This window comes from Paenibacillus sp. Y930 (assembly GCF_056786375.1).
The window spans coordinates 331,088-388,758 of the sequence record NZ_JBXCIX010000002.1 but is presented as its reverse complement, the minus strand read 5'-3'; the positions used below and the strand labels follow the sequence as shown (position 1 = coordinate 388,758).

The 57,671-nt window shown below is 38.1% G+C and carries 46 protein-coding genes, 4 pseudogenes and 1 other annotated feature (2 of these 51 running past the window's edge); of the genes and pseudogenes, 14 read left to right on the top strand and 36 right to left on the bottom strand.

Features of this window, described 5'->3' with window-relative positions:
• Together AC1TO5_RS07210 and AC1TO5_RS07205 are read right to left on the bottom strand one after the other, a co-directional pair.
• Positions 1–351, bottom strand: partial view of a phage tail protein gene (locus AC1TO5_RS07210; RefSeq protein WP_482062122.1) — the 5' portion only. The gene continues 153 nt to the left of window position 1, outside the view; only the first 351 of its 504 coding nucleotides appear in the window; the start codon lies at positions 349–351; its stop codon lies off the left edge, out of view.
• 57 nt (positions 352–408) lie between these two features.
• Entirely contained in the window at positions 409–918 is a 510-nt protein-coding gene (locus tag AC1TO5_RS07205; RefSeq protein WP_482062121.1) for a phage tail protein, read from the bottom strand.
• A gap of 834 nt (positions 919–1,752) precedes the next feature.
• Between AC1TO5_RS07205 and AC1TO5_RS07200 the strand changes: the two genes are divergently transcribed.
• On the top strand, positions 1,753–2,277 hold the full coding sequence (locus AC1TO5_RS07200) for a helix-turn-helix transcriptional regulator (protein ID WP_482062120.1): 525 nt from the start codon (positions 1,753–1,755) through the stop codon (positions 2,275–2,277).
• A 1-nt stretch (position 2,278) separates the two neighbouring features.
• Entirely contained in the window at positions 2,279–3,043 is a 765-nt protein-coding gene (locus AC1TO5_RS07195; RefSeq protein ID WP_482062119.1) for a CPBP family intramembrane glutamic endopeptidase, read from the top strand.
• A gap of 142 nt (positions 3,044–3,185) precedes the next feature.
• On the opposite strand, the pseudogene AC1TO5_RS07190 reads toward AC1TO5_RS07195, so the two are convergent.
• Together AC1TO5_RS07190 and AC1TO5_RS07185 are read right to left on the bottom strand one after the other, a co-directional pair.
• Positions 3,186–3,530 (bottom strand): annotated as a pseudogene (locus AC1TO5_RS07190) (GMP synthase (glutamine-hydrolyzing)); the annotation flags it as partial.
• A 72-nt stretch (positions 3,531–3,602) separates the two neighbouring features.
• A complete protein-coding gene (locus tag AC1TO5_RS07185) occupies positions 3,603–3,923 on the bottom strand; it encodes a Fic family protein (RefSeq protein WP_482062118.1) in 321 nt (106 codons plus the stop codon).
• Between the two features lie 840 nt (positions 3,924–4,763).
• Here AC1TO5_RS07185 and AC1TO5_RS07180 point away from each other — a divergent pair.
• Positions 4,764–6,641: a GIY-YIG nuclease family protein gene (locus AC1TO5_RS07180; RefSeq protein WP_482062117.1), complete on the top strand. Its 1,878-nt coding sequence runs from the start codon at positions 4,764–4,766 to the stop codon at positions 6,639–6,641.
• A 263-nt stretch (positions 6,642–6,904) separates the two neighbouring features.
• On the opposite strand, the pseudogene AC1TO5_RS07175 reads toward AC1TO5_RS07180, so the two are convergent.
• Positions 6,905–7,051, bottom strand: a pseudogene (locus AC1TO5_RS07175) (tyrosine-type recombinase/integrase); the annotation flags it as partial.
• Positions 7,052–7,645: 594 nt separating this feature from the next.
• Here AC1TO5_RS07175 and AC1TO5_RS07170 point away from each other — a divergent pair.
• Positions 7,646–9,418: a P-loop NTPase fold protein gene (locus tag AC1TO5_RS07170; protein WP_482062116.1), complete on the top strand. Its 1,773-nt coding sequence runs from the start codon at positions 7,646–7,648 to the stop codon at positions 9,416–9,418.
• Positions 9,419–9,582: 164 nt separating this feature from the next.
• Here AC1TO5_RS07170 and AC1TO5_RS07165 read toward each other — a convergent pair whose 3' ends face one another.
• The gene (locus AC1TO5_RS07165; protein WP_482062115.1) at positions 9,583–9,789 is read right to left on the bottom strand and encodes an IS3 family transposase; all 207 of its coding nucleotides are present in this window, start codon (positions 9,787–9,789) and stop codon (positions 9,583–9,585) included.
• Between the two features lie 309 nt (positions 9,790–10,098).
• Here AC1TO5_RS07165 and AC1TO5_RS07160 point away from each other — a divergent pair.
• Positions 10,099–10,638 (top strand): annotated as a pseudogene (locus tag AC1TO5_RS07160) (3'-5' exonuclease); the annotation flags it as partial.
• 125 nt (positions 10,639–10,763) lie between these two features.
• On the opposite strand, the gene AC1TO5_RS07155 reads toward AC1TO5_RS07160, so the two are convergent.
• From AC1TO5_RS07155 to AC1TO5_RS07060, 20 genes and pseudogenes are all read right to left on the bottom strand, one after another.
• Positions 10,764–11,039 carry a hypothetical protein gene (locus tag AC1TO5_RS07155; protein ID WP_482062114.1) on the bottom strand — a complete coding sequence of 92 codons (276 nt, stop codon included), beginning with the start codon at positions 11,037–11,039 and terminating at the stop codon, positions 10,764–10,766.
• Between the two features lie 63 nt (positions 11,040–11,102).
• On the bottom strand, positions 11,103–11,438 hold the full coding sequence (locus AC1TO5_RS07150; protein ID WP_482062113.1) for a hypothetical protein: 336 nt from the start codon (positions 11,436–11,438) through the stop codon (positions 11,103–11,105).
• Between the two features lie 214 nt (positions 11,439–11,652).
• The gene (locus AC1TO5_RS07145) at positions 11,653–12,255 is read right to left on the bottom strand and encodes a recombinase family protein (RefSeq protein ID WP_482062112.1); all 603 of its coding nucleotides are present in this window, start codon (positions 12,253–12,255) and stop codon (positions 11,653–11,655) included.
• A gap of 624 nt (positions 12,256–12,879) precedes the next feature.
• Positions 12,880–14,352: a MarR family transcriptional regulator gene (locus tag AC1TO5_RS07140; protein ID WP_482062111.1), complete on the bottom strand. Its 1,473-nt coding sequence runs from the start codon at positions 14,350–14,352 to the stop codon at positions 12,880–12,882.
• 535 nt (positions 14,353–14,887) lie between these two features.
• Positions 14,888–16,135, bottom strand: coding sequence for a phospholipase D-like domain-containing protein (locus AC1TO5_RS07135; RefSeq protein ID WP_482062110.1), 1,248 nt, complete (start codon positions 16,133–16,135; stop codon positions 14,888–14,890).
• A gap of 253 nt (positions 16,136–16,388) precedes the next feature.
• Positions 16,389–17,300 (bottom strand): tyrosine-type recombinase/integrase, encoded by a 912-nt coding sequence (locus tag AC1TO5_RS07130; RefSeq protein ID WP_482062109.1) that lies wholly within the window; start codon positions 17,298–17,300, stop codon positions 16,389–16,391.
• 166 nt (positions 17,301–17,466) lie between these two features.
• Positions 17,467–17,565: pseudogene (locus AC1TO5_RS07125) on the bottom strand (TCP-1/cpn60 chaperonin family protein); the annotation flags it as partial.
• A 32-nt stretch (positions 17,566–17,597) separates the two neighbouring features.
• The gene (locus AC1TO5_RS07120) at positions 17,598–18,614 is read right to left on the bottom strand and encodes a hypothetical protein (RefSeq protein WP_482062108.1); all 1,017 of its coding nucleotides are present in this window, start codon (positions 18,612–18,614) and stop codon (positions 17,598–17,600) included.
• Between the two features lie 83 nt (positions 18,615–18,697).
• The gene (locus AC1TO5_RS07115) at positions 18,698–19,627 is read right to left on the bottom strand and encodes a tyrosine-type recombinase/integrase (RefSeq protein WP_482062107.1); all 930 of its coding nucleotides are present in this window, start codon (positions 19,625–19,627) and stop codon (positions 18,698–18,700) included.
• 159 nt (positions 19,628–19,786) lie between these two features.
• Positions 19,787–21,325 carry a glutamine-hydrolyzing GMP synthase gene (gene guaA / locus AC1TO5_RS07110; RefSeq protein WP_482062106.1) on the bottom strand — a complete coding sequence of 513 codons (1,539 nt, stop codon included), beginning with the start codon at positions 21,323–21,325 and terminating at the stop codon, positions 19,787–19,789.
• 211 nt (positions 21,326–21,536) lie between these two features.
• Positions 21,537–24,032: a transglutaminase-like domain-containing protein gene (locus AC1TO5_RS07105; RefSeq protein WP_482062105.1), complete on the bottom strand. Its 2,496-nt coding sequence runs from the start codon at positions 24,030–24,032 to the stop codon at positions 21,537–21,539.
• Entirely contained in the window at positions 24,019–25,443 is a 1,425-nt protein-coding gene (locus tag AC1TO5_RS07100) for a DUF58 domain-containing protein (RefSeq protein WP_482062104.1), read from the bottom strand. Before AC1TO5_RS07100 ends, AC1TO5_RS07105 begins: the two co-directional genes overlap by 14 nt.
• The gene (locus AC1TO5_RS07095; RefSeq protein WP_482062103.1) at positions 25,440–26,492 is read right to left on the bottom strand and encodes an AAA family ATPase; all 1,053 of its coding nucleotides are present in this window, start codon (positions 26,490–26,492) and stop codon (positions 25,440–25,442) included. The genes AC1TO5_RS07100 and AC1TO5_RS07095 overlap by 4 nt, the downstream gene beginning before the upstream one ends.
• A gap of 318 nt (positions 26,493–26,810) precedes the next feature.
• Positions 26,811–27,875 carry a polysaccharide deacetylase family protein gene (locus tag AC1TO5_RS07090; protein ID WP_482062102.1) on the bottom strand — a complete coding sequence of 355 codons (1,065 nt, stop codon included), beginning with the start codon at positions 27,873–27,875 and terminating at the stop codon, positions 26,811–26,813.
• A gap of 613 nt (positions 27,876–28,488) precedes the next feature.
• The gene (gene bcp / locus AC1TO5_RS07085) at positions 28,489–28,947 is read right to left on the bottom strand and encodes a thioredoxin-dependent thiol peroxidase (RefSeq protein WP_482062101.1); all 459 of its coding nucleotides are present in this window, start codon (positions 28,945–28,947) and stop codon (positions 28,489–28,491) included.
• A gap of 86 nt (positions 28,948–29,033) precedes the next feature.
• Positions 29,034–30,554, bottom strand: coding sequence for an asparagine synthase (glutamine-hydrolyzing) (asnB, locus tag AC1TO5_RS07080; protein WP_482062100.1), 1,521 nt, complete (start codon positions 30,552–30,554; stop codon positions 29,034–29,036).
• A gap of 37 nt (positions 30,555–30,591) precedes the next feature.
• Complete coding sequence (locus AC1TO5_RS07075; RefSeq protein WP_482062099.1) at positions 30,592–30,945, bottom strand: hypothetical protein; 354 nt, start codon at positions 30,943–30,945, stop codon at positions 30,592–30,594.
• A gap of 207 nt (positions 30,946–31,152) precedes the next feature.
• The gene (locus AC1TO5_RS07070) at positions 31,153–31,947 is read right to left on the bottom strand and encodes an ABC transporter permease (protein ID WP_482062098.1); all 795 of its coding nucleotides are present in this window, start codon (positions 31,945–31,947) and stop codon (positions 31,153–31,155) included.
• 3 nt (positions 31,948–31,950) lie between these two features.
• Complete coding sequence (locus AC1TO5_RS07065) at positions 31,951–32,745, bottom strand: ABC transporter permease (protein WP_482062097.1); 795 nt, start codon at positions 32,743–32,745, stop codon at positions 31,951–31,953.
• A complete protein-coding gene (locus AC1TO5_RS07060) occupies positions 32,742–33,770 on the bottom strand; it encodes an ABC transporter ATP-binding protein (RefSeq protein WP_482062096.1) in 1,029 nt (342 codons plus the stop codon). The genes AC1TO5_RS07065 and AC1TO5_RS07060 overlap by 4 nt, the downstream gene beginning before the upstream one ends.
• A 260-nt stretch (positions 33,771–34,030) precedes the next feature.
• On the opposite strand from AC1TO5_RS07060, the gene AC1TO5_RS07055 reads away from it, so the two are divergent.
• The 5 genes from AC1TO5_RS07055 (at position 34,031) to AC1TO5_RS07035 (ending at position 41,213) form a co-directional block, all read left to right on the top strand.
• Positions 34,031–35,065: an LCP family protein gene (locus AC1TO5_RS07055; RefSeq protein ID WP_482062095.1), complete on the top strand. Its 1,035-nt coding sequence runs from the start codon at positions 34,031–34,033 to the stop codon at positions 35,063–35,065.
• A gap of 252 nt (positions 35,066–35,317) precedes the next feature.
• Complete coding sequence (locus AC1TO5_RS07050) at positions 35,318–36,628, top strand: glutamate-1-semialdehyde 2,1-aminomutase (RefSeq protein WP_482062094.1); 1,311 nt, start codon at positions 35,318–35,320, stop codon at positions 36,626–36,628.
• A 111-nt stretch (positions 36,629–36,739) separates the two neighbouring features.
• The gene (locus AC1TO5_RS07045; protein WP_482062093.1) at positions 36,740–38,020 is read left to right on the top strand and encodes a class II aldolase/adducin family protein; all 1,281 of its coding nucleotides are present in this window, start codon (positions 36,740–36,742) and stop codon (positions 38,018–38,020) included.
• Positions 38,021–39,129: 1,109 nt separating this feature from the next.
• Complete coding sequence (rsgA, locus tag AC1TO5_RS07040; RefSeq protein WP_482062092.1) at positions 39,130–40,200, top strand: ribosome small subunit-dependent GTPase A; 1,071 nt, start codon at positions 39,130–39,132, stop codon at positions 40,198–40,200.
• A complete protein-coding gene (locus AC1TO5_RS07035; protein ID WP_482062091.1) occupies positions 40,197–41,213 on the top strand; it encodes an aminoglycoside phosphotransferase family protein in 1,017 nt (338 codons plus the stop codon). The genes rsgA and AC1TO5_RS07035 overlap by 4 nt, the downstream gene beginning before the upstream one ends.
• A gap of 86 nt (positions 41,214–41,299) precedes the next feature.
• Here the strand turns inward: AC1TO5_RS07035 and AC1TO5_RS07030 are convergent, their stop codons facing one another.
• Entirely contained in the window at positions 41,300–41,812 is a 513-nt protein-coding gene (locus tag AC1TO5_RS07030) for a methylated-DNA--[protein]-cysteine S-methyltransferase (RefSeq protein ID WP_482062090.1), read from the bottom strand.
• 357 nt (positions 41,813–42,169) lie between these two features.
• Here AC1TO5_RS07030 and AC1TO5_RS07025 point away from each other — a divergent pair, with 357 nt between their 5' ends.
• Together AC1TO5_RS07025 and AC1TO5_RS07020 are read left to right on the top strand one after the other, a co-directional pair.
• Positions 42,170–42,382, top strand: coding sequence for a DNA alkylation repair protein (locus tag AC1TO5_RS07025; RefSeq protein WP_482062089.1), 213 nt, complete (start codon positions 42,170–42,172; stop codon positions 42,380–42,382).
• Positions 42,357–42,626, top strand: coding sequence for a DNA alkylation repair protein (locus AC1TO5_RS07020; RefSeq protein ID WP_482062088.1), 270 nt, complete (start codon positions 42,357–42,359; stop codon positions 42,624–42,626). Before AC1TO5_RS07025 ends, AC1TO5_RS07020 begins: the two co-directional genes overlap by 26 nt.
• 120 nt (positions 42,627–42,746) lie before the next feature.
• Here the strand turns inward: AC1TO5_RS07020 and argS are convergent, their stop codons facing one another.
• A complete protein-coding gene (argS, locus tag AC1TO5_RS07015) occupies positions 42,747–44,426 on the bottom strand; it encodes an arginine--tRNA ligase (protein ID WP_482062087.1) in 1,680 nt (559 codons plus the stop codon).
• A 41-nt stretch (positions 44,427–44,467) separates the two neighbouring features.
• Positions 44,468–44,684, bottom strand: a binding site (T-box leader).
• 230 nt (positions 44,685–44,914) lie between these two features.
• On the opposite strand from argS, the gene AC1TO5_RS07010 reads away from it, so the two are divergent.
• Complete coding sequence (locus tag AC1TO5_RS07010) at positions 44,915–45,700, top strand: SDR family oxidoreductase (protein WP_482062086.1); 786 nt, start codon at positions 44,915–44,917, stop codon at positions 45,698–45,700.
• A gap of 397 nt (positions 45,701–46,097) precedes the next feature.
• Here the strand turns inward: AC1TO5_RS07010 and AC1TO5_RS07005 are convergent, their stop codons facing one another.
• From AC1TO5_RS07005 to AC1TO5_RS06980, 6 genes are all read right to left on the bottom strand, one after another.
• Entirely contained in the window at positions 46,098–47,372 is a 1,275-nt protein-coding gene (locus AC1TO5_RS07005) for a methyl-accepting chemotaxis protein (protein ID WP_482062085.1), read from the bottom strand.
• A 96-nt stretch (positions 47,373–47,468) separates the two neighbouring features.
• Positions 47,469–48,326: an inositol monophosphatase family protein gene (locus AC1TO5_RS07000; protein WP_482062084.1), complete on the bottom strand. Its 858-nt coding sequence runs from the start codon at positions 48,324–48,326 to the stop codon at positions 47,469–47,471.
• Positions 48,327–48,531: 205 nt separating this feature from the next.
• Positions 48,532–49,554 (bottom strand): UV DNA damage repair endonuclease UvsE, encoded by a 1,023-nt coding sequence (uvsE, locus tag AC1TO5_RS06995; RefSeq protein ID WP_482062083.1) that lies wholly within the window; start codon positions 49,552–49,554, stop codon positions 48,532–48,534.
• A 3-nt stretch (positions 49,555–49,557) separates the two neighbouring features.
• On the bottom strand, positions 49,558–49,872 hold the full coding sequence (locus AC1TO5_RS06990; RefSeq protein WP_482062082.1) for a hypothetical protein: 315 nt from the start codon (positions 49,870–49,872) through the stop codon (positions 49,558–49,560).
• Positions 49,873–50,115: 243 nt separating this feature from the next.
• Positions 50,116–51,228: a D-alanine--D-alanine ligase gene (locus AC1TO5_RS06985; protein WP_482062081.1), complete on the bottom strand. Its 1,113-nt coding sequence runs from the start codon at positions 51,226–51,228 to the stop codon at positions 50,116–50,118.
• A gap of 108 nt (positions 51,229–51,336) precedes the next feature.
• On the bottom strand, positions 51,337–52,560 hold the full coding sequence (locus AC1TO5_RS06980; protein WP_482062080.1) for an amidase domain-containing protein: 1,224 nt from the start codon (positions 52,558–52,560) through the stop codon (positions 51,337–51,339).
• A 308-nt stretch (positions 52,561–52,868) separates the two neighbouring features.
• Between AC1TO5_RS06980 and acnA the strand changes: the two genes are divergently transcribed.
• Positions 52,869–55,580 carry an aconitate hydratase AcnA gene (gene acnA / locus AC1TO5_RS06975; protein WP_482062485.1) on the top strand — a complete coding sequence of 904 codons (2,712 nt, stop codon included), beginning with the start codon at positions 52,869–52,871 and terminating at the stop codon, positions 55,578–55,580.
• 112 nt (positions 55,581–55,692) lie between these two features.
• On the opposite strand, the gene AC1TO5_RS06970 is transcribed toward acnA, so the two are convergent.
• Both AC1TO5_RS06970 and AC1TO5_RS06965 read right to left on the bottom strand, forming a co-directional pair.
• A complete protein-coding gene (locus AC1TO5_RS06970; protein WP_482062079.1) occupies positions 55,693–56,382 on the bottom strand; it encodes a hypothetical protein in 690 nt (229 codons plus the stop codon).
• Positions 56,383–56,835: 453 nt separating this feature from the next.
• Positions 56,836–57,671, bottom strand: partial view of a methyl-accepting chemotaxis protein gene (locus AC1TO5_RS06965; RefSeq protein ID WP_482062078.1) — the 3' end only. Its footprint extends 913 nt past the window's final position; 836 of the gene's 1,749 nt are visible here — the last part of the coding sequence; its start codon lies off the right edge, out of view — the gene reads right to left on this strand; its stop codon occupies positions 56,836–56,838.

The window sequence follows — 57,671 nt, the reverse complement described above, 5'->3', positions numbered from 1 at the left end:
CGTAGCTGTAACTGCCCATGTATTTCCTTCTGGTTTAGAAATATCTGCATTTGCTGAGCTTCCTTGAGCTTGATGTATATGCTGAGGTATTTCATTAATGGTTAATGTATGAGCTGCTTCTCCCCCAGCTGTCGCAATTGGATAAGAGTTTGATATGTGAATAGGAGTACGTCCCCGTAAATCAGGCAAGGCAAAGTTTACTCTGCCATCTCCACCATATCTGTTACCTAAAATAGAATACAGCGCTTGATTGCTATTAATTTGCATCAACTGCCCATTGCATAACGCCCATCCTCGTGGAACAATACCGAAAGCAAACGTTCTGATTTCTCCAACAAACGGTTCTGCCATATAAAATCCTCCTTTATAGAAACAATCCTCATAACGATACGAAATGCTGAGCTTCCCTTACCCTTGTGAAGGGAAGATACCTTCTAGCGCAATAATAAAACTAATGACTTTGCTTGGCATGATATTATCGTGCGGCTGATTGCCTCCAACGCTCGAAACTGCTGCTGGTGACATCGTAACGTTAGGTGCTGTATCCTGATAATTAGTTATCCCTGTACTAACTCCCCAGAACTGTCCTTCGGGTGAATTGCTTGTTGAATCGGCAGCAACGTTGTTTGCATTCGCAGTGTGCGTATGTGCAGGCAAGTTTGACTGTAGCAATGTTACTTGTTCAGTACCTGCCATTTGGCCAAGCGGATTACTTGATGAGGTATGAATTGGAATACGCCCTCTCATATCTGGAAGCCCAAATGTGCTAGCCCCATCACCACCATACGTTGTTCCTAGTAGTACATACAATACTTCATTCTCACTGATGCTGAGCAACGATCCATCGCAAAAATGCCAGCCTTGTGGTGCATAATTACCTGAAAACATCCGAATTTCTCCTACATATTGATCACTCATCAAATTTCCCCTTTTCTTATACATTCCAAGCACAAACTTGCTTAATACATTGTAATAAATTCATACCTGACTCTATACATAAATAGAAGTGCCACTAACTAATCTACTCAGAAAAGCACAAAACATGTCTCCTTGGTATACTCACTACGACAACATCAATCCTGAAGAATAACCACTATATTTAATGATCCTTTTTTGAATCATATTTCTGAAAATAGGCTATGAGCACGCGGTGCTAGCTATTTTAGTTATAACTAAGTATTCTAGTTGGCTATGTTCGCACGCTATATTTGGGAGGAAAAATCAACATACTTGGGAGGTCATTTGGTAGGTACCCATCTTAACGTATCTGACTTACGTATGAATATTGAACTTCAATTACTCATGGAGTGGGATAATCTTTCAAAGTGCTACGTTAACTCTCTGACACCAATCTAGTAACCATATCGGTATATACAGTATGTTAGTTACATTCCCCCTTGAATTTATCCATTTATTTCTATTATAAACATAACTTATTACGCATTACAATCTCAATTTTCCTATTAACTTAAAGTTAACAAAATCCACAATTGACGTTCATAGAAGTTTCTCCATTCCAATTACTAGTAGTACTTTCTTGTGAATTCGCAAAAAAAGCTAGGAGAAATTCTGCAATTATTACATTTCAATGAATCATATTATTAATTAATTTTGCTACTTGGCTGTTGCCTGGCTCCTCGCGATAGTAGCTTCACCTTACTAACAAAAAAAGATTGACAAAAAATTCTAATAACTATACATTAAATATATCAAATTGATATATCGAGTTGATATATTGAGAAAGGGAATTATATGATTGAATTTGTCACACTAGGTATGCTTTTACAGGGGAAGATGAGTGGCTACGACATTAAAAAAATAACCGAGCAAACGGTAGGTATCTTTTACAAAATGAGTTATGGTAGTCTGTATCCGGCTCTAAAGCGTCTTGTAAATAGCACCTTCGTTACCGAGGAGGAAACCAATGACAGCAAAAACAAAAAGATTTACAGTATTACTGAGCTTGGCCAAGTCCATTTTATGCAATGGCTTCGTGAGCCCCTGCGTTCCAACAAACGGGAATATCTAATAAAAATATTTTTTTATGACTATCTCGATGAACCAACAAGAAAAACAAATTTATTAGCCTATCAACAAAATGTCGCACAACATATTGCACAAATAGAGGCAGTGCAGACCATTGTATCTAAGGAACTTGAGCAGCTAGAAGATAAAAGCCAATATTATAATCGTGTATCTGTCATGCACTATGGCTTGCTTTTTTACAATATGGAAAATGAATGGTTAAAAAAAATAATTGAAAAAGAGGAGCTTTAAAATGAATTACTCTAACAGCTTTAGCGTCAAAAAGCCTTTATTAACCATTGTTTTGATCGAGCTTATGCTCATTATTTTTGTAGCTGGAGGTAGCGCCTATGTATCAATAGCTGAACTAACCCATCCGCTCGCTCCTTTTTTCGGCTTCATTCCAATTGCTTTATTTTTATTCATTTACCTTACAATTAATAAACAATGGAACCGATATTATTTCAATAGCCTCTCAAAACTATCAAAACGACAATGGATTGAATACATTCCTTTACTTCTTATCTTAATTGTATTGATAATCGGTAATAACGGATTTCAATCGGCACCGTTCTCCTTCTTCGCTTACATGTTACTATCTCAGATTTTTTTGGTTGGCTTTGTAGAGGAAACTTTATTTCGTGGAATCATGTTACGGATTCTCATGCCAAGAGGAAAAACTCTTGCTATAGTTGGCTCCAGTGTTTTATTTGGAATCACCCATGCTTTACAGGCTCTTAGTGGTCAATCCTTAGAAGATACAATATTACAAATCGGATATGCGTTTATTCTAGGTTTTGTGTTGGCTATTCTGGTCGTCAGAAATGGCTCCATTATGCTAACTATCCTGTTCCATGGATTACATAATTTCCTTAATTTCACTGGTAATACACCGAGCACTAATCTATATACTTACCTTGTTCTCGCTATACTCCTCTTGCAATTACTTTGGCTATTTATTTCAACTAAAAATAATTCATCCTTTCCTAATGATGCCAATATAGAAAATAGCTATTGAAAGAAAGCATCGGTACAAGTGACATCATACTTTTATCGATACTTTATTATTTAACTAAATAATTTTAGATATAAAAAACTCTCTTTCATTTGGTTAATTAACACAAATAAAAGAGAGTTTTTTCAATTTAATTCCACACTATTTATTCCCACTCAATCGTAGCAGGCGGTTTAGAAGTTACGTCGTAGACGATACGGTTAACGTTGTCTACTTCATTAACGATACGAACAGAGATCTTCTCTAAAATATCCCAAGGGATACGAGCCCAGTCAGCTGTCATACCATCAATAGATGTTACTGCACGAATACCAACCGTGTAATCGTACGTACGAGCGTCGCCCATTACGCCTACAGATTTCATGTTAGGTAGCGCAGTGAAGTATTGCCAAATTTCACGATCAAGACCTGCTTTGATGATTTCTTCACGAAGAATAGCATCAGAGTCACGAACGATTTTCAGCTTTTCCTCTGTTACTTCGCCAAGTACAATTGGTACTACAAATTGGTCATTACTATGCTTTTATTTGCAATTATTATGTATCAATTGTAGCTGGTGAAATTAAGAATTACAAGAAAAAAGTGCATAAAAATAGATTAGTACATTCAAGATATTTTCTTGATCTACTAATCTACTTTTGTTATTCGCTACTAACTCAGTAAGCAATTCATTCCTTGTTTCTAAGGCGTTTTCATGAATAACTAAAATCCCTCTACCTTTTTTGGGGAACATGTAGTTGGCTGATATAATTGCTGTTCGCTTATTCCCATCATAGAAGAATTGGCTTCTCATAGCACGATACATATATTTCAATACTTTATGTGTATCAGTTGCATCCATATTCATAATGCTTTCTAAATCAGCAACAATATCTTCTTCCACTGGTATAGGCGGTTCATACTTAACCCCACCTCGAACCTTTCTCCATACTAAAGCTTCATTTTAAGCAACAAAACTGTTGATCTTTTTATCTATTTCTCAGTTAAAATCTGATGTTTCATTGAGGATATATCTGAAAGCATTTCTCAAGTTAAGAATTGTTTGCACATCATCCATATGAACCCCACTAACACTCATTCCATCCACAATAGTTTTCGTTTGTGAGAATGTTATATTCACTTCTTCAATTCTAGATAGTTGATGAATCATGTCCACAATTTACTTTTCCAACAAAAACTTAGCTTCTCTTTCAGACAAATTGTATTTATCAGCAAACATGCAAACACCATCCTCTATCTCGTACAAAGCAATTTACCATTGTATAATACAACAAAAATGGCTAGTAGATTCAAGTTAGTTCTTGATATACTAGCCGATATTATTCAATTACTCTTTTTTAATTCCTATCCTATTTCCAAAAAAACACTACAAATTCTACGACATCTAATGTCCTTAAGATAGCAGTAGAATGTGAGATGAAATTTTAATCTATATTATGTAATCACCTTTAAAAAATCAATAATTTATATTTTTAAAAATTTGTCATATATATTGATTTTATTTCACGCTTGTAATGAATAAATATTGTTTTTCATTTTATCAACTGAAATTATTGAATGAATAACTATTGTAAGGAAATAACTATAAACAAGACATTCAATCAGGAGTGATGAACTGTAATTATGCTTCAAGATTTAATAGCATTAACTCAGGACATTACGACGAATGTTACAAAACGGCACAGCACAATCATAAAACAACAGATAAGGGCGATCTCGTAAAATGAATTTTAGTGAAGTGTATGGAATCATTTATAGAATCACTAACAACGCAAATGGTAAAGTTTACATCGGACAAACGACAAGGTTTTTTGAAAGAAGAATGAGTGAACACTTTCATTGTAGCCTTAAAGATTCAAACTCCCCCCTCTATCTCGCCATCAAAAAGTATGGGTGGGAGAATTTTGATAAGGATATCATAGACCTTGCGTACTCCTTAAAAGAATTGGATGAAAAGGAAATCGAGCATATCGCTAATTTTCGAAGTTGTAACGCTTTTCCTGATTGCAACGGATACAATTTAACGTTAGGCGGTGGCGGTACAGCGGGTCGTAGTGATTTGTTGACCGACGAAGTGATACGTATTAAGGAACTTTTAAGAGATACGAGTTATACCCAAAGTAAAATTGCTGATATCATTGGTGGTTATGAAAGTCATGTGAGTTGTATTTATAATGGAACAACTTGGAATCATTTGAAAGTAGCTGGTTTTACGCCCAAAATGGATAGAGGGAACACGTATCCGAGAGGAGAAGATGTCCATAACTGTATTACAAGCAAAGAAGAAGTTATTAAAATTAAGGAACTTTTAAGAGATACAGGCTATCTCAATCCAGAGATTGCAGAGATTATCGGTTGCTCTGTATATATTATACAAAATATCTATTTTGGAAGGACTCACACGCATATCAAGGTAGACGGATTCTCACCGAATATGGATCGTAATACTCGTTTGAGTGATAGAGTCCTTAATATAAATGCCTTGGGTGATGATGTTAATAAGATTATTCAAATAAAGAAACTTCTAATGAAAAACAAGCATACCCAACAAGAACTTGGAGACATGTTTGGGGTGACTTTTTTTACGATTTCTAAAATTAAAACAGAGGTTTTACATGAAGTGGTTTGGGTGGAAGGGTTCAAAGAAAAGATGGGTGAGCTAAAAGAGCAAGCTATGAATCCTAAGAAAGTGTCGATCATTAAAAGGATGATCCTCGATGGAATAAGAAATAAGGTGATCCGTAATAAATTCAAAATTTCTAAAAATATGGTACATAGCATTAGATCAGAAGTATCTTGGAAATGGGTGGAACCCGCACCCGAAGGACAATATGATGAATTGGAAGAACTCAATCTAGAAAGAGAAAAAATAGCCTTAGTCAAAAGAATGCTCTTGGATGGAATTAAGCCTGTTGTAATTGCGAGAGAAACCAATATGGATGAAGTTAAGATTTATCGGATTAGATACGATACATATGGGAGAGGTATCCTATCTTCAGATGCGAATTATGAAATCGATACATTAACAGACCAAGAAAGAAGGGTTTCTGTTATCAAACGGATGCTACTGGATGGGATTAAAGGGTCTCTTATCGCCAAACGATATAACTTGACCACCTCATATATACTTGATATACGGAACGAAAAACTGATGGGTCATGTACAACCAGCACCCGAAGGAAGCTACAAAGAATTTGTGGAGATCGATGAAGAAAGGAAAAGATTAGAACTGATTGCCCTTGTGAAAAGAATGGTTAAAGATAACGTGGGTACCTCAATTATTGCAGATCGATTTGGATTAACCACTTCCAATGTTCAGGATATAAGAGTGGGAAAATCGTATGCACATGTTATTCCTGCACCGAAGGGTTGTTATGATCTAAACGAACCTCAAGAAAAAATAGAGAAAAGAATTAAAATTCCAAAAATAGATTGCAAACATGTAGGAATTATTAAACGAATGTTGTTGGATGGTCTTAGTCAATCAGCTATAGCTAAGAGATTTGGAATTAAGTCATATATTATTGGAAATATTAAAAGAGAGGTTTCGTATAAAGATGTGGAACCCGCACCCAAATTAACGAATCAAATTTTGAAATAGTAATTAAACACAGTATTCGTCATTCATTGTCGATCGACAGTAGTGCACTGCCCTAAGTGCCTGTTAAACTCTAATTCAAAAGTTAAAACCACGCCCCGACTCTATCCTACTTTAGGTCATAGAATGAAGTTTATCGTATGGCCAAGCTTCAAGCATGGGTCGCTGGATGGATGTGCTATGTCCCTATCAGTACTAGGTTAACTATGTTTAGATATAAACTATCCCCTCCCACTTAAACAACTAAAAACAACCCTTTCAGGTGACTAGTTTTTAAATATGTTATCTACTGCTTTCTGCTTGTCTTCTTTAGAAGGCATACTGTATCTTAATATCATGTCCGCTGAACTATGACCAATTAAACTTTGAATAACAGAAATATCTTCTCCTGCACGTACAAGTCCTGTAATGAAGCTGTGTCGTGTCTAATGCACGTTATGCTCATACTTCTCCAATAGGTGCTAAACACTTCAGATATTAATACGTTCTTGTCTGTTACTTATAAATAAAGCTGGATGGCTATCTGCCCGTTCTTCCAATTGCTCTTCTCGATTCGATATCGAGTGTTACTTTACACCCTCTCTTCCCTTTATCACTTCCTACTACCAATAAACCTTTGCGCTTGCTTAAATCAACGTCTCAAACCGAGAGTGCTTGTCCTTAATGTTATTGGCATGACCTGTAGACATTGAACCCTAAAGCATGTTATGTATATAAAATTTAGTTTGCATCTCTTCTTGATCTCCATACCAATTCCATTAGATTTACATATATAACAGCTACACCTTAGTAATATCAATGGTGTAGCTGTTTCTTGTTATGTTTTTATTCTTGATAGGCTACATGCTAACTAGTAAATCTTAAGCATTCAATGTTCTTTTATATTTTGATTTACACCTTTATATTGTTACTATGTTTCTTTCGTTTAAATTGGTATCATTGATAATATCAAGTAAAAAATAGGTATCTATACGTTGGTATAGTCACTATAGAATGGAGGTAAATGTATGAGTGTAGTAGAACAAACTGTACGTGAATACTTGGACATCACAAACTGTAATTATGCTCTAATGTTATCAGGTGAATGGGGGACTGGCAAAACTCATTACTTTAAGAATCGATTATCAAAAATAATCATAGAAAAAGAATATACTCCCGTCTATGTTTCGCTTTTTGGTATTCATAGTATCGATGAGCTAAGTAAGCAATTATTCATTTCTATTAACCCATTCGTGAAAAATAACGAAGAAAAGATTCAAAAAATAAGTCAATTATTTAAAGTTGTTGTAAACTCTGTATCTATTTTTAATGGAAACAATAATGAGTGGAAGATTGACTTAGAACCATTCATTAATCTTAAAAACAATATAGTTTTATGTTTTGATGATCTAGAAAGATGTGATATTGATCTAACAGTATTGCTCGGCTTTATTAATGGATTGATCGAGCATGATAATATCAAAACATTAATTATTGCCTCTGAGTCAGAGATTCAAAAGAAATTTGATATAAAATATACTTCCATCAAAGAAAAAATCATTGGAAAAACAATAGATTTTAAACCAGAAAGGGAATCAACCATTCTTGGATGTATTCATACTTTTAGAGAAAATGATAAGTTGCATAAATTTTTACAAAGGAACCTTCATCTCTTACATTCAATTTTTGAAAATTCAAATAAAAACCTAAGATCTCTTAATAGAGGTTTATTAGACTTTTCAATTGTCTATGAGAAACTGATTCTTGCTGGTGAAAGACATATACCCAAATGGGAAAAAAGTTTATTTGTTTTTACGCTTGCACTTGTATTTGAAATTAGAGCAGGAGAAGTTAGCAAAGAAGAAGTGTCTAAATTAGGTGATCATAGTTTATTAACAGCTTATATTACTAGTGATAAAAAGGATAAAAAGGATAAAAAGGATTTTGTACTTCAACTTAATGAAAAATATTATAGTAATTTACAAGATATAAATTTTAAAATCTTCCCTTCGGTAGTAGGTTATATTTATACTGGTTATTTTGACAATGATACCTTCCTTAAGGAAATTCATTTTGAAGAAAAAGAATTAACTCCCTTTCAAAAATTAACAAGTTTTCAAACACTAAATCAAGATGAGTTTGATACAAGTGTTGATTTAGTACTTAATGACATTAAATCTGGGAAGGTTTATATTAACTCATATGTTTATATTTATTCATTATTTGAGTACTTTTGTGATAAAAATCTAATAAAATATTCACTTAAACAAATTCAACGAATATTCAATATCGGTGTTAAAACAATTGTGGTTCCTACAAGTAATATGGATATTATAGGAAATCTTCATAATGCTACATCTGAATATCATTTTGATCTATTTAATAAAATAAAAATGATAATTTCAGAAAATGAAAAGGATAAATTAGTGGCAGAGCTTGAAACTGCGTTGTCTTGTACTAGTACTCAACCCGAAAAATTCATTTCTCTCTTTAGTGATCATGAACTGACGCGTTACAAGCCTATTTTTTCTTTAATTAAACCACGTAAAGTTACAGATGCTATTCTATGTATGGATAAGTTAGTTAATGTACAACATGTTTTCCAAAAGAGATACTTCACTTTTTCGAATATTGATGAGTATTTCCTTGATGATCTGAAAAATCTACAAATAATTAGATCTAGTTTAGAAAAAAAAATCACAACCAGAAAGCGTCGTACACTTCGTGAACATACACTAATGGAAATCGTTGAACTTATCAAAAATATTGAAATAAAATTGACTCCTAATGTTACAGAATAAGTTAATCGTCCTCCTGTGACGCCATTACTACACCATTTAACGATTTACCTATAAAAAACACCTAAACCTTAGTGACTGAAGTGCTCCCTGTCAAGTGGACAGTAAAAAACAAAAATAGTTAGATTAGATACCTCGGCTCATTTTAACAGAGCTGAGGTTTTTTATTATGCTGTTCGTCGGTATTCGTTAGGGGATAAACCACCTAAACATTCTGTGTAACGGTAGTTGTTGTAATAGCGAATGTATTCGCTAACGCCTTTGAGGACGGCTTCATAGGTGTCATACTTTGTAAGATAATAGCTTTCCGATTTGTAAGTACCCCAAAATCGTTCAATAGGTTGGTTGTCTAAGCATCGGCTCACACGAGACATACTTTTCATAAATCCGTAGGTTACATGGAGTCGATTATACTCATGACGTGTACTGGAAGCCTCTGTTAACAGGTCTTGATAGGCAGGAAATATGTACCCTTTAACTAGAATTACCCCTAAAGATAAGGAATCTACTGGTATCCCCGCATAGAAGTTGGGGACATACGACGACTATTTTCCCATATAAATTGACAAGTGTCACCAAAAAACTCAATAATATATTATTGTTAATTTATTTAGGAGGTTTCTCTAAATGATTTATAAAAATACAACCGTTATAGATTTTGAAACTACTGGCTTAAACCCCGAAATGATAAAATCATTGAGGTAGCATTAATTAGAATCAGAGAAGGAAATATTATTGGAACAATGAGCTATTTAATAAATCCTAATTGCGAAATACCTAGTAACATAACAAACATAACTGGCATTTCGAATAATGATGTGTTTAATTGCCCTACAATCGAACAACTATTCCCTTGGATAATGGCGATTATTGGTGACAGTTTATTAGTAGCTCATAATGCACTATTTGACCTGAATTTTTTGGAAGTACAGAATCGTAGGTTGAGAGGGAAATCAATAACCAATAATTTTATTGATACTAGAGCCATCTGTATAGACAAACATCCTTACCAATCACATAAGTTAGAAGTAATGTGCAATCAATATAGCCTAGATTTGACGGGTGCACATAGAGCAATGAATGATGTAACAGCGACTTGGAGTCTCTTAAGAAAGCTTGGAAAAGAAATAGATGTTAGCCGTTATGTAAATAAGTTGTATTATTTCAAAAAATACGGTGAGCCAACTTGGCTACCAGAATATTCATGTACTGTCGGCATATAAAAATTAATAATAAAAATAGATGTGCAATCTGAATACACCATTCAGATTGCACATCTATTTAAATTCTTAGTACCCCATCCTTACTTAGTAGTTTCAGTTTCAATAACTTCATCGCATTTATTTGTTCACTTGTCGTTACCTTTCAAAAAATCTGTTATCCCTTTTTGCCAACCCTCATGGTATCCTTTATCATATGCTATCTTCATTGTTATAATTTCTTCTTCTTTTAGATCCCTATCGACATCATCCTCAATGTGATCCCTTACTGCTAAGATCATATCTTCACTGGACTGTCCTGAATTGAAGTGGGCATAATAAAGATACTCCAAAAATTTAATTCTTTCCCCATTCTCCATATCTTTCATATATTTAATCATCAGTTCAGCAGTCATTATTGTCACGGCAATGTTCACCCTTTTTAATTTAGTTTGTTATTAGTTTCAAATCTATATATAATCGTGCTTTCAATCTTCTATATCGGATGAATTGCAATTATCAAATATAATTTCAAAGTCACCTTTGTAAATTATATGTTCAATCACTTCTTCAATGCGATTACGACTGCATTCATCCACAAGTAACATGTAACTTCCCCATAAATACCTTCCATCTAAGCACTCGCCAGTTTGCTTATTTTTTTCAACCAGCGTTTGTATGTTCTTATATGTAAAAAATGTAGCCACCCATCTTGAACCATCTTCAAATGTAACTATTGCATCCGTGTTATCATCATATATGTTCCATTCTCCTTCTGCCCATTGTTCAGCTTCGATCCAAATGGAGTATTGCATATCATTCATATAAGTTCACCCACTATCATTTGATAAAACTATAGTACCATAAAATGGAATGAGTATTTTTTATTTAACTTCGGTTTATAATTAAACCCCACCACCATTTAGCTATAAAACATTCAATTATTTAATGATAATGTTAATATTGGTTACTTGTACATTATTGCTCACGAACTTTATAAATAATAAGCCTGCTATAGAGGATGTATAAGTTCATATCCTACCTTGCAGACTTTTGATGATATAGCGTACTCTTGGCTTCAATACTGGGATTCTTCTCTCTTTGAATCGCTCTATATAACGTAGCCTTTTTCACACCTGTCATTTCTTCTATTTCCCTAACAGTATGACTTCCACCGTTGTATAACTTCAATGCCTTCTCCACCTTCTTAGCATCTGTCTTAGGTCTTCCACCAAATCTTCCTCTTGCTCTAGCCGATTCCAAGCCTGCTTTAGTCCTCTCTACAATCATCTCACGTTCCAATTCAGCTATAACACCAATCATCTTAAACATCGCTCTACCAGTTGGTGTTGTCGTATCCATGCCATCACATATACTTACTAATTCAACTCCAAGCTTTTCAAGTTGTTCATACGTCTCAATAAGTTTCTTAGTTGAACGTGCTAATCTATCAAGCTTATATACAATAAATATATCACCTTCTCTAAGACTATCTAATGCACGTTGTAATTCTTTCCTTTCATCTTTAGCTCCACTTGCTTTCTCAGTGTAAACACGCTCACATCCTGCTTCTTTGAGTGCATCCATTTGCATATCTAATGATTGATCAACCGTTGATACTCTTGCATATCCAATTTTCATAATCTCAACTCCATTGTATGTTAATCTCATTGTATCATAAGGTTCGTTTATGATACATAGAAATTGAAACGAGTTTTGATACTTGTTTCAGATAGATTCTGAGTGTAATATAGACAGTTTCAAAAAAGTCTCATATACGATGATTTTTGATACAAAAGAAAGAAGCTGGGGATAGTTTACAGGAATAATAGTTCTACTCAAAATTTTGATACGCCATATCACTTACTTACAGAAAAGCTGTATTAATTTTTTTCACGATACGAAAGCAGATGGTTATTTGGATGTACATTCTGATACATAATAGATATTTTATTTTTATAAGTCACACGGAGTGGGGCTTAGTAGGTATTACAGTTCTTAATCTCTTTTGAAGTATACTTGAATCAGTTCTTATTTCTTTGATTTACAACATTACACAATACCAATTCCAGCATCGACACTTACATTTATTATATGATAAGTTCTAGTTTTATTTTTGATGTACATTCTGATACATAATAGATATTTTATTTTTAAGCCCCATAGAATGGGGCTAATAACTCTTTTAGTTTTAGGGTATTGATTTTAAGTTTTACGTCTTAGATGTTATCAGTTTCAATAAAAGAAAGTAGAAGCAAACTCAAACTATGTTAAAACACTTTGTTGCAAGTCGAAAATCATTTTTTCATATTGCCTTCTCGGTAAGTAATTTCCAAGATCAGTCAGATCATAAAATTGTTTGATACAATCATAGTACCAATCTTGAACAATCTCTTTGCTGTTAGAATACTTAAACTCTAATACAACATCACTACTAGTTGCTGGCGAAAAGTTTAGTTTATACTTATTTGGTTTTTTACGAAATGTACCTTTTTGAGTTCTATTACTCTCAATTACTACTAATAAGTCTTTTTCTGATAATTTTTTTAACGTACGCCCTACTGTTGGTCGTGATAGTCCAGTCATTTGTTCAATATAATTTGAAGACATAAAAAAAACGCCATCTACATTGGCGTATTTTGAACTCTGTACTGTCAGTGAAAATAAAACTTTCCTCTCACTTTCATTCTTACAGCAATTAAAAATATTATCAAAAGTATTTTTGAATATTGTAACTGATTGTGAAGAGCTTACTGTTATCTGATAGTCCTTCACATAAACATCTTCAACTATCCTATGTGCATCTTTCATAGCTAAATCTATTCGGGTTGTATATGCATGTTTTGGTTGTCTATTCATCCAATCTGCAACAAGTAAAGCTGTTTCCTCTTGTGAATGTCCATAATATTTGTAAAAAAGAGCAATATACAATAGAGCATTATGCCTTGTTCCCTGTGTCTGTAATCCCTTTTCAATATAGTTCATTGCTTTCTTTAATATACTTTCTTCATTCTGACATGGATTAACGTCTGAATATGATAATTGAATCACTTCATCTTTTTGACCAGTATACATATGCCCATCAGATAACCTGTCATTGTATATTTCCAATACTTCTTCAATCAACCTATTAGAGACTCGTTCAATTCCTAATAAATATTCGTAGCTATGCTCTTTAGACATTGATTTTAAGCCTTTCTCCTTATCGCAGTAAGCACAAAACTTCTTAGTCTCTTGATGATCTCCAAGAGGTAATTTAACCCCTTGTGTAGCTGATGGTCTATACTCCACATCACCTTCAGCATCATTTGGTAGATCTATTTCTTTTAAGATGGCATTATAAAAATTCTTTGCTTGTCTAATCGAAATTAGATTCTCAAAAAACATTTCAATATGATAACCTTTCTTTCCACTAAAACTTACGTGAAATTCATCTATCCCCCAACTATATAGAACATCCATTATTTTATACGTAACCCACTTTGCATAATCTAAATCTCTAAAATCAATATCAAAACACAGGAACTTACTCTTTTCATCACCAGCAAATGTACCAATAGTGTACTTACCTTCCAGATGATCTTCTAGCATATTATCGTATAAGCGTAGTTTTCCACCTTTAGTTATAGTACGATACTCACCATTTTTCTTTTGCTGTAAAAAATGATCATTTTGGATAATATAAAGCTCTCTTATTTTTTTGGTTACCTCATTTTTGTTATCTAGCCTTTTACTCATTTAAATCACTCCATTCTCTTCTGTTAAAAACAAAAGAGTTCAGAATGGAGTAAATTTCCTATTTTTGGATACTAGGAGCAGAGAAATAACAAAAAAAGCAAGATTTGATTAATTAAAATCATACCTTGCTTGTAAATTGAATTTGAATTTTATTCAATCTGAGAATCATCTTCTTTGTATATTAGTTTCCTTTCAATCATTGATAATATCTTTCATCAACTCACGCATATTAGGTAGTCAATAAGTGTGAAAATAGATTGTAGTGAACACTATTATATAGAGAGTGTGTTTATAACATATTACATAGCACAGAAGTAGTTAACCATCCTTTTGGGATTTTATATAAACAAAAAACGAGAAGAGAACTTAATGTCTCTTCTCGTTTTTTCATCTTCAAAGCCTTACTTTCCCAGATGGACTATATATCTAATTCATTTATGTAGAGTGGAAATATAGATTAACTAACGCATTTATTAAGTAAAAAGATATTTACGTTATCCTGTAACAATTAGTACTCGTTACCTTACCAATGAGTCTAAAATTTACCGAATCCAAGCCATCTCATACTTTTATATGCACGTTCATTACATATAGGAATCTCTTCATTATTTACCCAACCATATAACTCTTGAATGCTACTTGTACCAAATCTAACTAGTTTGTATTCTGAATTATGTATACACTGTGCGATTCGTTTCTGGAATATTTCATTCCCAAAAAGCAAGTATGAAATAGTCTTCTTTAATCTGTCTAATCCATTTAAATCAATAATTTCTTCCTTTAATTTAAATCCTTTACTATGTCTAGCATGTTCATAGAAAGAAGTAACTCGCATCAAAGAACTTACCATCTCATCTGATGATAAACCTTCTAAACTTGTTACTGAATTAAAACTCTGATTTAGTATAGCAAACGATTCAATTTCATATTGGAACTCGTTCCTTGATACTTCAATATGAAACTGCTCTACTTCCTTTAATATATGAGTTTTCAATTCATCTCCTGTTCTGACTGGTGCTTTTAAATATAGATCGTTATATGCCTTTTCATTTCTTATCCAATTTATAAAGCGATGTATTTCGATTCTTATTGGTAATTCCTTCTCCGAAACGATTCTTTTTCCATACTCGAGATAAATACTTTTCAATTGTTCAAATGCATCAAGGTATAACTGGTATCTTTTTAATAATTGATTTCCTAGAGAAACCTCTCTTGTTTGCTTTCTTATGCTTATATTATTTACACTAGGAAATTCATACTCACCAATATTTTCTTTAATCCTTTTGTCTACGTCATCAAAATTATTCTTTAATCCTTTAGTTATCTGATAATATGATTCTAATACTTCTTCAGTTAAGACTTCTGCTTTTTCCCAATACTCTTCGAAAACCTCTAATATTTCCTCAAATATACTATCATCAGAATTTATTGATACATTTAATTCTTGATTCCCCATTAATCCTCCATCTGTTAAATTAGATGATCCTAAAAAGGCTTTATCATTTCCAAATATATATAATTTTGGATGGAATTTTTTTGATGTGAAGAATCTTATTTTTATGTTACTTCTTCCAATAATTTTTTTTAATGTATAAGCATCCGTTGGAAAACCTAGACGAACTATTAACCTAACTGTAGATTTATTCTTTATGATCTCTTCTATTAATCTTCTATCTGTAAAAAAAGCAACAGCTATCGAAACCTCTGTCTCTTTAACATATTTATTTAACTCCTCTCTTAAAAAATCTTTTCTGTAACTTGTATTAGTAAAAATCTGATTCATATTACCCCTCCCTTTATTTTGGAAAATTATATCACAAATACAAAATTTAGAATATCATTTCACTTAGACTATATAATTCAATTCCTATATAAAATAATGCCTGTAGTATATTATCTTTTGATATATGTAATGGAAGATCAATACTAAAATAAAAAAAGCTTAAGGATATTTTAATCCTTAAGCATAAATTTTCTGTAATTCCTGGGGAAATCATTATATTAATATAATTGTACTATTACACTCTAGATAGATCTTATATCTCAAAATTATTTAACGGATTATGCTTCTCATTTTCTTCCCTCAACTCATAGCCCCACATAGCCACGTAACGCATCGTTGTAGATACATCAGTATGTCTCATTAGTTTCTGTATCGCAAAGGCTGACATGCCACTCATAGCTAGCCTGTGACAAAACGTATGTCTGAACGTATGCGGTGATACTCTTATCTCCTTAAAATTCATCGTCAAACGTAAATTATCGAAAAGCTGTGAGATCGAAAAATCAGTCATTGGTTTATTTTCACGATTCAAAAAGACATACTCATTGGCATGTCCAAAGTGCTGTAAGCAGAATGAGCGATATACCATAAACTCTTTAGAAAGCTTCTCTGTTAAAAAGACTGTTTCATATTGCCTACTCTTGCCATATACGTTCATCGTCAAGTTCTTCAAATCTACGTCTGACCATTTAAGCATAATAGCTTCTTTTCTTCTAATACCTGTAGATAGTAATGTGAGTATGAGTAAATATCCTCTATATGAAAAATACGACTGTTCCTTTCTTCTTAACCCTCGGTAATAAGCAAGCATCTGTCGAATATGTTCATCGGTGAAGACATCAATCTTAACATCGGATTTTTGCATCTTAACCTTCTTAGCTATGTTGTCTGTGACAATCTTCTCTTCCACTAAGAAGTTGTAGAAAGCTCTTATACGCATTATCTTGGTGTTAATCGTATTAGGCTTATTTCCATTCTCTTGACAGGCTAACAGGTATTCCTTCACATGTGACTGTCTAACTTGTTCAATATTGATTGCACCATTAGATTCACAGTACTCAACAAATGGATACAAAAGTTGTTGATAGTTCTTAATGTTGACTGCTGTAGTATTCTTGAATCTCCTATCAGCAATAAATTCCTCATAAGCAAACTTTATTAGCATACAAAAAACCACCTCTCATAATTTTGAAATCATGAGAAGTGGTAGTTGCTTTACATATAAATTGTGAATGACACTACTTCACAAAGTGAAGAGTGAAAACGACATATAACTGACGTTGGTTAGAGCATAATGTAACCCCTACAAAGCTCGGAAGCCTTGTCAGTCCTTACATCATACCACCCATGCCACCCATACCGCCCATATCAGGCATAGCAGGTTTATTCGGCTCAGGCTTCTCAGCTACTACAGCTTCAGTTGTTAGGAACTAATAAGTACTATTAATATGATGAATTAAAATTAACTATACTGTAATTTACTCCGTTTAGATAAATTACGAATATCAGATATATAATTTGAAGCTCTTCGATATGTATTTAATTCTTTAAAGTTACCATACACATTTTTCATTCCTGCTATAGCCCCAACCCCTAATACTTCTCTTAGAAAATCTAAGTGTTGAGCATCACCATCAACAAGTTGATAGAATCCAATAGCAGAAGATACTCCTACACCAAATTGCCCTAAGATACTTAGAGTATATTGACGTTTAGCTTCATAAATTTCTTTTTTTATATCAATCATCTCGTTTTCCCTTATATTATCATCACTTAATAACTTCAAACGTTCTACAGCAGATATAAACTCATGACGGTTGGCTTCATTATTAGGGTTATTTCTAAATTCAATAATTTCTTCTAGTGATATTTCACTTATACTCTTCGGAAGAATAATATTAATACTGTCAGTCAATGTAGTAAATTTTTTTGAATCCTTTACTACTCTTTTAATATTTCTATTAATATCATTAAATCCAATCTGCATACTCTTATCAGTTATAGCCGATATATTTCTTTGCTCACCAATAATATTTGCTAGTAGCGTCATATACTTATTAGCAATTGTCTGATGAACCATGATACCGTTATCAGTCTCCTCTGCAAAATTATATTTTATTAGTATGTTTTTAAATTCTTCTGGAAACTTACCATTATAAATTTCATATGTATATCTTCCTCTATCTCGCCATTCTTCCAAGTTATTTCTACTTCTATCTGAGAATTGATAGATAGGATTATTCAATAATAATCCTATTTCACTTCCCATACTCTCTGAGGCATAATTAATCTCATGTTCACTTGGTGAGTGAGTATCTAATAAATCAGTTCTGCTCATGATAAGTTCATGTTCACGTGTATAATTTATTTTCGCGTAAGAGGGTATTATCGTTACTACCTTATCAAGATATAATAAGGCAAACTTTGCCCAAGTCTTGTCCTCTATAAAAAAACTAGGGTAATATAGTATCTCTCTCATTATTTATTAACTCCTCCTAAAACATTCATTTTACATATTATAACATATCTCTGCTTTAAATATATTAATTCGGTAATTTATGCTCATATCTTCACCTTCCCCAAAGGACTATAAAGCTTACCAATCTCCAATATCTCCGTCTGTTCAAGCCCTCTAAGGTACTTAGCTGTTATTTGTGTATCAAAATGTCCCATAAGTCTACTTAAGCTATATACATCTATACCGTTCTTCAATTGCTTCTGAGCAAAGTAATGCCGACAATCATGAGGAGAGCATCTAACCTCTTTTCTGACCTTTGCGTTCTTACAATGCTCCTTCAAAATTTTATTGATACGGGAGCGGGAAAGCCTCTCTGCGCTCTGATCTAGGAAGTAGTAGTCCTCAATTTCATCGTCTAGCTTGTGCTTAAACCTTTCCTTCTTTAGCTCCTCGTACCTACGCATATACCGTCTCATTACTTTGCTAATATAGATCAAGCGTTCTTTAGAACCTTTCCCATGAATAAGAATGTTTGTCCTTGTCACATCACAATTCTTGATATTGCATAACTCAGATACACGTATACCTGTGTCAAATAGCATAATCAAGATAAGCTTATCTCTAACATTGGAATACGTCTCCTCAGCAACATCATTAATGATTCGCTTTACCTCTTCATCGTTAAATGTAATAATAACCCGCTTCGCTTCTGTTAAGTTTTTGATTCGTCTCATAGGATTCTCACGTTCATCCATATATTCCTCATCAACAAGATACTGATAAAACACCTTAATAGTAGCTAACTGATTATTGATTGTGATGTTTGCTTCTTTACCTCTATTCTGACAATGCTGAATATACTTCTTAATATCCATTGATGTAACCTGTTCAGCATCTTCAATTCCTAATTCGTTATTCGTAAATTCCATCCATCTTCGTAATCGATACATACATCCTTCAATGTACTCCTTTTTTCTCCCTTGAATCTGCTGATTCATCTTGAAATCGTCAATCAATTCATTAATTTTAGACACAAAAAAACTCCCTTCGATTTGTTAAATAACACAAATAAAAGAGAGTAATTTTTAAAGACCAATTGTTGCAGGTGAATGAATGAACTTTTTCAATAGAGTAGCTGAAACCCCTTATATAGCAAGGCTTATCAGTCACAAATCATTGAAATTTTGTCCAAATCACTCCCACTCAATCGTGGAAGGCGGTTTTGAAGTAATGTCATATATAATACGGTTAACGTTATCTACTTCATTAACGATACGAACAGAGATCTTCTCTAAGATATCCCAAGGGATACGTGCCCAGTCTGCTGTCATACCATCGATAGATGTTACTGCACGGATACCAACTGTGTAAGAGTACGTACGAGCGTCGCCCATTACGCCTACAGATTTCATGTTAGGTAGTGCAGTGAAGTATTGCCAAATTTCACGATCAAGACCAGCTTTAGCGATTTCTTCACGAAGAATAGCATCGGATTCACGAACGATTAACAGCTTGTCCTCTGTTACTTCGCCAAGTACACGAATCGCAAGACCTGGACCTGGGAACGGTTGACGCCATACGATTTCCGCAGGCAATCCGCATTCTTCGCCGACTTTACGTACTTCGTCCTTGAATAATGCGCTTAATGGTTCAACTAGCTCAAATTTAATATCATCAGGAAGACCACCAACGTTATGGTGAGATTTGATTGTTTGTGCAGTTGCAGTACCACTTTCTACGATATCTGTGTAAAGCGTACCTTGTGCAAGGTATTTGAAATCATCGAATTTATCGGACTCTTCTTGGAACACATAGATAAATTCATTACCGATGATTTTACGTTTTTGTTCAGGATCATCTACGCCCTTTAACTTACCTAAGAAGCGTTCTTGAGCATCGATTTTGATAACTTTCATATCGAATTTGCCAACGAATGTTTCCATTACGCTTTCAGCTTCATCTTTACGCAGTAGACCATGATCGATAAACATACAAGTCAATTGATCACCGATTGCTTTATGCAACAAAATAGCGACAACAGAAGAATCTACACCGCCAGATAGTGCACAAAGAACTTTATTATTACCTACTTGCTTACGAATATCAGCAATCGTATTTTCGATGAATGATTCCATCGTCCAGTTACCTTCAACTTGACATACGTTGTACAAGAAGTTACGAATCATTTCATTACCATGAACAGAATGCTGTACTTCTGGGTGGAATTGAACCGCAAAGATTTTGCGCTCGTCATTACTCATTGCAGCGATTGGTGCATGTTCCGTACTCGCATCAACTTTGAATCCTGTTGGAGGTTCAATAACAAGATCACTATGGCTCATCCATACCGTTTGAGAGCTTTCAAGACCAGTAGCAATTGCGCTACCTTCGATAAATTGTACGTCAGCTTTACCATATTCACGTTTGCCAGCACGTTCAACTTTACCGTTCAATTGGTGAGATATCATTTGCATACCGTAGCAAATACCGAAAATAGGAATATTCAAATCGTATACTGCTGGGTCAACAAGTGGTGAATTTTCCTCATACACACTTGCTGGACCACCTGAGAATACGATACCTTTTGGATTAATTTCGCGAAGACGTTCCGCAGATGTATTATAAGGTAGTAATTCACTGTAAACGCCTAAATCACGGATACGTCTTGCAATTAGTTGATTGTATTGTCCACCGAAGTCGAGAACAACGATGATTTCGTTCTGTTTAGTCATGACCGAGCCTCCCAATATTAATGTGATAATTATAGCTATACCACTTCCGCATAGTCAAGGTCACTACCCACTTCTGTGCAAAAAACCTTACTTATTTCGTTATATGCGCACGAAATGTTGTAAGGTTTTCTCAATTTACCAATTATTACTGTTTTCATTTGCAGTGCAAGTTCAAAAAGCGGGCTTTCAGAACCACCTCTTATAGAAATTGTCATTTTTTAGTAACCGACATCAATTGCGCTCCGTCAGATGCTTTTCCAACACTTTTCACATTGGAATAATGACCTCTGAACTTCCATCTAGCCAATGGATAGCTAGGTAACAGCGAAATTAATATGTGTCGTAGCTCCTGCGGTTCAGGCAACGCTTGCTGAGCCCGATTATTATACTGACCTTGTTCAAGCCAGTCTAACAATAACGTCAGCGCATGATCGTATTTAGTAGCATGGAGGCCAATTAATGCACCAATTCGAGTACGCCAAGTTGTCACTTGCAGGCGTTCATCGTGGTGGAGCCCCATCCGTAATTCTAATCTATACAATACAAAGTTAGCTGCTGCGAACAAGCTATGATGCACTTGTTCGATACTCATCTGCCGATTTTCTCTTGCTCTTTGCAGTTCACTGAGCTTTGCATGATTTCGTGATGGTAGTTGCCCATCGGATAAATGTGATTGTTGAATCAATTGACTGCTAGATCGCATGAGCGCATAAGCTTTCGCATATCGACGAAGATTGACTTTCAACTTTATTCTAGAGCGATTGAACCACAGAGTGACAAGTACAACGATAACTAACAAACTACTTAGGAAGCCAATTAACATCCCAGTGCTATTCAACGAATTTAGAAAAACGATTGAATTCGTAACCGTCTCATCCCATATTTGACTAAGGCGAGATATCGAAAGTACATCCTCATCCGAATCTGATGATGGTGTCGGATCGAATGGCACCCAGCCAACGGTTGGGAAATATACTTCCACCCACGCATGGGCATCGCTTTCGCGGACCTCATATAACGTTTCAACGACTCCCGCTTCGGTCGTTCGTTCATCAATGCCTTCACCCATTCCATATCCCTTTACCCAGCGTGCAGGGATCTGCTGCGTCCTAAGCATAATGACCATCGCCGTCGAGAAATGAACACAGTAACCTTCATGCTGCTCGAACAGAAACTGATCGACAAAGTCCTGATCTGCTGCAGGTATCGAACTATTCAATGTATACTTATAATTGTTCTTTAAGTAATCTTCAATCGCTTTTACTTGGTCATATCGATTCGTTAACCCACCACCAGAAACTTCAGCGGCTAGAGCAACGACACGAGCAGGAAGTTTTTCAGGCAATTGCAAATAACGTTCGAGAGTATCACCTTGCCATATCTGCTCTGCTCTATCGCCAGCTGTTTCTCGCAATATCGTCTCATCGGTAATCGGCAACTCAGTAATAATCGTATAGCTTTTAATGTTCGATTCGCTTGTTGGCGCATAGATCGAACTCGTCTCGTCACCTACAATATAATTTTGCAAATCCCGCTGAGGATTAACTGCATTCAAATCGATAACGACACCATTTATACCCGATTGCATAATTGGCATTCCAACTAAAGGCTCGACATATTCTAGCTCCTGCCTAATTCTTGAACCTACCCAGCCTTGTCTATGTTGCCAGCTTTGCAGTGCTTCCTCACTTTTCGTAGTGATGCTTTTCAGCGTTAACGTTTGAGCTTGATCAACCCAGCCTTGTCCGTTGTACTCAATCTTTGCTTCAGCTCGCCAATAACTCTCCGTAGACGACCAGCCGCGAAATACGATTGCTTTCGATGGCTTGATCGTTTGCCCGAGTACATCATCATTGAAGCTATAGCCTGATACACCAACACTTCCAGAACTGAAATTGGTACTATTCGTTTCTTTCAAAGGAACACCAGTAACTCCACTACTTAATGCAGACATATCTTCTACCAACGATCGCGAAAAGACATTGGCCCAAGCGATCGGTGCTACGTCTCGTTCCTTAGATTGACTCCACATAAATCCGCCACCAAGCATAATCACTGTTAGCAGCACTATACTTACCCACTGATGTGCTGTCATACCATGCCACACATGACTAATAACTAATTTTCGTCTTAGCTTTGGCATCGTTGTTAATGCCATTAATAATATACCTTCAGTTAATACTCTAAGTAGGGCATAGAACACATCAATCCCTAGTGAGCTATACAGTATCAATAAGTAGATTACCGTCGACGCCAGCAAAGAGAATGCAATTTGATGATACCAAATAAGTGATTGTAATGCTGGAGCTAACAGTATCCAGCCTACAAACAATAACAGCATTCGAATTTCATCGGACATATAAAAAATACCATATCGAAACATTTCCACGACATCTTTGCCTAGCTCCGGTACAAAATGTATAAGCCAATTCCAACTTGTTTGCTGATCGCCTTTATATAACAACATTAATACGATAACAGTGCACAATATCGCAGCAGTTATATGAGTCACAAGTCGCGCACGAAATAAGCTAACTGTAAGCATCGTACCAATGACGACTAGCAAAGCCCCTGGCTGCAGTAACTCCGTCCATTCACCAGCATGTAGCCATGGAATTAACCATTCCGCTAATAATCCTAGCAATAAAGCACTAGTAATTAATCGATATGAGAAGTACGATTCTGCTTCTCCTCTAGCTTGATGCATAATGTTCACTTCCTTCTACGACATGACTAATTGGCATTGGTAATGGCTGACTGTAGCGCCATACTAATTGGATACCTGCTTGCTCTAATGTTCGCTGTTGTTCCCGCATCGCATAGGTCATCACTCTATTGTTCGTAACAAAATGAATGTCTAGCTTACAACCCTTCCCTCTAGCAACCTCCGCTAATGCGTACCAGCTCTCTAATTCACGCCAGTCGCCTGTATATAGTGTAATATGACTTTGCTCAGGAATGAGAACTGCTAGCTGCTGTAATCGTTCGCGCATATGCTGTTGTACATCTGCCTTTGCCAGTGCAAGTAGACAACGTAATTCATAGCTATGCTGATCTGCAGCGTACTCAAAGCTCCAATCATCTGTAATGACAAAAACAGGCTGCTGTTCTCCTAGCTCAAGTATGTCCGCTATCGACCATTGCACCATGGATTCAAATAGTTGGTTCCGAAGATCATCTTGATAAGGAAGTGCATATTGATCCAATATGAAACAATGTTTCGGAGTATGAAGCTCTGCATCTTGTAATTTCGTATGCCAGCCTCTTCCCCTTGCAGCAGCCCGAATATCAATTGCCCGATAACTATCCCCATCGATATAAGGTCTTGTCTCATTTCCCGAGCCACTATTAGGAGATTGCCGCTTTGAATAATATGTACCTTGATCTTGAAGCTTCATAGACTGTACATTCGATTGGTCAGATTTGTTCTGGGAAGAAGCATCCTGCTTACGCTCAGTATTCCAATCGCCTATCCAACGACTACTATTATGGTTACCGACATAGCTTTCTAGTTGCGGCTTAATGATTGGTGGCAATACAGTAAATTGCTGCTGTTGCGTCTTTTTCACAGTAATAGACGTTAACCCTAACCAGTCTCCTATAATAATGTCCGTTGCTAATGCTTCATAGCTGCCTCTTGTTATTTGCTGTAGACGATAGTTCAAAATCATTTCGCCATGAAATAGCGGAGCAAAGCTAGCTCGATATTGGAGTAAGCCGGTATTTAATTGACTTTGATTACGATAACGTTCATGAATGACATACCACATTCCCGGAATACGAAGCATTCTACGAAGTCTCGTCTCAATGTGTAAATTGCCATCATGACTATATTGCTCTGAAATGATTCGATTGTAAGATAGCCTTCTCGCAGCAATCAGCGGAGTAAATCCACTATAAACAATAACTAAGCTTGTTACAGTTAATAGCAACCATTCCACTGCACCATTACGCCATATAACTGCGGCAAGTGCTGCTACAAACAAGATAAAAATACCGCACCATGCGCCGTATCTCGTCTTATACTTTGTCTTGAGCTGAATTTCAAGCGGAGCATTTCGTGCGATGGCAGAAGCTTCTTGATGCTGTAGATCATGCGGCTCGACCTCGTTATTCATCTTTTGCCCCTCCCTCTCCCCGCATTATCCATTTTCACCAATGGGGTATCCAGCATTAATTTGCTAATAAATTGTTCCTTGCTAGAGCTGTTATTGGCCCTGCCCTGTAACTCAATTCGATGTGATAGCACTGCCACTGCTTGTGCCAGTAAATCATCAGGCAAAATAAAACTTCGACCTTCGAAGTAGGCAGTTGCTTGTCCTGCTCGTAGCCAATCGCGTAATGCCCTTGGACTTAGTCCTAGCTTGCAATCAACACTTGTCCGCGTTGCATATGCGATATCGGTCATATACTCAATAAGTGATGGATGTACGTAAATATATTGAATTTCTTTCTGCATCTGCAACCACTCTACATCCGACATTACAGGGCGAAGCTTAGTCACTTGATATCTTGTACCTTCAGCGTATTGTGTAAGTAAGCTCATCTCATCCTGCTTGCTTGGATAACCTAGTGATAGCTGCATCATGAAACGATCTCGTTGTGCTTCGGGCAATCCATGCGTACCTTCATATTGCTGTGGGTTTTGCGTTGCGATAAATACGAACGGCTCTGGCAACGCATAGCTATGTCCTTCAATACTGACAGTACGATCCTCCAATGCCTCTAGTAACGCAGACTGTGTACGTGGAGAAGAACGATTGAGTTCATCTCCCAATACGATATTAGCCATAATCGGACCAGGTCGAAATACGAGACCACGATCTTCTCGATCAAGCACCATCCCTCCAACAATATCTGCTGGAAGAAGATCTGATGTAAACTGTATCCGATGAAATTGTCCACCTAACAATCTAGCAATTGAAGTTGCTAGCATTGTTTTACCTACACCTGGTACGTCCTCAAGTAGCAGATGCCCTCCAGCTAACATACATACGAGTACTTGCTTAACTTCCGCTTGCTTACCTAACAATATATCTTCTAACTTTACTTGCATCCGTTGTAATAATAGTTGCGGCTTAACCGCCCATTGGAAGTTAGATGATTGAATACCTATATCGACGCTATGCTGCTCCGCAGTTGATTGAGTAATTGATGATAATACCATTAATTAAACCTCCTAATTGCTGTAATCGATGCTGACGTTATTAGCAAGAACAACACATGCACTATGTACAGCATTCATATTCTAGTAGCTAGTATTTCCACTCTCTTAATCTTTTAATCATTACTATTTGAGCATCGAAAAAAGAGTAATACCGATTGGCATTACTCTTTTGGTCATCATATTTCGATTTTTGAACATTCCGAACTGATCTACTAAATTTAGTAGCTTCACCATTATTCGCTAGATGGCTATTTCTCAATATTTATCATAACTAGCCCTGTCATGCGAGCTAACTTCAAACTATAGCAACCTACTCATTTACTGGTTCATCAACTCGTTAACCTGTTGTATAAATTCAGTTTTCTCCTGCTCAGTAACAGCTGTACGCTTCCATCGAATGTTATCTGTAATTTTTGAAACCATTGGATCAGTTGTAGTAGTAATCATATCAAAACGGTAATTTTGTTCACGATAATAAGTAATAATTTCGGGTAATGCCGTTATTGTCGCCTCATGCGAATTACTATCATGCATAAGAACAATGACACGTTTCATTAGATTAGCTTCTTTAATGTTGTTAACTATCGCTTCTGCCGTAACATTACGTCCAGCAGAATCACCACTGTCAACATTCCAATCGAACATAATAAAGCCCGCTTCACTCATTGCCTCGTAGTAACTTGTATCAATATTGTAATAAGTTCCACCTGGCGCTCGAAGTAATCGTGTTTGTTCACCTGTCACTTCATATATCGCCTGCAACGTTTGGAGCACTTGATCTGAAAAATTTGTAAAATCATTATATAGTTCGTCGTACACATGATTGTATGAATGATTGCCAATGCTATGTCCTTCATCATTAATACGCTGCACGATTTCAGGATATCGTTCCACTTGTTGTCCAAGCACAAAAAATGTGGCGGGTATATCATTTTCAGCTAGTATATCTAGTACTTCATCTGTAAATTTACCTGGTCCATCATCAAATGTAAGATAAGCAACGCCTGCATATTCATGCTCATTCACATCCGTACTAGGCTGAAATGATGGCGGTACTTTAGGACCGTTGGTTTCTGCAGCTTGCTCATATGGCAGTGCCACGTTATGATCATCCCAACATGACTTTCCATACCGACCATAGAATGCCGAATCGATCGGAAGACCATTAAGCCCTTTACATTCGAAATTTGCCACTTTACCTTCGAAATTTGTCTCTTTATACTCGAAGCTTGCGTATTCAACCATCTTAAGCGGTTGTTGTATGTATAACATGCATAGACTTCTTGGCATTACTGCAGATGGTTCGCTCTGTCGTTGCACTTGATTGCTACAACAGGCAAGTATACTCAACAATAGTAGTAGCACTAATAATCGCCGCTTCATATCTCGCCTCATTTCTAGTGCATGATGATTCATTGTATGAATAGACTAGTCCGCTCATAACCGTAATTACTGTAAATTCGTACTTTTCAACATAAGCTACTCGTTAATCGGGGATCGCTCCGTGAACCATCCACTGTTCCGATCGGGAACCGCTCCAAGAACTAATCACTGTTCCGATCGCCGTTGTCCTCGGATTTTGGTGATGGTCATAGCGGTATAAATCCGAGGACAAAAACGACCGCTTTCGCTTCTCCACTAGTGATTAGTTCTCTCCGCTATGACATGTGGAGCTGGATATTAACAAAATTTCGGTTTCGTTCCATAGACTCTAATTTTATAGTCCGTGCGGCGACTTGGTTACTTTTCCCAACGCCAGTTGCAAACAAAGTTATCATTGTCCTTAAGCCGCCAAATATCGGACTGGTTGAAACAAAGTACATACAGTATAAAATAGAAAAAAGCGTTACCTCTGTCCAGTCAATGTGCTGACCAGACAGAAATAACGCTTAGCGTCATTAAATATACTATAGAGGTTGTTAAAAGTGGACTTTGATAACAATTGCGATGTATTGAGCTTAATCGCATATCATTAATGTTCTAAAATGATTTTCAATTAGCTACTGCGTACCGCCTCGAGCACAGCATCGGCATGCCCCTTCACTTTAACCTTTGACCATATATGAGAAATTATCCCTTGTTCATCAATCAATATGGTTGTGCGAACAATCCCCATATATTCTCTGCCATATAACTTCTTCAATTGCCATACATCATATAATTCACATACTTTATGATCTTCATCTGATAATAAAAGATACGGAAGTTCTTTCTTGCTTGTGAAATTCAAATGTGACTTTATTGTATCCATACTAATTCCTACTACAATAGTATTCAGTCCTTGTAGTTCAGCATAGCGATCACGCATATCACAAGCCTCTTGCGTGCATGCTGGCGTCATATTTTTCGGATAGAAGAATATGACTACCTTTTGACCACGACACACTTCTAATGACCACTCAGTACCATCAGAAGCGGGTAATGAGAAGGGTGGTGCCTGTCCACCAACTATCATACTCTTTTCACTCCTTTATGGGATGTTCAATTGAACTTTCATTTTTTTGGAATTTTGACGATGATTATCTACTTGTTCAATATAAGTTATTTATTAAGCTTTTTCGACTCTAAATTAGGCTGCTCAATATAAATTTGATGCCATAACATAAACATAAGAATCGTCCATAATTTTCGGCTATTATCCATTTTCCCTTCTTTGTGCAGCTCCAGCAATTGTAACACATAGGTTTTATTCAGCCATTGCTCTACATTAGCAGTATGTATCAGTTGTTTCGCCCAATCATACCATTCGTTTTTCAACCACACTCTAATCGGAACAGGAAATCCTAGTTTTTTTCTGGTATGCACGGTAGACGGAACAATATCCTTCATCGATTCACGAAATAACATTTTTGTAGCATTCGGTGTAACTTTATACTCCGTAGGTAGAGTAGCTGCAAATTTAAATACTTCAATATCGATATATGGTACTCGTAATTCAAGCGAGTTAGCCATCGACATTTTGTCCGCCTTCATTAGGATATTTCCTCTTAACCAAGTGTGAATATCAATATATTGCATCTGGGTTACTGGATCATATTGTGTTGCTTTCTCATAAAGAGGCGAAGTAATCGAGCTAGTTGGACTATACAAGCCTGCTTCCATCAACCTCTGTGATAACAATTTAGCTTTCTCAGCATCCCCAAAAATTTTAGCATTTCCAAAATAACGTTGTTCAAGTGGCTGAATTCCTCTTTCCAAGAAGCTTTTTCCTTTCATACCACCTGGCATCAATTCTGCTAGCTGACCGACCATTCGTTTCATATAGCTCGGCATATATTTAAAATGTCTCAGTGAGTGTGGCTCATGATAAATGTTATAGCCCCCAAAAAACTCATCAGCGCCCTCACCTGAGAAAACCATTTTTACGTGTTGGCTGGCTAATTTAGATACAAAGAAAAGTCCAACTAAGGAAGGGTCTGCGACAGGTTCATCCATATGCCATATCAAGGATGGTAGAATATCCATATATTCTTTTGCATTTACAGAAATCTCATGATGTTCTGTCCCTAAATACTTGGCTGTTGTTCGTGCCAAATCCAATTCGCTATAACCAGGAATGTCGAAGCCGACAGAAAATGTTTTGGTAGGTTCTAGCCGCTGTAACAATGCAGCTAATCCACTAGAGTCAATGCCTCCAGACAGAAAAGCACCCCGCCCGGTATCAGAATTTCGATGTAAGCGAACGGATTCAGTAATGACAGAACGTGCTTCGTCAACAAGATCAGGAAATGATCTTGTATTATCCGGATTAAATTGCACATCAAAAAAAGGAGATATCGTAATAGAGTCAATCGTCATAATCATCGTGTGACCCGCTTTAAGCTTGTAGATAGACTTAAACATAGTAGCCGGTTCAGGAACGTACTGAAACGTTAAATAATGATAAAATGCATGTTCATCTACTTCTCGAACCAATTTACTAGAAGCTAGTAAAGATTTGATCTCTGATCCGATCATATAACCTGTTGGTGTTTCCGTGTAATATAAAGGTTTTATACCAAATTGGTCGCGTGCAGAGAACATCAGTTGATGTCGTTTATCCCAAATCGTAAATGCAAACATCCCCCGTAAATATGTCGGGCACTCTGTTCCTACTTCCTCATATAGTCGGGCACTCTGTTCCTACTTCCTCATATAAATGTAATAAAACCTCAGTATCAGATCTTGTATGAAACAAATGCCCTCGTTCAATCAGCCATGACTTTAGCTCTAAATAGTTATATATTTCACCATTAAAAACCAAACAAATATTGTCACATTGATTTACAAGCGGTTGTGCTCCGTTTTCTATGTCGAGCATACTTAAGCGTCTAAAACCTAGTCCTACATGATTATCTATGTACATACCTTCGTCATCAGGACCACGATGTGTAATAATATTCGTCATCTGGTTAAGCATATCTGTATCTACAGCTATGTTATTTTTATTGAAGATGGATACGAATCCACACAATTTGCATTTCCCCTTTATTAACTTCAGATCATTATTCTTCCTTCGAAAAGAGTGCAATTTAGTCGTTAGTATAACATATTAAACGTTCATTATGTGTAAAAAGTTACATTTATTACATCTTTTTCCCCTCATTTACACATAAAAAAAATGCCCTACACCAAAGCCTAATAGGCAATGATATAGGAACATTTTCGTCTGCTTTAATATTTACGATCCCGCTCCACGATAGCGCTTCACGCCAATATTCCAGACAGTTAATCCTATCCCGAATACAATTGCCCCCATAAGTGGCGTTAGCATCGCTAGCTGCGCGATATTATCTTCTTTCGGCGCTAAGAAATATGAGGCTGGAATAACGCCAACGAAGGCGAATGGTAGCATCCAAGTTAATACAAAACGAATCATTTTATTGTAAATGTTAATGGGATAACGCCCATAATTTTGGATATTGTAAATTAATGGAACGATACCCGTTGGAGCATCTGTAAAGAACGATATCGCACTTAAACCAGTATATATCCCGCCATAAATAAATACTGCTCCGATTATAAATACCAGAAGTACAAAGAGATCGGTCCAATGCAGTACTAGACCAAGATCGTTCCAGCATACTGCCATAATAATCGCACCTACGAAAGAGCCTACTAAGGACGGAGGATCGACATTTTCAAGCAGTACCTGGAATAGACTATGAGCTGGTCTTGTCAACACGCGATCCATCTCACCTTTTACAATATAACGCTCACTAAAATTCCAAATACTGAAGAACGAGCTGAAAATGCCATATGGAATCATGAAGAAGCCATAGACGAAAATAACCTCCGCCTGACTCCAACCGCCAAGTAATGGCGTATGTTGAAAGACTACAAGAATGAATACAAGATTCATTCCTTGCTGTAGCAAATCGGAAAACACTTCAACCCAGAAATCTGCTCGATAGGTTAGACGTGTTTTTACATAGTTTTTCAAATATTCAAGCATTAACGTCATGTAGCGCAACATGTCCTAACCCCCTTGCACGAATAGCCGTTGCCTTGCAGCACGCCACATGAATAAAATTGGTATCATAAGAATCGTCAACCAAGTCAATTGAATTAGAAAAACTTGACCAGCTTCCGAAAGCGGTGTTCGCCCGGTAAATATAGCACTTGGCAAATACGTAATCGCTTGAAACGGTAGCCACGCCATAATACGAGCTAATGATTCTGGGAAAAAGGCGATCGGAATAATAACACCAGAGAACAAGTCAACCATTACTCGCTTCATTCGCATTAGTCCTTCATTATTTTCCACAAAAAATGCGAACAGACCTGTCATAATATTAATTTGCGAATTAATTAAGAAACTAAATAAAAGCATTCCGAGATAAGTTGCCCATACTGTCAGATCAGTAGGCAGCTTCACTGGGAATATAAGACAGACAATAGCTAGCCCAGGTATCATAAACAGCATAAAGCGGAATAACCCTTCACCGAAGCCCTGCATTAGCTTAACAACAAGATAGTTATAAGGACGTATCATCTGAATCGCTACACTACCGTCACGTATTTCGCTCGCAATATCGCGGTCTAGATTATTAAAGTAAAATGCTCTAGCCATCCAGGAGATCGCCAAGTAAGTCGTCATTTGCTCGATAGAGAAGCCCGCTAATGTTTCCTGTGAACCATAAATTGCTTTCCATAGAAAATAATAAGCGCCTATATTAATGGCGTATATTACGATGCCGCTATAATAGTTAACCCGATATGCAAGCATCATTAAGAAACGCATTCGGATAAAATCAATATATACTCTCATCATGACAAGACTGGCTCCTTCGTTGCCACTTCTGCCGAGCCCGTCTGATAAATGCCTCGTACAATATCATCCGTATTCGTCTCAAAAATTTTGATGTCACGAATATGCGCTCCACCGACTACAAGCCCCATCGCATCGGAGAAACTTACTTCATTCGGAACAAACAGCTTAGCAGAATATTCATTTTCTCTCGTCCAAGATACTGCAAGACTTTTAGTTAATGCTTGTAGTTGAGAAACGCTCATCGCTTCAGCAAATTGGAATTGAATTTCTCTCCCCTTACTCCATGTCGTCTTCAATTGTTGGAGTCCACCGTCATAAATAATTGCTCCATCATCAAGCATAATAACTCTAGAGCATAATGCTTCAATATCTTGAAGATCATGGGTAGTTAATAATATCGTCGTACCTTCTTCACGGTTCATCTCTAATAGGAAATCTCGGATTTCTGTCTTTACTACAATATCTAACCCAATCGTAGGTTCATCCAGAAATACGATCGAAGGATTATGAAGCAAAGAGGCTACAATTTCACAGCGCATCCGTTGACCTAGACTTAGCTTACGTACAGGGCGATTCAGTAGCTCACCCAGCTGTAGTCTTTCTACAAGATTGTTCAATCGTCTATTAAAATCTGCTTGCGGTACATTGTATACTTTCCTTAGTAATTGAAATGATTCAATAACACCAATATCCCACCATAATTGAGAGCGTTGACCGAATACAACACCGATTCCATTTACAAATTTTTCACGTTCACGATACGGAACATAGCCATTGACAACTAACTCCCCTGATGTTGGTACAAGAATACCCGTTAACATTTTGATCGTCGTCGATTTTCCGGCTCCGTTCTCACCAATATAACCACAGATTTCACCTTGAGGTATTTGGAATGTAATATCTTTAACCGCTGTTACCTCTTGATATTGGCGTTTGAATAAGTCTTTCATAGCACCAGATAGTCCTTCACGGTTTTTTTGCACTTTAAATTGTTTGCGTAAATCTTTTACATCTATCGCTAGCATAAGACACTGATGACTCCTTTCTAATCGTCATTTCCTGGGAAATAGGGGCGATTTTACGAAAAACTTGCAACTACTTGTCTACAAGCTTTATAATTTGATGATATGTAATCATACAAAACTTCTAGCAGCTCGTAAATGTATTATTGCGTGAATATTATTTATTAACTTGTTAATAAACTTATATAACTAGCATACCATGAAGTTTTAACTGATGCATGACTACTACTTTATGCTCTAACTGAAAGGAGACCAAACACGCGATGCGTACACGGTCAAAGCCAAAAACTAAAACTAAAAGGTCAAAACGGTTAATTACATCTATCGTCATTATTCTTGTTCTTATTATTGGGGCATCTGTTTATTGGGGGGCTGGCGTATTAGGTTCGGCTGGTAGTTTCAAGAAGGATCCTGGAGAATCTATTTTTAACAAAAAAGATCCCGATATCGTTGTCGAAATTCCTACATGGGAAGGCAAGGAACGCGTCAATATTTTATTACTCGGTGGAGATGCACGTGAAGCTGAAGACAATGAACTTGCTCGTTCAGATTCCATGATCGTTGCTTCCATAGATCCCGTAACGAAACAAGCTAATCTATTCAGCATCCTTCGTGATACTTGGACAGATATTGAAGGATACGGCGAAGGTCGTATTAATACAGCGATCACACTCGGTGGCGCACCACTTGCCATGAAAACGATAGGTGATCTACTCGGACTTGAGATTCAATATTTTGTGTATACAGATTTTGAAGGATTTAAAGCTTTAGTAGATTCTATCGGCGGTGTGAACTTCACAGTCGAAAAAAACATGAAATATAAGGATAACGCCGATAAAAACCGGTATGATATCGACCTTAAAGCAGGTTATCAATTACTAGATGGCGATAAAGCGTTACAATATGTTCGATTCCGTCACGATGCGATGAGTGACTATACTCGCACAGAACGTCAACGTAACTTTATTATGACCGTTGCCAAAGAAATGCAGACCACTTGGAATATTATTAATATGAAGAAAATATTAGATAGTGTATCCCCATATATCGATACTAATATGACTGTTTCTGATATGTTAAAATTAGGTCAAACAGGTATTGGTCTCAAAATGGGCGATACTGCACAAATCCCTCCTTTCGATTATTTACGCGAAGTAAATAGAGGGGGCGCGGAAGTATTAAGCTACACGAGCAAGGACGATATTCACAACTATGTACAAGAAGTCGTTACGCCTAAGCCAGACGCTACCGATGAGCCTAGCGATGGTACAGAGGCAACAACTTCAACAACGAAATAGTTTAGCTTTCTATTTCATTGATTATGGAATAGTCAGGCGAAAACTGCTCATATGGAATGTACAAAACATGGGAACGCAGCCTGCGTTCCCATGTTTTGTTGTATAATGAAGCTAAGAAAAACTTAAGACTATGCTTCCGTCGTATTTTTCATCACAATGAAGCTATGAAAAATTTAAGATTACGCTTCCGATGTATTTTTCATCACAATGAAGCTATACCTAGAAGCTATGAAAAATTGGAGGACTAAACAGATGTCACGACAAAGAAAAACTTCAGAAGCACTTTATGAACAAGCGTTACAACATATCGTTGGTGGGGTGAATTCCCCTTCTCGTTCCTATAAAGCAGTTGGTGGTGGTGCACCTGTATTTATGAAAAAAGCTGAAGGGGCTTATTTCTGGGATGTAGATAACAACAAATACTTAGATTATTTAGCTGCCTACGGTCCAATTATTACTGGACATGCTCATCCACATATTACCGAGGCGATTGTTACGGCCGCTCAAAATGGCACACTATACGGTACACCTACAGAATTAGAAATTACATTAGCGAAAATGCTTAAAGACGCTATTCCATCGATGGACAAGGTTCGTTTCGTAAACTCAGGTACAGAAGCTGTGATGTCAACGATTCGTGTTGCTCGTGCTTACACAAACCGCAATAAAATCATTAAATTCGCTGGCTGCTACCATGGACATTCTGATCTCGTATTAGTTGCAGCGGGCTCAGGCCCCGCTACTTTAGGCATTCCAGATAGTGCTGGTATTCCAACAAGTATCGCGCAAGAGGTTATTACTGTTCCTTATAATGATGTTGCAGCACTACAAGCAGCACTACAGCGTTGGGGCTCAGAAACTGCCGCAGTTATGATTGAACCCATTGTCGGTAACTTCGGTATGGTCATGCCTAAGGAAGGATATCTCGAAGCCGTTTGTAAGCTTTCTAGAGAGGCTGGCGCACTTGTTATTTACGATGAGGTTATTAGTGCCTTCCGCTTCCACTATGGCTCCACTCAGACATACTCAGCCTTCCCGGATCATCAAGCGATCGAACCGGATCTTACAGCATTAGGGAAAATTATTGGTGGCGGTCTACCAATTGGCGCTTATGGTGGTCGCCGTGAAATTATGGAAAAGGTAGCTCCATTAGGCCCAGCCTACCAAGCAGGCACAATGGCCGGTAATCCCGCTTCAATTTCTGCAGGTATCGCCTGTCTTGAAGTTCTTCAGGAAGCTGGTATTTACGATCGTATGGATCGACTTACTAGCAAGTTAAAGGATGGATTACTAGCAGCCGCTGAAGCAAACGGCATTCCGTTAACAGTGAATCAAATCGTCGGCTCATTATCTACTCACTTCTGTAATCATGAAGTAACTAATTATGACGAAGCACTCGATACAGATGGCGAACTATTTGGTCGTTTCTTCAAAGGTATGCTTGACGAAGGTATTAATCTAGCTCCGTCGAAATATGAAGCATGGTTTATGACGATAGCTCATACTGAGGCTGATATCGATTTTACAATTGAAGCTGCACATAAAGTAATGAAAAACTTATAGGATATTTGTTACAGCTTAACTAAATTAATTTCAGTACAATGTAAACATACTTATTTCAATATTACATCTATGAATAAAAATAACTAACTTAATTGAGAAGGAGCAAATTGTATGAATATTAATTATCTTCACCCTTCTGATCAAATCGTAATGATGATGGAACGTATTTATGGCTATGGAATGACAACAACTTCAGGTGGAAATCTATCTGTTGTCGATGAGAATGGCGATATGTGGATTACACCAGCAAGTATTGATAAAGGTGAATTAACAAGACAGGATATTGTGTGCGTGAAGGCTGATGGTACGATCGTCGGCAAGCATCGCCCGTCTAGTGAATATCCGTTTCACAAATTAATTTACACAAAACGTCCTGATCTGAAAGCAGTTGTTCATGCGCATCCCCCTGCACTTATTGCTTTTAGTATCGTTAGAAAAATCCCAAATGTAAAGTTGCTGCCACATGACTATCGTGTATGTGGAACGGTTGGTATGGCAGAATATGGACTTCCTGGTAGTATGGATCTTGGCAACAAAATCGCTGATGTTTTTGCAAGTGGTATTAATACGGTTATGCTTGAAAATCATGGTGTTGTTGTTGCGGGCAATGATCTATTCGAAGCTTTCCAACGATTTGAAACGTTGGAATATTGCGCAAGATTAGAAATTAATGCGCGACGTATCGGTACACCTTCTGAGCTTGTTTCAACTGTCGATATCGTTGCACATGAGTCAGAACTTGAGGAATTCACACCAACTACGATTACGAGTGAGGAACGCGAAGCGCGTCGCGAAATGTGTAAATTAATTCATCGCTCCTACGAGCAGCAGTTATTTACAAGTACACAAGGTACATTCTCGCAACGTTTAGCTGACGGTTCAATCATTACAACACCGTTCAATATGGATCGCAAATATCTTCAACCTGCTGACCTAGTTCGTATTAAAGACGGTAAACGTGAAGCTGGTAAAACACCAAGTCGCTCGATTAAGCTTCAGCAGGCTATCTATGATGCACAGCCACATATCAAATCTATTATTTTGGCACATCCGCCAAATATTATGGCTTTTGCGATTACGGAAGAAGTATTTGATTCTCGGATGATTCCTGAAAGTTATATTTTGCTACGTGATATTCCGAAAGTTCCTCATGATGATTTGTATACCCGCGAGGAAGAAACAGCCAAGTTATTTACATCGCAGACACCGATAGTTATCGGTCAAAACTGCTGTGCTGTCGTTACAGGATCTAGTCTATTAAGTGCATTTGATCGATTAGAAGTAGCAGAATACAGTGCAATGGCTGTTATTGCTGCCAAAGCAATAGGCACTATTATTAATATGGAGCCTGCTCGTATCGATGAGATCGATGTAGCGTTCAAGTTGAAATAATAGTTAAGCAATTTAATATAATGTTAGACATTTTAGGCTCAACCTCATAATAAGTGCTTAACTGCTTAAATTTGTATACGTAAGCGGACATCAGGTACGTTATGGGCATGATTGATCATTTTTCAGATAGCTTTGGCCCCTTGGTACTCGTGTATATAACAAAGCCAAAAGTAGCCTTAATGTGCGCTGGATGGGGCTACTGCGGCGTTCGCTGCTGAGCTCAGTACAAACCAAACCCATTAGTAATACTAGTGGACTCACAGGACCTTATTTCTGCGTTCTCCGCTCATTTCGAGTTTACGCGGACTCACAGGATCTTAAACACTCGTTTGCTAGTGAATGTTCAGTATTAAACTATCAATAGGGTCCTGTGAGTCCTCTTACATCCTAAAGTGGTGGTTTTTAGCTAATTAGCGTCCTGTGTGTCCGCTCGTTTGTGCTTCATTCCCCACTTGATTACCATCCGCACACAATGAAGATCATTTTTGCGCTTCATTCTCTACTTGCGGCGTAGCAATACCAAAAGTAGCGTCAAAGTGCGTGAAATGGAGCTACTTCGGCACATCCGTATGTCCATTCATATTTCGTCAAGCGCTGGTTTTGAGCCACATTTTATTGGATAAATTAAGATTGGATAGAGATTTCAGAATACATCTGAATCTCTATCCTTCTTTCGTTTCGTGAGCTTGGTGGCGAAATCTGGGTAAATAGGCTTTTGCGAGCTCTTTATCAATGGCACACTTCGATAGAGCAGACCGACATAATCTGTGCTGTCCGGCGTTGTTTTTTTGTTAAAATATGTTATTATATAGACAGCTTAGAGATAAGCAAGTTCTTGACACGAAGGGAGATGTTTTTAATGGCAACTACTTATATGGTGGTTTGGTCTTAAAACTGAATAGCAGGCATATGCGAAAAAAGCGGGAAAACCCCCGTATTATTTGCTATGCCATCCGAAGTAACCTTTCGTGAATATTGCTGTTTGCAGGATACGATGAAGGTCGTATCTTTTTGCGTCCTGATGCCGCGCGACAGCAGCTTCTTTTAGAGGCTGCTTGTCCGTGGCATTTTTGCGTCCAAAAAACAATATTAAAGGAGCTAAAAAAACTATGGATTTGAAAACCTATGGCTACACAGAAATAGAAGCAATTCCCAACGGATTATTACCTGGCAGGGTGACGGAGCTTCGGCGTGAGCGCTTCACAGTCATGACCGAGCGCGGCGAAGTAACGGCGGTGCTCAAAGGCACGTTCTATCACAGCACGGAAACACGAGAAGACTTTCCGTGTATCGGTGATTTTGTCTCGTTGTACCATAACAAGAGCGGAGATTCTCTCATCGTTACGTTACTGCCCCGCCGATCCAAGTTCTCACGCGCAGATTACTCAGGGCATGCCGCAGGCTATGCCAAAACCGTGCTGGAACAGGTCGTCGCAACCAACTTTGACTATGTGTTTATCCTTTCTTCTCTGAATTGGGATTTTAACGTTACCCGCATCATGCGGTACCTAACACAAGCCAGGCAGAGCGGCGGTCAGCCGGTCGTCATTCTGACCAAGGCTGATCTCGTTGAAGATTATAATCTCTCACTCGCAGATGTCACACAAAGCATCACTGATGTACCAATTCACGCGATCTGCAGTCATACAGGCCAGGGGCTGAACGAACTCGCTCCCTACTTGATACCTAGTAAAACAGTTGTTTTTCTCGGTATGTCCGGCGTCGGTAAATCATCTCTGCTCAATGCGTTGATAGAACAGGACGTAATGAAGGTTCAGCCGATCCGTGAGATGGATAGTCGAGGGCGGCATACGACAACGCACCGTCAGCTGTTCATGCTCCCCTCCGGTGCGATGGTCATCGATACACCGGGTATGCGTGAGCTTGGGCTTTTCGATGCTGGCGAAGGCATACAAGCAGGCTTTACCGATGTGGAGGAATGGTTCCCGCAATGCCGATTTACGGATTGCCGCCATCAAGCCGAACCGGGCTGTGCCATTCTCGCCGCGCTTGCCGAGGGTTCGTTGTCGCGTGAACGGTGGGAGCATTATGTTGCTCAGCAGTATGAGAACAAGTATGTCCAGGATAAAACGAGCTACCTTATCGACAAGAGGGCTAGAAACAAAACAACCGCCATGTGGAGCAAGCAAACGAAGAAAAACGGAGGATGGAAAATATGAATATTAAATTCCAAACGCTGATCTATGCCTTAAGCCAACTGTTCAAGAAAGATATCATCTCGGCCGACATCCAAACCATGCCGTTACAGGGTGGAACTGTGGGGAATGTGAATTTGGTAACAGGGATCGCCGAAACCGCGAATGGCGAAAAATTTCCGTACCGTATCGTGTTGAAGATCCAGAAGAAATGGGACCGTTACGGTGATCCAGATTCATGGCGCCGGGAATATGATCTATATGCTTCTGATTTGGGAGCGACGTTCTCCGATACCTTCCGTTGGCCGACATGTTATTACGCTGAGATGAATGCCGAAGAAAATGAATTCCAGCTGTGGCTGGAATATATCGATGGCGTAACCGGTTTAGACTTGACCGGTGAAATGTATGAACAGGCAGCGCTGGAGTTAGGACGCTATCAAGGCAAGCTGTATGCGGAGCAGCCCGCCGCGCTGCAGAGCCTGACCAACCTTAGCCATGCGGATCTCATGAAGAATACGTATCTGCATTACCGGTCATGGCCGGTCGTCTACGATTATATACGCTCGGAGGACTGCGAATTCCCGCAGCACTTGCGGCAAATGCTCATCGACATTGATGAGCACGCAGACGAGATACTCGCCCGCATTGAAAAATTGCCCCTCGTGCTATGCCACCGGGACTTCTGGGTGACTAACCTGATCTATGCCGAAGGGAAAATCGCGCTCATCGACTGGGATACATGCGGATGGGGCTACCTCGGCGAGGATCTCGCAAGCCTTATTGCGGATGAAGCGGATACCGATCACATGGTTGAATATTACCAGCGATGTGTCCCCGCGTATTACAAAGGCTTTTCGGAGTATGTGGATGTAACCCCTATCGCTGATCATTGCATCTACGAGCTGATCCTTCTTGTATTCGGGTACAGACTTGTGGAGTGGTATCTCCACACAGAGGACGATGACGAGAAGACGAAGCATGTCCTTACGCTCCAAAAAATATATGAAATGAAGACCAGCCCTACGCAGGGTTGACTTTTAAAAAAACTCCGAAAACCTTTGAGTGCTGAGGATTTTCGGAGTTCTTTCATTTTTTGCTTTTAGGCTTCAATGCATTCTACTCAGCGACACGCTTGCTCCAACTCCAATAGCTCCTGCTTCATCTGAAATCCACCACGAAAGCCTGTTAATTGGCCATTTGAGCCGATTACGCGATGACAAGGAACTGCAATAAGTACCGGATTTTTCCCAATTGCTGTACCTACTGCTCTTGCCGCCGTTGGCTTCCCCAATTGATTGGCAATATGCTGATAACTAACCGTCTGACCGTATGGAATATGTTGTAACTCTTTCCATACTCGTTGTTGAAAATCAGTCCCTCGCAAATCAAACGACAATAAAAATTGTCTAATTTCACCCTTCCAATAAGCTTGTAGCTGAGCAATATATGGAGCTATTTGTTCATCATTCTCGATAAGTTCAGATTGCTTTGCATAAACATTACTCCAATCTTTTAGATCATTCCATTCTCCATTAGGTGAACCAATATAACAGAGCCCTAGTTCAGTTGCTGCAATTACGTATCTATTGTCATTCTGTTGTAACATCGACCAATATATAAATTCAGCTATCATTATTTCACTCCATCTTTTTGTATATTCCCACACTTATTTCTCCAATATTGTAACAGCCTCATCCCCATAACTGAAGACCTTCTTCCCATTACTACTGTGGGATATCGATACCGTCTTGCTTACATCGTTTGCAAGGCCGGATAACCTTGCAATAGTACAAATTCAACATCATAATATATCGTAAGATTCATTATTCGTAATAATTGCTTGCATGTTCATTCGATGCTATTGTATCCATAATCAGTCGCTCACATCGATTTCATTATAACTCAATTCAACTTAAGTGAATCATCTTAACGCTCTAATCGCAATATTTCGAATTTGTTTAACATACACATAGTAGAGGAGATTTGAACGATGGACTTCACAAATTTATTAATAGAAATAGAGAATAGTGCCGATGCTGAGAAAGCAGTGAAAATGAGTGCTTATATGCGGGATCAATTTCCTTTTCTAGGCATACCAATGCCAAAGCGAAAAGCATTACATAAATCCTACTTTCAACAAGCGAGAAAAGAAAACTGTATCGATTGGGCATTTGTTAATGATTGCATGGAGTACCGACGATAACTTTTGGCTTAAAAGAATTGCCATAGATCATCAGCTATCGCGCAAAGAAAAAACTAACACTGACTTGCTCGAATTAATTATAATGAACAACTTTGGTCAAACCGAATTTTTTATCAATAAAGCAATCGGCTGGAGCTTACGTGACTATAGTAAAACAAACCCAGGATGGGTGCGAGCATTTGTTGGGAAATATCGGGAGCAGCTTGCCCCGCTAAGTATTCGAGAAGCTAGTAAATATCTGTAGCATATATAAATCATTACATTACTCCGTTATCTATTAGATGGCGAATATATTTATCTAGCTTCACAAAAAAGGAGATACCGCGATAGCAAGCCGTATCTCCTAAATGAATTCATATCGCTGTTACATCTTATTGGGTGTTGAAATTCCGAGCAATCGTAATGATTCTTTCAGTACTACTGCTACACAATGAACAAAAGCTAACTTCATTTGCTTCTGTTCATCATCAATTAATACTTTCGTATGTGCGTAATACTTATTGAACGCACGCGCTAAGCTAATAGCAAATTTCGCAATTTGTGAAGGATCTGCTATTTGGAAAGCCTTTTGCACCGTCATTGGGAATTGTTCTAACATAACAATAATTGGCCAAGCGTATTCTCCTAAAGCTGTAAATTCTAACGATTGTTCTTCGTAATTCCCCTTTTCAACAATAGATGAAATACGCGCATAGGTATATTGGACGTATGGACCTGTCTCCCCTTCAAAATTCATCATTTGTTCGAGCGAGAAATCAATATCGTTCATTCTATCATTTTTCAAATCATTAAATATAACTGCTCCGACTCCAACTTGCTTAGCAACTAATTCCTTGTGCTCTAAATTCGGATTTTTCGCTTCGATATTTTGCATTGCTGTATCAACCGCTTCTGCTAATACATCAGCGAGTAAAACAACCTTCCCTTTCCGAGTAGACATTTTCTTGCCATCTTTTAGCATCATACCAAACGGAACATGTTGCAACTCATTCGCCCACTCATATCCCATTTTGTTAAGGACATTAAACAATTGCTTGAAATGAAGCGACTGCTCATTCCCTACAACATAAAAAGTTTTCACGGCGTCATACTCATTGTGACGATAAACTGCTGCCGCTAAATCGCGCGTAGCATACAGTGTCGCTCCATCCGTCTTCGTAATTAGACATGGAGGCATTTGATCTTCCATTTCCACTACATACGCACCATCTGATAATGTAAGAAGGTTTTTCTCGTGTAACTCTGCGACAATCGGTTTCATTTTGTCATTATAGAAGGCTTCACCAGTATAGGAATCGAACGTTATCCCTAATATTTGATAGATAGTCTCAAACTCAGTTAGTGAAGCGTCACGGAACCATTTCCACAGGACAAGCGCTTCACTATCACCGTCCTCTAGTAATTTAAAGGCAGCACGCGCTTGCTCGTTCAACGATTCATCAGTTTCCGCCATATCATGGAATTTCACATAAATCTTCAATAGCTCTTGAATTGGAGCTGCCTCAATTGCCTCTTTATTTCCCCATAGTCGATAAGCAACGATCAGTTTACCGAATTGTGTACCCCAATCTCCTAAATGATTAATTCTAACTGCCTCGTATCCATTTTTCTCAGCAATATTAGCGAGCGCATGCCCGATTACTGTTGATCTTAAGTGTCCCATCGAGAATGGCTTGGCAATATTGGGAGAAGAGTAATCAATAACTACATTTTCTTGTCTAGATAAACTAGAACCATATTGACACTTCTGTGCCATGATCGTATGTAATACATGATTAGTAAGCTTCTCTTGATTGAGGAAAACATTAACGTATCCCCCCACCACAATCACTTCTTGAATCCATTCATCCTGCAAATTTCGTGCTAATTCCGCTGCAATTTGTGGTGGAGCTTTTCTAAGCTTTTTCGCCAATGTAAAACATGGAAAAGCGATATCTCCATGGTCTGGATTTTTTGGTCTCTCAAGTAACTTTTCAATTTCATCGCTACATAATTCATTGTTTAATGCTTGGGCAATAACTAATGCCAATTGTTCATAGATCATCTACTTTTCTCCTCTCAAATTAAAAAAGCCCCCGTCTCTAAATAAGAGACGAGAGCATAGCTTCCCGTGGTACCACTCTAGTTGCCACTAAATATGGCCGCTTTCCATTGATAACGAGGTGACTCCCCGATTTTCCCTACTCATTGTTCAAGAAATATCTCCAAAGTGCGGTTCATTCATTAGTCGTGTATTAGGCTTTCACCATCCCTAATTCGCTATCTTGTTCTAATGAATTACTCTCTTTATCACTGATTTTAATTATTCGATTTTAATGTATATTACCTATTCATATCATAAAAGTCAACTCGATGGCCTAAGTTAAATATGATTCTAATGAATTCAGTTTATTTTATTGTTTAATCTCATTCTATATGTGGGTATTTATCTCGTAATTGGTCATCTTAATAGTAATGCTTGCAAAGTAACACATCATGATCGCAAATATTTTTGTCTATTAGCAACTATGAATAGTTCAGGAGGTATACTCAATGAATCAGCAACAACTGCAAGGAAAAGTTGCATTAATTACAGGTGCTGCATCAGGTATCGGACATGCAACAGCGTTACTGATGGCAAAGGAAGGGGCAAAAATTGTATTAGTTGATCTTAATAATGAGCGTTCCGAAAAAACAGTTAATCACATTGAACAATCAGGAGGCACATGCTTATTTATTGATACAGATGTTGCCAATCCCGAACGTGTAGAGAATGCTGTCAATCAAGCGATAGAAGCCTTCGGTCAGTTAGATATCATATTTGCAAATGCAGGGATTAACGGTACTGTAGCGCCTATTGAAGATATTACAGCAGATCAATGGGATGAAACATTAACTACTAACCTTAAAAGCACGTTTCTTACCGTCAAATATGCGATTCCACATATGAAAAATAATGGTGGCAGTATTATTGTTACAAGTTCGATTAATGGTAGTCGCAAATTTTCTAGCTTTGGTATGTCCGCATATAGTAGTTCCAAAGCAGGACAGGTTGCTTTTGCAAAGATGGCAGCACTGGAACTTGCTCGCTACAAAATTAGAGTAAATGTTATCTGTCCAGGAGCGATTGCAACGAATATTGGAGAAAACACGTTCCGCCAGCCAGAAGTTAGTGAAATTGAAATCCCCGTTACCTATCCTGAAGGTAAACAGCCACTTGAGCACGGTCCGGGTAGTGCTGAGCAAGTCGCTAATTTGGTACTATTTCTAGCATCCACTCAATCAAGTCATGTGACGGGGAGTGAGGTCTTTATCGACGGTGCAGAAACTCTCCTCTAAAGAGGTAGTTCAAAAAATGGACTTTGATAACGATGGGTATGCTTAGAAGGTTATTCGACATCGAATATGAAGCGAACTTGGAAATTATAGCATAAGCTTCCGATGTATGTTTCTTGCAGAAACATTGTAGGGCCGCGTGTACCAACCACGTACACTTGCGCTTCCGCCTTTCTCAAGTAGCGCTCCATCTTCTCGATTCTGAAAGCCCACTTTTTGAACTTTCATTGAAAGCTTCGGGCATTGATCGCTCGTGTACTCGTGCCGTACACATTGCTGGGTTTGAACCTCAGTTGGAAGCCATGAATGATTAGCCGTTCGCGTTCACGTGCCCAAAATACACAAAAACCGCTAGTCGAATTAATCGACTAGCGGTTTTTGCGTTGTATGACATAGCCGTTTATGTTCTAAAGTAAGCGGCTTTCTGTAACAGATCTGTTGATTTTACTCGTAGCTCATCTGTCGATGCTGCGATTTCTTCCATCACTGCTGCTTGTTGCTGCGAAGTATCATGAACGAGTTCCGCGCCTTCTCTAATATTTTCAGCAACTTGAGCGACACGACTTGTCTGCTCACGCGATTCATCAACTTGAACGGCTTGTTTTGCCAGTAAATCCGCCATTTTGTCTACGGTTACTGAAACCGTTGCAGCATCCATTTTGACTTCATTGAAAGCTTGGGCGAACTTTTCACCATTCGCTGCTTCTTGACTTGATAACTTATATTGTTCGTTAATATATTGCACAGCACGAGCTACACCTTGCTGAACTTGTTCGATTAGCGCACGAATTTCGCCAACCGCTTGACCGCTACTATCTGCTAATGACTTAACTTCTTGAGCAACTACAACAAAACCTCTACCTTCATCACCAGCTCTTGCCGCTTCAATAGCCGCATTCAACGCTAATAAATGAGTTTGGTCGGCAATCCCACCGACTACACTTGAAATGTTACCGATTTCATCTGCTAACTCACTGAGTTGCTCAATCGTTTCCAAAGAGCCTTTATTCAACGTCTCTAGCTGATGCATTCCATCCACTAAAGAACGGAATACTTCCTCACTTTGAGTCGCAGCGCGATTCATTTCCTCCGTACGCTCCTTGGCAAGATTCGCTTCGGACTGCATATGAAGTGCCGATTGATATAATTCATCTGCTGATGAATGTAATAAATGTGTTGAACTAGCCTGCATACTCGTACCTGATGTAATCTGTTCGGATTGAATAGTTAATCCTTCAAGCTGAACTGCCGACTGATTCACGGCACCTTGTAGCTCCTGTACATGCTTATCTGTTTGTACTGAGTTTTCTTTAATACTTTCTACTATTGTACGGAATTGAGTTAACATTGTATCTACTGCTGCACCAAGCTTATACATTTCATCCTGGCTTTTTATTTCTACTGAAGCTACATTCAAATTACCAGTAGCCGCTTCGGTGACGTTATTAGTCAAAGCTATTAATGGGCGAAGTAACCATTTGGCAGCAAAATAACCAAATAACCCAGTCCAAAACACCCCAAAAGCAAGAGTTCCTACTACAAATACCCCTGATGGTATCGTTTCAAACATTCCATTCATCACAAGTAAAATAAATGCACTTGTTGCATATGTAATTGAAGAGGCAGCTGTTATACCAATCACAAATTTCTTGACTATGCTTTGACGAATTTTCATTTTTTTTGCTCCTTTACCCTAATGTCCTCTAATCTTAGTGGAGTTTTCCAATTCGTACCGTGACAAATATCACTCTAATTGCACTTATTACAGCTGCTATTTACTATTTTGTAAAGACTTCTGTAATTCATCAACAAACTGTGAATGAATTGTGCCATTAGACGCTACGATATTACGCACCTCTAATGTATAGGGGCTGCCATCGATATCCGTTACCACACCGCCCGCTTCTTGAATAAGAAGTGATCCTGCTGCAAGATCCCAACTATTCAAATTCATTTCCCAGAAACCTGAAAGACGTCCCGCTGCTACATATGCCATATGTAACGCCGCTGAGCCTGACACACGAATATTACGTACTTTTGGTGCAATATGCTGTAAACTCTTCATATTAAGCGGTAACGCGTAGATCGGATCTGCGGGGAAACCTGTTGCAATAAGGCTTTGCTCTAGCGTTGCATCCTGTGAAACCACTAGTCGCTTACCATGTACATAAGCTCCCTTACCTCTTTCCGCTACGAAAAGCTCATCCTTCATTGGATCATAAATAACTGCAACAATGACTTCACCTTTATAAGCTAATGCAATCGACACACAGAAAAATGGAAATCCATGCACAAAGTTAGTTGTCCCATCGATCGGATCAACAATCCATAAGTATTCAGCATCCTTCGCATCAGCAATAGCTTTAGATGACGCAGCAGCTCCAGGTTCAACACCTTCTTCACCTAGAAATGCGTGGTCCGGAAAATGTGTCCCTATTAATTTTTTAATCAGTCGCTCAGACCCTTTATCAATTTCTGTAACTAGATCCGCAGATGAGTGTTTTAATTCCAATTTCTCAACGCTACCTAGCTTTATTTTGATCCACTCTCCTGCTTTTGCTGCACAATTAATGGCGACAGCTGTGAAGCTCTTACTACCTACAACTGGGGGTAATTTTTCTTCATTCACGTTCTATCACTCTTCTCTCTTTGCGTAATCTTAGCTTTACTCTCTAATGTCTAATGCATCAGCTACTATATCCATATTATAATAATTTGATAGTAGCTTCAAACATCATTCGAGAAAGCGATTACAAATTTTAGGTAAAACCTTCCTATTATGGTGAATAAGTATGTTTTTATTATACTTACTCTTCCGCAATAGGAAACTTTGTTTACGTACTCATAATTTCAATAGTAGCATCATCCACAATTGTAATATCACTAGAAGACAATGCTAGCTGCTTAAGCTCGTCCATCAATTGAAACACTGCCTGATCCTTTGATTTGGCTTCCAGCATACAATCAACATAGTTAGTCGTTGGTGTAATCGCCCTAAGAAATTTCAAAACAGGAGCAGCTTCAACAAGATCAGCATGTCCTCTTGGATCTGAGACGCTTTTGGGACTACTGACATGGATTTTCGCCGGAAGTTGCTCTGAACTAGATAGCTCTAAGCGCTGACATTCCATTTCCCATGTACGTTGAATCCGTGACCATAATTGCTCAGCAAGCATCTGCTCAGAAATATGACCAGCATTAACTGCATAATGATGAATATCAAGAACCATTGGAACGGCTACTGCCTCTGCTGCTAATAATGTTTCTTCTACATTAAACGTTTTATCATCGTTTTCAAGTGTAATTCGATACTTCAAACGGTTTGGAATACTACTGAATTGTTCAATAAAACGTGCACTTGAGGTTACTTTATCTCCATATGCACCGCCCATGTGAATATTACATTTAGAACGTTCATCAAGTCCCATTGCTTCCAGCATGCTGACATGGTACTCAATATCTCTAATAGAGTTAATAAGCACCTCTGGTCTATGTGTACTGAATACGCAGAAATGATCTGGATGCAATGATACTCTAATCCCTTTCTCTTGAACATAGTCGCCAATGGCTTTGAAGTCGTCAGCTAATGAAGGATATGGATTCCATTCAGCTAATGCTTGATGCGTAGATAGTGGAATAAGCTTTGATGAGAAACGATATAGCTTAATATCATGATGATAAGCATGCTTCAACAAACGCAATGTGTTATGTAAATTTTGTTGAGCGATTTGCTCAAGTCGCCCGATCGCAGCTTGACGATCAGCTAGCTTAGAAAAGCTTGCATACGTCATCGTCTTCGATGGAGATGCATTTTCAAGTATAGTACTCATTGCGACAAAACCAAATCTAACTCTCATTTACTACCGCTCTCCGAAGAACATCTCATACGCTAATGCCGTTTGCACGCGTGCTTCTTCTTCTGTTAATTTGCGAATAAGTTCCATCTCAACTTGCGTAATTTCTTCACCTTGAAAATTGATTTCAGCAATAGAAGCTAATATACGAACAATCGCAATCGCTTCATTACTTGGTGTGTAGGCAATAACCTTTTGACCAGTTGGATAAACTCTGAATTCTTTCTTTACCATCTTACCCTTACCATACTCTAACAATTCATATAGCTCTTGCTCAGACTTAAATTTACATACGGAGTTGAATTCAGTTTGAAATCCCATATTCTTGTCCTCACCTTCATTACATTTATATTATTTATTCATATTTTCAAGATTCTGCTTGTACACTATATAAGTGCATGTTCAAAAAGCTTCTTTTTTGAACTTCCTCTGTAAGTATATCATGAAGCAACACCATATTCTTCTATATGTAACACAAGTTCAAAAAGTCGGATGTTTTGAACTTCCTTTATTAAGAAAATACCCGTCCCCCACCATGGTAGGGACGGGCATCATATAAGCAACTTACATATTATCGCCAACAAAATCAATTTGTTGCTTAGCGGCATGGCGTTCAAAAGCAAGCTTCAACAACTCATCAAGTAATTCCCGATAATTAAGTCCGCTTTCGCGCCACAATAATGGATACATACTAAATGGCGTAAAGCCAGGTAAAGTATTCAGTTCATTGATGAATACTTTACCACTTGTTCTTTCTAAGAAAAAGTCAGCACGGGATAATCCACTTCCATCAATCGCCTTAAATGCAGTAACTGCCATTTCGCGCAACTCTGCCATTTTAGTATCGTCCAAGTTAGCAGGAATCGCCATTGTTGATTTGCCATCAATATATTTTGCTTTGTAGTCATAGAAATCATTAGAAGAAATAATTTCACCTACGATAGATGCTCTCGGTTCATCATTTCCCAATACACTAACTTCTACTTCACGCGCATCAATAAATTCTTCAATAATAACTTTACGGTCAAATCGGAATGCATAGTCAATAGCTTTAATGAGTTCTTCACGATTATTCGCTTTAGACACCCCTACACTTGAGCCTAGATTAGCAGGCTTTACAAAGCAAGGATAACCAAGTGCAATTTCACATTCCATTAAAAAGAAGGATTGATCCTTTGACCATTGTGCTTTTGTAAAGTAACGGAATACACATTGCGGAAGATTCGCATCTGCAAATGCTTTTTTCATAAATACTTTATCCATACCTACAGCTGAAGCAAGTACCCCAGTGCCAACGTAAGGAATATTAGCTATTTCAAATAATCCTTGAATCGTTCCATCTTCACCAAATGTTCCATGCAATAACGGGAAAATGACATCGATTTGTTGTTCATGCTGCACACCATCCAGCGCGCTGAAAATAGAAAACAAAGCGGAGTGAGTCGTCCCCTGACTTGTCGCAGCACTTGCTTCCAATCGTAAATGTTCACCCGATGTTGGTGGCTCTATCATCGATGGACCAGTAATCCATTGACCTTGCTTCGTAATATAGAAAGGTTTAATCTCATATTTGCTATAGTCGAATTCGTTCATTACGGCAAATGCGGTGGACAATGAAACTTCATGCTCTCCCGACTTACCACCGTAAACAAGACCTACCTTAACTTTGCTTCCCATTACTTTTCCTCCACTACTATCATTATAATGATAAGTTTAATTATAATTTCTACGATTAATGAATAAATGATCTGAAAATAAGATAAGGAATATTAGTGCCGCTATCTATTATACATAGTCGGTTATGTGGAAGAAACGGTAATGTGTATTAGGTGTCCAAGCATAAGAGTCTTTATAGTCCCAATAACGATGTCTGCCCGCCGTTGTATTAGCGTTAACGAGCGGCTGACCTTTTGCGTCAAATGCCGTCACAATGGTCGTATGCTGATAGCGTGTATTTCCATTCCAGTCATACACAATGATATCTCCTAGCTCAAGTTCATCCGCATATGCTTTTTCTATGGCACGCAACCCTTGATTGCGTGGTTTCATTAGAAAAGTTGCCAATGCCTTAGAGACTGCCCAACTATAACTCCACCATTCTTTACCTTGCTCTCTTCCTTTGTACCACCATCCACTATCTCTTCTGTTAGTATAAATCATTGGTACGTCACCTGCAAAGATACATTGCGAAACATAATTCGTACAATTTGAATCAAATTCATCGTAAGTAGGATTCCCCTTATTCCACCATTGATCGGCATAGGCAACGACCAGATCACGCCGATAACGTTTACCTTGCATCACTCGGCGGAATTTGGGAATAAGATCTGGATTTAAGTATGGTACTGCAATCGCTTGCGGCTCTTCTTCTGCTTCGTATTCAGAACTCCAATCCATGACGGCTCCACCGAACCTAGGCTTACGTTCTAACATTATCGGTTCAACTTTTGTGATTAACCATTTGCCCTGATCATTCAATAACCATACACGTTCATGATCATATCGTTCCTCTATATATTGTTGACCATCTTGTTGTAGTCTTCTTTTCACGTGTAGACGGAGATGTACAATCATTTCACGATCTAACTCGTTCACCTGTACAATTTCAGCCTTAGTTTCGCTACCTTCCGTATGAACACCTCGTAAAAGCTCACGTTCACGAACACGCTCTAGTCTTCCTTCTACGCGCTCTTGATGAATGATATCGCTATACAAATCATTCAAACGTGGTGCAAATTGATCTGTTTCCGCTTGATTGTACCTTGTAATATATTGCTGTAATGCCGGCTTCCAATCTAATTTTCGTTCTTGGATAGTTGCTGGATCCAATGGGGGCAACGATGCTTTAATTGCTGGAATAACAGATTTCTGCAGCGTATGAGGAATATAACTGTTCGTTTGTCGCTGCGATAGCACTCTTGTACCTTGTGTTGCATGTAGAACAGCCTGCTGCTTTGCTCTCGGAACTTTTCTTGATTTGCGTTTTATACTAGCTGATGACCTACTCATGTTTTCCCTCCCAACATATATGATCAAGCCGTCCAAGCAAAACGTATGAATAACTGGTTCATTATATGCGACAATGATGCAATACATGTAGAAATAGTTATCGCTAGCCCGTCCTACTACGTGATCAGGTGCAGTCATTTGAAATAAAAATCTACATAAAAGGATGATCTACATTATTTAAGAGAAAGCTTACAAAATGACTTTACGTCCATGTAGTTTTACAGCTATACTATACATATAAGGTTTTTTGAAATAAAGTTTCACTCTATGAAACTACATCCAAATTCACAACAAAAAGGAGACTTATGATGGCTACTCAAAATGAATATTCTGTTCGTTCCACATTAACCTCTGGCGGTAAAGATTTCACTTATTATCATCTTGGTGGATTAGAACAACAAGGATTCAAAGATATTTCCAAACTTCCATTCTCCATTAAAGTGCTTCTAGAAGCAGCAGTTCGTCAATTCGACGGTCGCGCAATTACTTCTGAGCATGTAAAACAATTAGCAAACTGGGCAAATGGTCGTGAAGACAAAGAAATTCCATTTATCCCTGCACGTATCGTATTACAAGATTTCACAGGCGTTCCCGTTGTTGTTGACTTAGCAGCAATGCGTGATACCGTGAAAAAAGCTGGTGGCGATCCGAAAAATATCAACCCTCTAGTTCCTGTAGATCTTGTTATCGATCACTCTATTATGGTAGATGCTTTTGGTACTCCTGAAGCGCTTGAATATAACACTAAAATCGAGTTTGAGCGTAATGAAGAGCGTTACCGTTTCCTTCGTTGGGCACAAACAGCATTTGATAACTTCCGTGCCGTTCCTCCGGGAACTGGTATCGTTCACCAAGTTAACCTTGAGTATCTTGCATCTGTTGCAGCTACGAAAGTAATCGATGGTGAAACCGTTGTATTCCCTGACTCTCTTGTTGGTACTGACTCTCATACAACAATGATCAATGGTCTTGGTGTTGTTGGTTGGGGTGTTGGCGGTATCGAGGCTGAAGCAGGTATGCTTGGTCAACCGTTATACTTCGTTATGCCTGAAGTTATCGGTGTCAAATTAACTGGTAGCCTTTCTGAAGGTGCTACTGCGACTGACTTGGCTCTTACGGTTACTGAAATGCTTCGTAAAAAAGGCGTTGTTGGTAAATTCGTTGAGTTCTTCGGTCCTGGTCTATCCAATATTTCACTTCCTGACCGTGCTACAGTAGCTAATATGGCTCCTGAGTATGGTGCTACAGTTGGGTTCTTCCCAGTCGATAGCGAGACACTTTCTTTCTTACGTCAAACAGGTCGTAAAGAAGAGCAAATCGAGCTTGTTGAAGCTTACTATAAAGCACAAGATATGTTCCGTACGAATGAAACTCCAGATCCGATCTTCTCTGATATTATCGAACTTGATCTTGCTACAATCGTACCGTCGCTTGCAGGTCCAAAACGCCCGCAAGACCGTGTTGAACTTACGAATATGAAGCAAGAATTCAACGATATTATCCGTAAGCCAGTCGATAAAGGTGGCTATGGTCTATCTGAAGAAAAAATTGCACAAAGTATTCCATTGAAGCATCCAAACGGTGAAGAAACTGTGCTGAAAACTGGTGCGATTGTTATTGCAGCTATTACAAGCTGTACGAACACGTCTAACCCAAGCGTTATGCTTGCTGCTGGTCTAGTAGCTCAAAAAGCTATAGCGCGTGGTCTGACTAAGCCTGCTTACGTGAAAAGTTCTCTAACTCCTGGTTCTCTAGTTGTTACAGAATACTTGAAAAAAGCTAACCTAATCGCACCGCTTGAAGCTCTTGGCTTCCACGTTGCTGGTTATGGTTGTGCTACATGTATCGGTAACTCGGGTCCACTTCCAGAAGAAGTTAGCCAAGCTGTTGCTGATAATGATATGACGGTTGGTGCTGTTATCTCTGGTAACCGTAACTTCGAGGGTCGTGTTCATGCTCAAGTTAAAGCAAACTATCTTGCATCTCCACCACTAGTTGTTGCTTATGCACTTGCAGGAACGGTTAATATTGACCTTGCTACCGAACCTCTTGGCTATGACACACAAGGTGAAGCTGTATTCTTGAAAGATATTTGGCCAACAAACGAAGAGATTAAGCAAGCTGTTGCTTCTTCCCTTAACCCTGAAATGTTCAATAGCAAATACGAAAATGTATTTACGCAAAATGAGCGTTGGAATGCGATTAATGTTCCTGAAGGTGAAAGCTATGAGTGGGATGAGAAATCAACATATATTCAAAACCCGCCATTCTTCTCTAACCTTGGTACTGAGCTAGATACAATCGCTGACATCAAAGGTTCTAATGTGCTTGCACTAATGGGCGATTCCGTAACAACGGATCATATCTCTCCTGCAGGTAACATTACAGTGAACAGCCCTGGTGGCCAATATTTGATCGATAATGGTGTTGAGCGTAAAGACTTTAACTCTTATGGTTCTCGTCGTGGTAACCATGAAGTTATGATGCGCGGTACTTTCGCTAATATTCGTATTCGTAATGCTGTTGCTCCAGGAACGGAAGGTGGCGTAACAACTTACCTACCGACTGGCGAAGTAATGTCTATCTATGATGCTTCCATGAAATATCAAGCTGACGGTAAAAACCTTGTTGTTATCGCTGGTAAAGAATATGGTACTGGTTCTTCTCGTGACTGGGCTGCTAAAGGTACTTACCTTTTAGGCGTTAAAGCAGTTATCGCTGAAAGCTTTGAGCGTATTCACCGTTCTAACCTTGTTGGTATGGGCGTGCTTCCGCTTCAATTCAAAGCCGGCGAAAGTTGGACAACTCTAGGTATTACTGGACGTGAAGTATTCGATATTACTGGTCTTTCTAACGATGTTAAACCTAGCCAAGAAGTTAAGGTTACAGCAACTCGTGAAGATGGTACAGTATTCGAATTCAACGCTATCGTTCGCCTAGATTCACTAGTAGATGTTGATTACTACCATAATGGCGGTATTCTTCAAACAGTGCTTCGTGAAATGATTGCTAATATGTAATTTATGAAATGAAATAAAAAGACTAGGGACAAGCGATCCGACAACGGAAGCTTATCTCTAGTCTTTTTTCTTTAAATAGGAAATTCAAAAAGCTGACTTTTAAACTTCCTATTTAAATGTTTTTATACGTAATCTCGATTTCCTTCTTCTGCTTCTCAAATAGATTATGTTGATAGTCTTCATATTCATCCAATGTTGTGACAATTTTCTGAGCAATTAAATATTCATACAATTTTGAAAAGTATACTCCTTCTTCATATTGGTCACGAAGAAGCTCGCTATCCAAAAATTGTTCTAATGTCATATTGGCACTTTCCGACCAAGCTTTAAATAATAGTAATGAATCATTTTGTTGTGTATCAACTTGTTCGCTATTCGAGAAATCACCTTTTAACGTTTCAATAAAAGTCTCGATTTCTTCCTCTTGAATAGTAATCCCTTTGCTTTTGGCATCTACGACCATAAGTCGTCTTGTAACTAGATCATTAACAATTTTCTTATCACTAGTCTTTTTCACATTGTACCCCAACTCGTTAAACATCTCTGTATTATATTTGCTATATAGAAAATCAAACTTCGTCACTTGAAAGTCCGCAGTTTCCGCGATCACTTTATCTTTGTCCGTTCTTGATTCATCGTACATTTTATTAAAGTATCTTTGAAAGATCTCTTCCTTATCAGCGATGCTTAAGACAGTTTTTGCAGAACGAGCATGCTCATTTTGATAAATGAAGTAGGATGTAACTATAGCTGCTACGATAAAGATAATAACGCTTAATTTGACAATCATTCTTCGTTCCATTGATAATCCCCCCTCAATTGTTGACTGTACATCATTAACTTGAACAATCATTCGATCATTCATTCAACCCATAAATCATAACATAATATTTTCCATTTGTTACAATGAACAAAAAAACCCAACTATTAATAGTTGGGGCTACATCGTTAAGCTATTATTACTATATTCTGATCATACTCATTCGCTCATCGTTATCAAAGTCCACTTTTTGAACTACCTCTTCCAATGAAGGTTCAAAAAGGGGGCTTTCAGAACCGAGCAGGTGAAACGCTACTTGAGAAAGGCGGAAGCGCAAGTGTACGTTATTGGTACACGCGAACCTACAATGTTTCTGCAAGAAACATCCATCGGAAGCTTATGCCGTACTTTCCAAGTTCGTTTCAGATGCGATGACGAATATGCTACGTTAGCACAATTATCGTTATCAAAGCCCGTTTTTTGAACCATCCGCTACTATACCTTGAATTTTCCTACTGCCTGTCTCAACTCACCCGCCAACGACCTCAGCTGTTCGGCTGAACTAGCTACTTCCTCAACGGAAGCTAGCTGTTCCTCTGATGCTGCTGCAACCTCTTGTGAACTGGATGCTGAATTATGAGCTATACGCTCCAGCTCTACTAATGAAGCAGCAATTTCTTCACTGCCAGCAGACATTTGCTGGGATGCTGCTGATACTTCCTGCACTTGCTCAGACACTTCCTTGACTGAGCGTAGAATAGAACGGAATGAGTCACCAGATGCATTCACTAGCTCAGAACCGATTCTTGTTTCATTCGCGGAGCTTGTTAATGAAGCTGTAACATGTTCAGAACGCACACCGATCTCAGTAAGAATCTCTGAAATTTCATTCGAGGATTCTTTTGAACGTTCTGCCAGCTTACGAATTTCTTGTGCTACAACGGCAAAGCCTTTACCGTATTCACCAGCACGCGCTGCTTCAATTGAAGCATTCAATGCAAGTAAATTGGTTTGATTCGCAATGTCAGCGATATGCGTTAAAATACTGCCGATTCGATTGTTCGATTCATTCAGCTCTTCCATCACTTCTGCTGCGCTAAATACGCGTTGCTCAATCGTCTCCATTTGCTCGACTGTTTTGTTAATAACCGTTTCGCCATGTATAGCTAAATCTGATGTATCCGCAGCAAGCTCAGAAACAACGGATGATGATTCTGCTATTTTCTGAATACCAATCGTCATCTCCATCATCGCACGTTGACTTTCTGTAGAGCTTTGCAGCTGAGTATCAGCGTTCGCGGCAACACTTTGTATCGCTGTAGCGATTTCGT

Excerpts from the sequence above, each read along its gene's own strand:
- AC1TO5_RS07205 (WP_482062121.1), bottom strand. The coding sequence starts at position 918 with ATGAGTGATCAATATGTAGGAGAAATTCGGATGTTTTCAGGTAATTAT.
- AC1TO5_RS07200 (WP_482062120.1), top strand. The coding sequence starts at position 1,753 with ATGATTGAATTTGTCACACTAGGTATGCTTTTACAGGGGAAGATGAGT.
- AC1TO5_RS07195 (WP_482062119.1), top strand. The coding sequence starts at position 2,279 with ATGAATTACTCTAACAGCTTTAGCGTCAAAAAGCCTTTATTAACCATT.
- AC1TO5_RS07180 (WP_482062117.1), top strand. The coding sequence starts at position 4,764 with ATGAATTTTAGTGAAGTGTATGGAATCATTTATAGAATCACTAACAAC.
- AC1TO5_RS07170 (WP_482062116.1), top strand. The coding sequence starts at position 7,646 with ATGAGTGTAGTAGAACAAACTGTACGTGAATACTTGGACATCACAAAC.
- AC1TO5_RS07165 (WP_482062115.1), bottom strand. The coding sequence starts at position 9,789 with ATGTCTCGTGTGAGCCGATGCTTAGACAACCAACCTATTGAACGATTT.
- AC1TO5_RS07150 (WP_482062113.1), bottom strand. The coding sequence starts at position 11,438 with ATGAATGATATGCAATACTCCATTTGGATCGAAGCTGAACAATGGGCA.
- AC1TO5_RS07145 (WP_482062112.1), bottom strand. The coding sequence starts at position 12,255 with ATGAAAATTGGATATGCAAGAGTATCAACGGTTGATCAATCATTAGAT.
- AC1TO5_RS07140 (WP_482062111.1), bottom strand. The coding sequence starts at position 14,352 with ATGAGTAAAAGGCTAGATAACAAAAATGAGGTAACCAAAAAAATAAGA.
- AC1TO5_RS07135 (WP_482062110.1), bottom strand. The coding sequence starts at position 16,135 with ATGAATCAGATTTTTACTAATACAAGTTACAGAAAAGATTTTTTAAGA.
- AC1TO5_RS07130 (WP_482062109.1), bottom strand. The coding sequence starts at position 17,300 with ATGCTAATAAAGTTTGCTTATGAGGAATTTATTGCTGATAGGAGATTC.
- AC1TO5_RS07120 (WP_482062108.1), bottom strand. The coding sequence starts at position 18,614 with ATGAGAGAGATACTATATTACCCTAGTTTTTTTATAGAGGACAAGACT.
- guaA (WP_482062106.1), bottom strand. The coding sequence starts at position 21,325 with ATGACTAAACAGAACGAAATCATCGTTGTTCTCGACTTCGGTGGACAA.
- AC1TO5_RS07105 (WP_482062105.1), bottom strand. The coding sequence starts at position 24,032 with ATGCATCAAGCTAGAGGAGAAGCAGAATCGTACTTCTCATATCGATTA.
- AC1TO5_RS07100 (WP_482062104.1), bottom strand. The coding sequence starts at position 25,443 with ATGAATAACGAGGTCGAGCCGCATGATCTACAGCATCAAGAAGCTTCT.
- AC1TO5_RS07095 (WP_482062103.1), bottom strand. The coding sequence starts at position 26,492 with ATGGTATTATCATCAATTACTCAATCAACTGCGGAGCAGCATAGCGTC.
- AC1TO5_RS07090 (WP_482062102.1), bottom strand. The coding sequence starts at position 27,875 with ATGAAGCGGCGATTATTAGTGCTACTACTATTGTTGAGTATACTTGCC.
- bcp (WP_482062101.1), bottom strand. The coding sequence starts at position 28,947 with ATGATAGTTGGTGGACAGGCACCACCCTTCTCATTACCCGCTTCTGAT.
- asnB (WP_482062100.1), bottom strand. The coding sequence starts at position 30,554 with ATGTTTGCATTTACGATTTGGGATAAACGACATCAACTGATGTTCTCT.
- AC1TO5_RS07070 (WP_482062098.1), bottom strand. The coding sequence starts at position 31,947 with ATGTTGCGCTACATGACGTTAATGCTTGAATATTTGAAAAACTATGTA.
- AC1TO5_RS07065 (WP_482062097.1), bottom strand. The coding sequence starts at position 32,745 with ATGATGAGAGTATATATTGATTTTATCCGAATGCGTTTCTTAATGATG.
- AC1TO5_RS07060 (WP_482062096.1), bottom strand. The coding sequence starts at position 33,770 with ATGCTAGCGATAGATGTAAAAGATTTACGCAAACAATTTAAAGTGCAA.
- AC1TO5_RS07055 (WP_482062095.1), top strand. The coding sequence starts at position 34,031 with ATGCGTACACGGTCAAAGCCAAAAACTAAAACTAAAAGGTCAAAACGG.
- AC1TO5_RS07050 (WP_482062094.1), top strand. The coding sequence starts at position 35,318 with ATGTCACGACAAAGAAAAACTTCAGAAGCACTTTATGAACAAGCGTTA.
- AC1TO5_RS07045 (WP_482062093.1), top strand. The coding sequence starts at position 36,740 with ATGAATATTAATTATCTTCACCCTTCTGATCAAATCGTAATGATGATG.
- rsgA (WP_482062092.1), top strand. The coding sequence starts at position 39,130 with ATGGATTTGAAAACCTATGGCTACACAGAAATAGAAGCAATTCCCAAC.
- AC1TO5_RS07035 (WP_482062091.1), top strand. The coding sequence starts at position 40,197 with ATGAATATTAAATTCCAAACGCTGATCTATGCCTTAAGCCAACTGTTC.
- AC1TO5_RS07030 (WP_482062090.1), bottom strand. The coding sequence starts at position 41,812 with ATGATAGCTGAATTTATATATTGGTCGATGTTACAACAGAATGACAAT.
- AC1TO5_RS07025 (WP_482062089.1), top strand. The coding sequence starts at position 42,170 with ATGGACTTCACAAATTTATTAATAGAAATAGAGAATAGTGCCGATGCT.
- AC1TO5_RS07020 (WP_482062088.1), top strand. The coding sequence starts at position 42,357 with ATGATTGCATGGAGTACCGACGATAACTTTTGGCTTAAAAGAATTGCC.
- argS (WP_482062087.1), bottom strand. The coding sequence starts at position 44,426 with ATGATCTATGAACAATTGGCATTAGTTATTGCCCAAGCATTAAACAAT.
- AC1TO5_RS07010 (WP_482062086.1), top strand. The coding sequence starts at position 44,915 with ATGAATCAGCAACAACTGCAAGGAAAAGTTGCATTAATTACAGGTGCT.
- AC1TO5_RS07005 (WP_482062085.1), bottom strand. The coding sequence starts at position 47,372 with ATGAAAATTCGTCAAAGCATAGTCAAGAAATTTGTGATTGGTATAACA.
- uvsE (WP_482062083.1), bottom strand. The coding sequence starts at position 49,554 with ATGAGAGTTAGATTTGGTTTTGTCGCAATGAGTACTATACTTGAAAAT.
- AC1TO5_RS06990 (WP_482062082.1), bottom strand. The coding sequence starts at position 49,872 with ATGGGATTTCAAACTGAATTCAACTCCGTATGTAAATTTAAGTCTGAG.
- AC1TO5_RS06985 (WP_482062081.1), bottom strand. The coding sequence starts at position 51,228 with ATGGGAAGCAAAGTTAAGGTAGGTCTTGTTTACGGTGGTAAGTCGGGA.
- AC1TO5_RS06980 (WP_482062080.1), bottom strand. The coding sequence starts at position 52,560 with ATGAGTAGGTCATCAGCTAGTATAAAACGCAAATCAAGAAAAGTTCCG.
- acnA (WP_482062485.1), top strand. The coding sequence starts at position 52,869 with ATGGCTACTCAAAATGAATATTCTGTTCGTTCCACATTAACCTCTGGC.
- AC1TO5_RS06970 (WP_482062079.1), bottom strand. The coding sequence starts at position 56,382 with ATGGAACGAAGAATGATTGTCAAATTAAGCGTTATTATCTTTATCGTA.